Origin of the sequence: Burkholderia sp. MSMB1459WGS, from assembly GCF_001534535.1 — a bacterium.
Taxonomy (GTDB): Bacteria; Pseudomonadota; Gammaproteobacteria; order Burkholderiales; family Burkholderiaceae; genus Burkholderia.
In genome coordinates this window covers 115343-170670 of record NZ_LPMU01000003.1, presented here as the reverse complement: position 1 = coordinate 170670, position 55328 = coordinate 115343, and the positions used below count along the sequence as shown (strand labels likewise).

56 protein-coding genes (1 of these 56 cut by a window edge) are annotated in these 55328 nt (G+C 68.8%); 23 read left to right on the top strand and 33 right to left on the bottom strand.

Annotated elements, in window-relative coordinates:
• Positions 1-250, top strand: the 3' portion of a protein-coding gene (gene soxR / locus WT97_RS01590) for a redox-sensitive transcriptional activator SoxR (protein ID WP_034204522.1). 230 nt of this gene lie to the left of the window's left edge; 250 of the gene's 480 nt are visible here — the last part of the coding sequence; the start codon falls outside the window, past its left edge; the stop codon is at positions 248-250.
• Positions 251-274: 24 nt separating this feature from the next.
• Here soxR and WT97_RS01585 read toward each other — a convergent pair whose 3' ends face one another.
• A complete protein-coding gene (locus WT97_RS01585; RefSeq protein ID WP_060352688.1) occupies positions 275-1036 on the bottom strand; it encodes an SDR family NAD(P)-dependent oxidoreductase in 762 nt (253 codons plus the stop codon).
• Positions 1037-1150: 114 nt separating this feature from the next.
• Here WT97_RS01585 and WT97_RS01580 point away from each other — a divergent pair, with 114 nt between their 5' ends.
• Positions 1151-2062: a LysR family transcriptional regulator gene (locus WT97_RS01580; protein ID WP_060352687.1), complete on the top strand. Its 912-nt coding sequence runs from the start codon at positions 1151-1153 to the stop codon at positions 2060-2062.
• A 22-nt stretch (positions 2063-2084) separates the two neighbouring features.
• On the opposite strand, the gene WT97_RS01575 is transcribed toward WT97_RS01580, so the two are convergent.
• Positions 2085-2738, bottom strand: coding sequence for a TetR/AcrR family transcriptional regulator (locus WT97_RS01575; RefSeq protein WP_059500177.1), 654 nt, complete (start codon positions 2736-2738; stop codon positions 2085-2087).
• A 146-nt stretch (positions 2739-2884) separates the two neighbouring features.
• On the opposite strand from WT97_RS01575, the gene WT97_RS01570 reads away from it, so the two are divergent.
• Together WT97_RS01570 and WT97_RS01565 are read left to right on the top strand one after the other, a co-directional pair.
• On the top strand, positions 2885-4177 hold the full coding sequence (locus WT97_RS01570) for an NAD(P)/FAD-dependent oxidoreductase (protein ID WP_059782971.1): 1293 nt from the start codon (positions 2885-2887) through the stop codon (positions 4175-4177).
• 44 nt (positions 4178-4221) lie between these two features.
• The gene (locus tag WT97_RS01565) at positions 4222-4611 is read left to right on the top strand and encodes a DUF3331 domain-containing protein (RefSeq protein WP_034204517.1); all 390 of its coding nucleotides are present in this window, start codon (positions 4222-4224) and stop codon (positions 4609-4611) included.
• A 3-nt stretch (positions 4612-4614) separates the two neighbouring features.
• Here the strand turns inward: WT97_RS01565 and WT97_RS01560 are convergent, their stop codons facing one another.
• Positions 4615-5943: a dicarboxylate/amino acid:cation symporter gene (locus WT97_RS01560; protein ID WP_060352686.1), complete on the bottom strand. Its 1329-nt coding sequence runs from the start codon at positions 5941-5943 to the stop codon at positions 4615-4617.
• Positions 5944-6121: 178 nt separating this feature from the next.
• Positions 6122-7873 (bottom strand): gamma-glutamyltransferase, encoded by a 1752-nt coding sequence (ggt, locus tag WT97_RS01555; protein WP_059789107.1) that lies wholly within the window; start codon positions 7871-7873, stop codon positions 6122-6124.
• Between the two features lie 367 nt (positions 7874-8240).
• On the opposite strand from ggt, the gene WT97_RS01550 reads away from it, so the two are divergent.
• Positions 8241-9119, top strand: a complete 879-nt coding sequence (locus tag WT97_RS01550) for a MurR/RpiR family transcriptional regulator (protein ID WP_059500173.1) — start codon at positions 8241-8243, stop codon at positions 9117-9119.
• 27 nt (positions 9120-9146) lie between these two features.
• Here the strand turns inward: WT97_RS01550 and WT97_RS01545 are convergent, their stop codons facing one another.
• The 3 genes from WT97_RS01545 to WT97_RS01535 all read right to left on the bottom strand — a co-directional run bounded on the left by WT97_RS01545 (position 9147) and on the right by WT97_RS01535 (position 12546).
• Entirely contained in the window at positions 9147-10493 is a 1347-nt protein-coding gene (locus tag WT97_RS01545) for an AAA-associated domain-containing protein (protein WP_059789108.1), read from the bottom strand.
• Positions 10494-10504: 11 nt separating this feature from the next.
• Complete coding sequence (locus WT97_RS01540; protein WP_060352685.1) at positions 10505-12256, bottom strand: ABC transporter permease subunit; 1752 nt, start codon at positions 12254-12256, stop codon at positions 10505-10507.
• Positions 12257-12336: 80 nt separating this feature from the next.
• Positions 12337-12546, bottom strand: a complete 210-nt coding sequence (locus WT97_RS01535; protein WP_060352684.1) for a hypothetical protein — start codon at positions 12544-12546, stop codon at positions 12337-12339.
• A gap of 252 nt (positions 12547-12798) precedes the next feature.
• Between WT97_RS01535 and WT97_RS01530 the strand changes: the two genes are divergently transcribed.
• Together WT97_RS01530 and WT97_RS01525 are read left to right on the top strand one after the other, a co-directional pair.
• Positions 12799-13743 carry a metallophosphoesterase gene (locus WT97_RS01530; RefSeq protein WP_060352683.1) on the top strand — a complete coding sequence of 315 codons (945 nt, stop codon included), beginning with the start codon at positions 12799-12801 and terminating at the stop codon, positions 13741-13743.
• Between the two features lie 19 nt (positions 13744-13762).
• On the top strand, positions 13763-14104 hold the full coding sequence (locus tag WT97_RS01525) for a cupredoxin family copper-binding protein (protein ID WP_059502820.1): 342 nt from the start codon (positions 13763-13765) through the stop codon (positions 14102-14104).
• 152 nt (positions 14105-14256) lie between these two features.
• Here the strand turns inward: WT97_RS01525 and WT97_RS01520 are convergent, their stop codons facing one another.
• Entirely contained in the window at positions 14257-15429 is a 1173-nt protein-coding gene (locus WT97_RS01520; RefSeq protein WP_060352682.1) for a hypothetical protein, read from the bottom strand.
• An 85-nt stretch (positions 15430-15514) separates the two neighbouring features.
• Positions 15515-16225 (bottom strand): HAD family hydrolase, encoded by a 711-nt coding sequence (locus WT97_RS01515; RefSeq protein WP_059502730.1) that lies wholly within the window; start codon positions 16223-16225, stop codon positions 15515-15517.
• A gap of 246 nt (positions 16226-16471) precedes the next feature.
• On the opposite strand from WT97_RS01515, the gene WT97_RS01510 reads away from it, so the two are divergent.
• Together WT97_RS01510 and WT97_RS01505 are read left to right on the top strand one after the other, a co-directional pair.
• Entirely contained in the window at positions 16472-16780 is a 309-nt protein-coding gene (locus tag WT97_RS01510; RefSeq protein WP_011547377.1) for a helix-turn-helix transcriptional regulator, read from the top strand.
• Positions 16781-16861: 81 nt separating this feature from the next.
• Positions 16862-17923: an alkene reductase gene (locus WT97_RS01505; protein WP_059502729.1), complete on the top strand. Its 1062-nt coding sequence runs from the start codon at positions 16862-16864 to the stop codon at positions 17921-17923.
• Between the two features lie 18 nt (positions 17924-17941).
• Here WT97_RS01505 and WT97_RS01500 read toward each other — a convergent pair whose 3' ends face one another.
• On the bottom strand, positions 17942-18469 hold the full coding sequence (locus WT97_RS01500; protein WP_060352681.1) for a GNAT family N-acetyltransferase: 528 nt from the start codon (positions 18467-18469) through the stop codon (positions 17942-17944).
• A gap of 86 nt (positions 18470-18555) precedes the next feature.
• On the opposite strand from WT97_RS01500, the gene WT97_RS01495 reads away from it, so the two are divergent.
• A complete protein-coding gene (locus WT97_RS01495; protein ID WP_059502726.1) occupies positions 18556-19167 on the top strand; it encodes a LysE family translocator in 612 nt (203 codons plus the stop codon).
• Positions 19168-19232: 65 nt separating this feature from the next.
• Here the strand turns inward: WT97_RS01495 and WT97_RS34815 are convergent, their stop codons facing one another.
• On the bottom strand, positions 19233-19457 hold the full coding sequence (locus WT97_RS34815) for a hypothetical protein (RefSeq protein ID WP_257127304.1): 225 nt from the start codon (positions 19455-19457) through the stop codon (positions 19233-19235).
• A 76-nt stretch (positions 19458-19533) separates the two neighbouring features.
• Here WT97_RS34815 and WT97_RS34810 point away from each other — a divergent pair, with 76 nt between their 5' ends.
• The gene (locus WT97_RS34810) at positions 19534-19734 is read left to right on the top strand and encodes a hypothetical protein (RefSeq protein ID WP_257128439.1); all 201 of its coding nucleotides are present in this window, start codon (positions 19534-19536) and stop codon (positions 19732-19734) included.
• Here WT97_RS34810 and WT97_RS01485 read toward each other — a convergent pair whose 3' ends face one another.
• A complete protein-coding gene (locus tag WT97_RS01485) occupies positions 19735-20655 on the bottom strand; it encodes a phosphatidylinositol-specific phospholipase C (RefSeq protein ID WP_156440188.1) in 921 nt (306 codons plus the stop codon).
• A 6-nt stretch (positions 20656-20661) separates the two neighbouring features.
• On the opposite strand from WT97_RS01485, the gene WT97_RS01480 reads away from it, so the two are divergent.
• Positions 20662-21684, top strand: coding sequence for a LacI family DNA-binding transcriptional regulator (locus tag WT97_RS01480; protein WP_060352680.1), 1023 nt, complete (start codon positions 20662-20664; stop codon positions 21682-21684).
• Between the two features lie 32 nt (positions 21685-21716).
• Here the strand turns inward: WT97_RS01480 and WT97_RS01475 are convergent, their stop codons facing one another.
• From WT97_RS01475 to WT97_RS01425, 11 genes are all read right to left on the bottom strand, one after another.
• Positions 21717-22577 (bottom strand): carbohydrate ABC transporter permease, encoded by an 861-nt coding sequence (locus tag WT97_RS01475; protein ID WP_060352679.1) that lies wholly within the window; start codon positions 22575-22577, stop codon positions 21717-21719.
• Positions 22574-23443, bottom strand: a complete 870-nt coding sequence (locus WT97_RS01470) for a carbohydrate ABC transporter permease (protein WP_060352678.1) — start codon at positions 23441-23443, stop codon at positions 22574-22576. The genes WT97_RS01475 and WT97_RS01470 overlap by 4 nt, the downstream gene beginning before the upstream one ends.
• A 34-nt stretch (positions 23444-23477) precedes the next feature.
• A complete protein-coding gene (locus WT97_RS01465) occupies positions 23478-24716 on the bottom strand; it encodes an ABC transporter substrate-binding protein (protein WP_059502718.1) in 1239 nt (412 codons plus the stop codon).
• Between the two features lie 271 nt (positions 24717-24987).
• Positions 24988-26196 carry a porin gene (locus WT97_RS01460; protein WP_060352677.1) on the bottom strand — a complete coding sequence of 403 codons (1209 nt, stop codon included), beginning with the start codon at positions 26194-26196 and terminating at the stop codon, positions 24988-24990.
• A gap of 161 nt (positions 26197-26357) precedes the next feature.
• Positions 26358-27296 (bottom strand): helix-turn-helix domain-containing protein, encoded by a 939-nt coding sequence (locus WT97_RS01455; protein WP_060352676.1) that lies wholly within the window; start codon positions 27294-27296, stop codon positions 26358-26360.
• Positions 27297-27366: 70 nt separating this feature from the next.
• Positions 27367-27966, bottom strand: a complete 600-nt coding sequence (locus WT97_RS01450; protein WP_060352675.1) for a DUF3156 family protein — start codon at positions 27964-27966, stop codon at positions 27367-27369.
• Entirely contained in the window at positions 27963-29465 is a 1503-nt protein-coding gene (locus WT97_RS01445) for an APC family permease (RefSeq protein WP_059502712.1), read from the bottom strand. The genes WT97_RS01450 and WT97_RS01445 overlap by 4 nt, the downstream gene beginning before the upstream one ends.
• Before the next feature lie 237 nt (positions 29466-29702).
• Entirely contained in the window at positions 29703-31043 is a 1341-nt protein-coding gene (locus WT97_RS01440; protein WP_059502710.1) for an aspartate aminotransferase family protein, read from the bottom strand.
• Positions 31044-31110: 67 nt separating this feature from the next.
• Positions 31111-32613: an aldehyde dehydrogenase family protein gene (locus WT97_RS01435; protein WP_060352674.1), complete on the bottom strand. Its 1503-nt coding sequence runs from the start codon at positions 32611-32613 to the stop codon at positions 31111-31113.
• Positions 32614-32829: 216 nt separating this feature from the next.
• A complete protein-coding gene (locus WT97_RS01430) occupies positions 32830-33564 on the bottom strand; it encodes a helix-turn-helix transcriptional regulator (RefSeq protein WP_060352673.1) in 735 nt (244 codons plus the stop codon).
• A 163-nt stretch (positions 33565-33727) separates the two neighbouring features.
• Positions 33728-34606: a neutral zinc metallopeptidase gene (locus WT97_RS01425; protein WP_059502704.1), complete on the bottom strand. Its 879-nt coding sequence runs from the start codon at positions 34604-34606 to the stop codon at positions 33728-33730.
• Positions 34607-35007: 401 nt separating this feature from the next.
• Between WT97_RS01425 and WT97_RS01420 the strand changes: the two genes are divergently transcribed.
• From WT97_RS01420 to WT97_RS01400, 5 genes are all read left to right on the top strand, one after another.
• Positions 35008-35799: an SDR family NAD(P)-dependent oxidoreductase gene (locus tag WT97_RS01420; RefSeq protein WP_059789124.1), complete on the top strand. Its 792-nt coding sequence runs from the start codon at positions 35008-35010 to the stop codon at positions 35797-35799.
• Positions 35800-35899: 100 nt separating this feature from the next.
• A complete protein-coding gene (locus WT97_RS01415) occupies positions 35900-36937 on the top strand; it encodes a LysR family transcriptional regulator (RefSeq protein ID WP_060352672.1) in 1038 nt (345 codons plus the stop codon).
• Positions 36938-37036: 99 nt separating this feature from the next.
• A complete protein-coding gene (locus tag WT97_RS01410) occupies positions 37037-37726 on the top strand; it encodes a DUF4286 family protein (protein WP_059502700.1) in 690 nt (229 codons plus the stop codon).
• 69 nt (positions 37727-37795) lie between these two features.
• Positions 37796-39103 (top strand): MFS transporter, encoded by a 1308-nt coding sequence (locus WT97_RS01405; protein ID WP_373557127.1) that lies wholly within the window; start codon positions 37796-37798, stop codon positions 39101-39103.
• Between the two features lie 49 nt (positions 39104-39152).
• Positions 39153-39854, top strand: coding sequence for a DUF2848 domain-containing protein (locus WT97_RS01400; protein ID WP_060352671.1), 702 nt, complete (start codon positions 39153-39155; stop codon positions 39852-39854).
• 352 nt (positions 39855-40206) lie between these two features.
• On the opposite strand, the gene WT97_RS01395 is transcribed toward WT97_RS01400, so the two are convergent.
• On the bottom strand, positions 40207-41184 hold the full coding sequence (locus tag WT97_RS01395; RefSeq protein WP_060352670.1) for an NAD-dependent epimerase/dehydratase family protein: 978 nt from the start codon (positions 41182-41184) through the stop codon (positions 40207-40209).
• 99 nt (positions 41185-41283) lie between these two features.
• Here WT97_RS01395 and WT97_RS01390 point away from each other — a divergent pair, with 99 nt between their 5' ends.
• The gene (locus WT97_RS01390) at positions 41284-42192 is read left to right on the top strand and encodes a LysR family transcriptional regulator (protein ID WP_059502694.1); all 909 of its coding nucleotides are present in this window, start codon (positions 41284-41286) and stop codon (positions 42190-42192) included.
• Positions 42193-42223: 31 nt separating this feature from the next.
• Here the strand turns inward: WT97_RS01390 and WT97_RS01385 are convergent, their stop codons facing one another.
• A complete protein-coding gene (locus WT97_RS01385; protein ID WP_059502692.1) occupies positions 42224-42547 on the bottom strand; it encodes a hypothetical protein in 324 nt (107 codons plus the stop codon).
• A gap of 60 nt (positions 42548-42607) precedes the next feature.
• Entirely contained in the window at positions 42608-43480 is an 873-nt protein-coding gene (locus WT97_RS01380) for a LysR family transcriptional regulator (RefSeq protein WP_060352696.1), read from the bottom strand.
• 142 nt (positions 43481-43622) lie between these two features.
• On the opposite strand from WT97_RS01380, the gene WT97_RS01375 reads away from it, so the two are divergent.
• The gene (locus WT97_RS01375) at positions 43623-45080 is read left to right on the top strand and encodes an MFS transporter (RefSeq protein WP_060352669.1); all 1458 of its coding nucleotides are present in this window, start codon (positions 43623-43625) and stop codon (positions 45078-45080) included.
• 94 nt (positions 45081-45174) lie between these two features.
• Here WT97_RS01375 and WT97_RS01370 read toward each other — a convergent pair whose 3' ends face one another.
• Complete coding sequence (locus WT97_RS01370) at positions 45175-45372, bottom strand: oxidoreductase-like domain-containing protein (RefSeq protein ID WP_059502687.1); 198 nt, start codon at positions 45370-45372, stop codon at positions 45175-45177.
• Positions 45373-45533: 161 nt separating this feature from the next.
• On the opposite strand from WT97_RS01370, the gene WT97_RS01365 reads away from it, so the two are divergent.
• The gene (locus tag WT97_RS01365; RefSeq protein ID WP_060352668.1) at positions 45534-45956 is read left to right on the top strand and encodes a RidA family protein; all 423 of its coding nucleotides are present in this window, start codon (positions 45534-45536) and stop codon (positions 45954-45956) included.
• Between the two features lie 78 nt (positions 45957-46034).
• Here the strand turns inward: WT97_RS01365 and creD are convergent, their stop codons facing one another.
• The 4 genes from creD to WT97_RS01345 form a co-directional block, all read right to left on the bottom strand.
• A complete protein-coding gene (creD, locus tag WT97_RS01360; RefSeq protein ID WP_060352667.1) occupies positions 46035-47423 on the bottom strand; it encodes a cell envelope integrity protein CreD in 1389 nt (462 codons plus the stop codon).
• 105 nt (positions 47424-47528) lie between these two features.
• Positions 47529-48989 (bottom strand): two-component system sensor histidine kinase CreC, encoded by a 1461-nt coding sequence (gene creC, locus WT97_RS01355; protein ID WP_059502681.1) that lies wholly within the window; start codon positions 48987-48989, stop codon positions 47529-47531.
• A gap of 14 nt (positions 48990-49003) precedes the next feature.
• Positions 49004-49717: a two-component system response regulator CreB gene (gene creB / locus WT97_RS01350; RefSeq protein ID WP_059502679.1), complete on the bottom strand. Its 714-nt coding sequence runs from the start codon at positions 49715-49717 to the stop codon at positions 49004-49006.
• A gap of 75 nt (positions 49718-49792) precedes the next feature.
• Positions 49793-50506, bottom strand: a complete 714-nt coding sequence (locus tag WT97_RS01345; RefSeq protein ID WP_059502678.1) for an SDR family NAD(P)-dependent oxidoreductase — start codon at positions 50504-50506, stop codon at positions 49793-49795.
• 325 nt (positions 50507-50831) lie between these two features.
• Here WT97_RS01345 and WT97_RS01340 point away from each other — a divergent pair, with 325 nt between their 5' ends.
• The gene (locus WT97_RS01340) at positions 50832-51509 is read left to right on the top strand and encodes a dihydrodipicolinate reductase C-terminal domain-containing protein (RefSeq protein ID WP_060352666.1); all 678 of its coding nucleotides are present in this window, start codon (positions 50832-50834) and stop codon (positions 51507-51509) included.
• A 93-nt stretch (positions 51510-51602) separates the two neighbouring features.
• On the opposite strand, the gene WT97_RS01335 is transcribed toward WT97_RS01340, so the two are convergent.
• The gene (locus WT97_RS01335) at positions 51603-52412 is read right to left on the bottom strand and encodes an SDR family oxidoreductase (protein ID WP_059789134.1); all 810 of its coding nucleotides are present in this window, start codon (positions 52410-52412) and stop codon (positions 51603-51605) included.
• Positions 52409-53242, bottom strand: coding sequence for a molybdenum cofactor biosynthesis F family protein (locus tag WT97_RS01330; RefSeq protein WP_060352694.1), 834 nt, complete (start codon positions 53240-53242; stop codon positions 52409-52411). The genes WT97_RS01335 and WT97_RS01330 overlap by 4 nt, the downstream gene beginning before the upstream one ends.
• 170 nt (positions 53243-53412) lie before the next feature.
• Here WT97_RS01330 and WT97_RS01325 point away from each other — a divergent pair, with 170 nt between their 5' ends.
• Both WT97_RS01325 and WT97_RS01320 read left to right on the top strand, forming a co-directional pair.
• Positions 53413-54207, top strand: coding sequence for an AraC family transcriptional regulator (locus WT97_RS01325; RefSeq protein ID WP_059502672.1), 795 nt, complete (start codon positions 53413-53415; stop codon positions 54205-54207).
• A gap of 182 nt (positions 54208-54389) precedes the next feature.
• The gene (locus tag WT97_RS01320; protein ID WP_060352695.1) at positions 54390-55322 is read left to right on the top strand and encodes a DMT family transporter; all 933 of its coding nucleotides are present in this window, start codon (positions 54390-54392) and stop codon (positions 55320-55322) included.
• The last annotated feature ends 6 nt before the right edge of the window (positions 55323-55328 follow it).

Here is a 55328-nt window from a genome sequence, read left to right as displayed (position 1 = left end):
CGTCAGCCTGCCCGAGGACACCGCGCCGAGCAACAAGGACTGGCAGCGGCTGTCGCGCGGCTGGAAGCAGCGCGTCGCAAGCCGGATCGAGGAGCTGCAGCGGCTCTACATCAATCTCGACGAATGCATCGGCTGCGGCTGCCTGTCGCTGAAACGCTGCAAGCTGACCAACCCGGACGACCGCGCGGGCCGCAACGGCCCCGGCGCGCGACGCTGGCTCGGCGACAAGCCGCCGACCGACTCCGAATGACGCGCAGGCCGCGCGCGTCCTGCATCACCCGACGCGCCAGCCGCCGTTCACCGCGATCGTCGCGCCCGTGACGAACGACGCGCGCGGCCCGGCGAGCCAGGCGACCGCATCGGCGATGTCGTCCGGCTGCCCGGCGCGGCCGACCGGCGTCTGCTCGCGGATCGTCGCCGCGATGGCCGGCGCGACCCCGCTGCCGCCGAACAAACGCGTGTCGGCGACATAGCCGGGCGCGACCGTATTGACCGTCGCCCCGCGCGGCCCGAGTTCGCGCGCCAGCGCGACGGTGAAGCCTTCGACGCCGGCCTTCGCGGCCGCATACGCGAGGCCGCCCGGCAACAGGCTGCCGGCACGCGCCGCGATCGAGCCGATGTTGACGATTCGCGCGGCATGGTCGGCCAGGTGCGGCAGCACGGCCATCGTCGTCAGAAACAGGCTTTTCAGGTTCGCATGGAGCACCGCGTCCCATACGGCCTCGGCTTCCCCCGCTTCGGTATCCGCGCCGACGCGCCCGGTCAGCCCGGCATTGTTGACCAGCACGTCGATGCGCGGCCATCGCGCGACGATCGCGTCGACGGCCGCTTGCGCGTCGCGCCGCACGCCCAGGTCGCCGGCCTGCCCGATCGCCGCGCCGCCCAGACGCTCGACGGCCGCCCTCAGCCGCGCCACGTCGCGCCCGACGATCGCGACGCGATACCCGTCCTCCACCAGCCGACGCGCGATCGCGAAGCCGATCCCGCTCGATCCGCCCGTGACGATCGCCGTGCGTTGTCGTTCGTTGCCCGTCATGACCTGCCCTCCTTTCCTCGGTGTTGACGATTGGTGACGTTTGCAGTGTGGGCAACGGACGGCGATAGGTAAAATACGAATTCGATGACATATTGATACGCAAAAGGTATCGCCATGATCGATCTGCGCCAGTTCCGGCAATTCATCGCGGTCGCCGAAACGCTCAGCTTCCGGCGCGCTGCCGAGCGGCTGCACATGGCCCAGCCGCCGCTCAGCGCGGCGATCCGCAAGCTCGAGGACGAACTGGGCGTCGCCTTGCTCGACCGCGACACGCGCGGCTCGCGGCTCACGCCGGCCGGCGAAGCATTCCTGCTCGAAGCGCGGCGCGCGCTCGAACAGGCCGAGCGCGCGGTGGCCGCGGCGCGCCGCGCGGGCGCCGGCCTCGGCGGCACGCTGCGGCTGCGCTTCGTCGACAGCACGGTCAATGCGCTGTTGCCGCTGATCCTGCGCGCGTTCCAGGAACGGCATCCGGGCGTCGATTTCCAGCTCGAGGAAGGCACGACGGCCGAGCAGGTGCTCGCGCTGCGTCACGATCGCACGGACGTCGGCCTCGTCGTGCTGCCGGTGGCCGATGCCGGCGACGTGCGTGTCGAACCGCTGCTGCGCGACCGGATGGTGGCCGCGCTGCCCGACGGCCACCGGCTCGCGCGCCGCCGCCGCATCGCGCTGGCCGAGCTGGCGGACGAACCGTGGGTCATGTTTGCCGCGCACCATGGGCCCGGCATGCATGCGCTGATCGTGACGGCATGCGCGCAGGCCGGCTTCGCGCCGCGCGTGGTCCAGCAACCGCGCCAGATGCAGACGACGGCCGGGCTCGTCGCGGGCGGCATCGGCATCGCGCTGATGCCGCGCCTGTTCGTGCCGATGCAGCCGCAAGGCATTACGTTCTGCGAACTGAAGGATGCGGGCAGCCCGCTCGCGTACGAACTGGCGCTCGCATACCGTACGCCGTCGCCGCTCGTCGATGCGCTGCGCGAGAGCGCGCGCGAGGCGGTGCGCGAACTGGGGCTGGTCGCCGCGACGTGACCGCGCGCATCGCGCGCGGCGCTCAGTCGCCGAGGAAGTTGAGCGCGACGCCGAGCACGGCCTGCCGGAATGCCTCCGGCCGCGTCGGCAGCGACGTGAACTCCAGCATCATGTGACGATACGACACCGTCATGCCCACGGCGCTCGCGATCATGAAGAACAGCACGTTCGGATCGACCGGACGGATCGCGCCGGCCTCGACCGCATCCGCCAAGAGCGGCAACATCGCGTCGTGATACGGGCGCACGATTCGCTCCTGCAGCCGATCGAGCCGCCCGCCCTCCTCGGTCGCCGCCGTCGAGAAGAACATGCCGATATCCGGCTCCGCGAACTCGTGATCGACGCACAGCTCGAGCGCGCGCCGCACGCGGTCGCGGTGCGGCAGCGACGACGTGCGCAGCGCGCGCAGCGCGTCGAACATCGGTTCGGCCAACTCGACGATCTGCTCGACGACCGCCAGCCACAACGTTTCCTTCGTGCCGAAGTGATGGGCGATCAGCGCCGCGTCGATGCCCAGCTCGCGCGCGACTTCGCGCACGCTCGTCGCGTCGTAGCCGCGCTTCGCGAACGTGCGGCGCGCGGCCCGCAATATCACGTCCGGGCCGACGGACGCATCCGCCAGCGGCCGTCCGCGCGTACGCCGCTTCGACGGCGCGCGCTCAGTGACTTCTGCCACGTTTTTCCTGCTCCTTGAACGATTCGAATGCCCGTGCCCGGTACCCGGTTTCACGTACCGGAAGCGGGCGGCCTGCCCCGCTGCGTTGACACGCCGAGCCGGGAAGCGCTAGGATCATACCTTATTCATCACGTGATGATTTATCAATGACAACCCCTACACGCATCGTCATCGTCGGCGGCGGGATCGCCGGACTGCAGCTCGCGACCCGTCTGGGCGAGCGCCTCGGCCGGTCCGGGCGGGCGCAGATTACGGTCGTCGACCGCAGTCCCACGCATATCTGGAAGCCGATGCTGCATACGATCGCGGCCGGTACGCGCGACGTCCAGCAGCAACAGGTGATCTTCCTCGCCCACGCCCGCGATCACGGCTACGCGTACCAGCCCGGCGAACTGAAGGGGCTCGATCGCGCGCGCCGCCGCGTGCAGCTCGGCGAGATCCGCTCCCAGGACGGCGACGTGGTGATCGACGCACGCGAACTCGAATACGACGTGCTGATCCTCGCGCTCGGCAGCCAGGCCAACGATTTCGGCGTGCCGGGCGTGCGCGAGCACTGCTACTTCATCGACAGCCAGCAGCAAGCGGAGACCTTCAACGAAGCGTTGCGGATGCGCGTGTTCCGCAGCATCGCGCGCGACGAGCCATTTCGCGTCGCGATCGTCGGCGCGGGCGCGACGGGCGTGGAACTCGCGGCGGAGTTGAGCCGATTGCTGGAAGTGGCGCAGGCGTACGGTGACGAAACGGTGCGCGAGCGGCTGCAGCTCACGCTGCTCGAAAGCGGCCCGCGCATCCTCAACGCGTTTCCGGCACGGATTTCCGCGTCGGCCCAGCGGCGGCTCGAACAGATCGGCTTTCACGTGCTGACGTCGACGCGCGTCACGTCGGCCGACGCGAACGGCTTCCATTACGGCGACGGTTCGTTCGCCGAAGCGGACCTGATGGTCTGGGCGGCCGGCGTGAAGGCACCCGATTTCATGCAGGCGCTGGGCGGGCTCGACACGAACCGCGCGAACCAGATCGTGGTCGGCCCCACGCTGCAGGCGACCGGCGACGAGCACGTGTTCGCGATCGGCGATTGCGGAAGCCTGCTGCCCGACGGCCACGAACGGCCGCTGCCGCCGACCGCCCAGGTCGCGACGCAGCAGGCCGAGCATCTCGCGAAGCACCTTCCCGCGTGGCTCGACGGCACGCCGATTCCGCCGTTCGCGTTCCGCGATTTCGGCGCGCTGGTGTCGATCAGCGATTACGACGCGTTCGGCACGCTCGGGCAGTTCGGGTTCTTCCGCGGCGGCTTCATCCAGGGGCGCTTCGCGCAGTTCAGCCACCTGATGCTCTACCGGCGGCACCAGCAGGCGCTGCACGGTTTCCCCAAGGCCACCTTGCTGTGGATCGCCGAACGGATCAACGGCTGGGTGCAGCCGCGCATCCGCCTGTCGTGATGCCGCGCGTCGCGGCACCGCGTAACGTTTCGAGGAACAGAGACATGAACAACCGTGCAGCGCCCTGGCTCATGACCGTCGCCGCAATCGGCCGCTTCGACATGCCGTCCGTCTCGTGGGGCGGCCCGCGGCGGCGCAGCGTCACGCGCGACCGGCTGCCGTCGTGGGACGCGACGAGCAAGCCGACCATCAGCGTGCTCGAACGGCCCACGGCCGACACCGTGATGATCTCGTGGTGCGACGCGTGCACCGGGCACTACGGCTACCAGAAGTGGCGCCTGTTCACGACGCGCAAGCGCGGCGTGTGCGCGCTGTCGGGGCGATCGATCGAGATCGGCGACAGCGTCTATGCGCCGCAACTGCTCGGCTCGACGCCGGGCAACGCCGCCGCGATGGTGCTCGCGGCCTGCATCGACGACGCCCTGGCGGCCTGATCGTCAGGTCGACGTGGTCTGACCGGCGCCATAGGCCGGCGCATCGTTCTGCCGTTCGAGCTGGGCGTCGAGATGCGCGGCATGCGCGTTCGCTTCGGACTCCGACATCAGCTCGCCTTCCCACTTCGCGACCACCGCGCTGGCGATCGAGTTGCCCACCGCGTTGGTGGCCGAGCGACCCATGTCGAGGAACGTGTCGACGCCGAGAATCAGCAGCAGCCCGGCTTCCGGGATGTTGAACTGGTGCAGCGTCGCCGCGATCACGACGAGCGATGCGCGCGGCACGCCGGCCATCCCCTTCGACGTCAGCATCAGGATCAGCAGCATCGTGACCTGCGTGCCGAACGACAGGTGGATGTCGTACGCCTGCGCGATGAACAGCGACGCGAACGTGCAGTACATCATCGACCCGTCGAGGTTGAACGAATAGCCCATCGGCATCACGAAGCTCGAGATCTTGCGGCGCACGCCGAAACGGTCGAGCGCGTCGAGGATCTTCGGATACGCGGCTTCGGAGCTGGCCGTCGCGAACGACAGCATGAACGCTTCCTTGATCAGCACGATCAGCTTGAACACACGGCGGCCGAGGAACAGCAGCCCGGCCGCGACGAGCGTGGCCCACAGCAGCACGAGGCTCACGTAGAAGTCGCCCATGAACACCGCGAACTTCAGCAGGATCGACAATCCGTTGACCGCGACGGTCGACGCCATCGCCGCCATCACCGCGAGCGGCGCGAGCTTCATCACGTAGCCGGTGATCTTCAGCATCACGTGCGCAAGCTGGTCGATCGCGGCGACGAGGATCTTGCCGCGCTCGCCGAGTGCGGCGAGCGCGACGCCGAAGAACATCGAGAACACGACGATCTGCAGGATCTCGTTGTTCGCCATCGCCTCGGCGATCGACTTCGGCACCATGTGCCCGACGAAATCCTTCAGCGTGAACTTCGACGTCGCGAGATGCGCGGACGCGCCGATGTCCGGCAGCGGCAGGCCGAGGTTCTCGCCGGGCCGCAGCAGGTTCGCCATCAGCAACCCGAGCAGCAGCGAGACCAGCGACGCGGTGACGAACCAGCCGAGCGCCTTCACGAACACCCGCCCGACCGACGACGCGTCGCCCATGTGCGCGATGCCGACCACCAGCGTCGAGAACACCAGCGGGCCGATCACCATCTTGATCAGCCGCAGGAACACGTCGGATACGAGCGAGATGTAGCCGGCGATTTCGGCGGCCGACTGCTTGTCCGGAAGCTGCGTGTAGATCAGGTAGCCGATCAGGATGCCGGCTGCCATCGCGAGCAGGATCCAGCCTGCCGCAGACATTCGTTTGTTCATGATGGAATTCGCCGCACGGCGATGGAGTTGACGGAAGAAAGAGGCGCGTGCCGTGCCATGGGGCGCGCGGAGCGCGCCGCTCGGGCCGACACGGAGATCCGCGGACGGACGCGCCGCCGCACCGGCATTCGCGGCAACGCGAACGCCGGCGGCAGCGATCCGGCATGCAGCGATCGGATCAATAGCCGATTGCGGAGCCCGCCGGACGGCGCGGGTCGTTGTAGCCGTAGATGAAGCCCACACGCACGTTGCCGGACACGGACGAATCGTTCCCGGAACTCTGGCGGCTCGCGGCTTCGGTGCCCGGCAGGCCGACCATGATCAGCTCGGCGGCGCCCCACGGCGTCTGCTCGACCATCTTGTAGCCCATGTTGCGAAGGATCGCGAGCGTGTCGGGCGACAGGCCGTAGGTTTCGTAATAGACCGCGTCGGGCAGCCACTGATGATGGATGCGCGGCGCGGCGACCGCGTCCTGCGGCGTCATCCCGTAGTCGATCACGTTCAGCACGGTCTGCAGCGTGATCGTGATGATGCGCGAGCCGCCCGGCGAACCGACCACCATGAATACCTTACCGTCCTTCTTCACGATGGTCGGCGCCATCGACGATAGCGGACGCTTGCCCGGCGCGATCGAGTTGCGCGTGCCCTGCACGAGGCCGAACAGGTTCTGCGCGCCGACCTTCACGGTGAAGTCGTCCATCTCGTCGTTCAGGAAGAAGCCCGTGCCCGGCGCGATGACCACGGCGCCGAAGCGGCCGTTGACCGTATAGGTCGTCGACACCGCATTGCCGTCGTGGTCGACGATCGAGTAGTGCGTCGTTTCCGGCTTCTCGTGCACACCGACGCCGGGCTGCACGTCGACCGACGGCGTCGCCGTGTCGGCATGGATGCTCTTGCGGATCTGCGCCGCGTACTCCTTGCTCGTCAGCTTCGCAACCGGGTTGTCGATGAAGTCCGGATCGCCGAGCAGCGTGTTGCGGTCTTCGTACGCATGGCGCATCGCTTCGGTCATATAGTGGACCGCCGCGGCCGAGTGATAGCCGAGCTTGCGCAGGTCATACCCTTCGAGGATGTTCAGCGTCTCGCACATCGTCACGCCGCCCGAACTCGGCGGCGGCGCCGACACGAACTCGTAGCCGCGATACGTGCACGTCAGCGGCGCCATGTCCTGCGCGCGATAGGATGCGAAATCGGCCGCCGTGATCACGCCGCCGCCGCGCCTGGCCGCCGCTTCCACGATCTTCGGAATCTCGCCGTGATAGAACGCGTCCGGCCCCTGCTCCGCGATGCGCTCGAGCGTGCGCGCCAGATCCTTCTGCACCAGACGATCGCCCGGCTGCAACGCCGTGCCGTCCGGGCGCAGGAAAATGCGCGCGGCTTCCGGGTCCTTCCTGAAGCGCTCGACCGTCGTGTCGAGGATGTCTGTATCGCCGCGCGTCAGCACGAAGCCGTCGCGTGCGAGCCGGATCGCCGGCGCCATCACCTGCTTGCGCGTCAGCTTCCCGTACTTGCGCTGCGCGAGATCGAGCCCGGCCACCGTGCCCGGCACGCCGACCGCGCGATAGCCGTACAGGCTCTGGTCCGGAATGACGTTGCCGGCCGCATCGAGATACATGTTCGCGGACGCCGCGGCCGGCGCGGTCTCGCGGAAATTGATGAAGCGGTCGCGACCGTCGGCCAGGTGGAGGGTCATGAAGCCGCCGCCGCCGATGTTGCCGCAGCACGGGTTGGTCACGGCCTGCGCATAGCCGACGGCCACCGCCGCGTCCACCGCGTTGCCGCCTGCCTTCAGGATGTCGACGCCGATCTGCGACGCGAAGTGCTGCGACGACACGACCATGCCGTTCTTCGCTTCGACCGCCGGGTCCGACGCGGCGAACGCGCACACGCTCATCGCGGACAACAGGGTGAGTACTACGAGCCGCCTCATGACGAAATCCTCCAGACGAATAAACCGGCGCATGCCGGGATGCGCGGCCGCACCACCGCGTATCGACGCCGCCTGTTCGACGTGTAATAAACGGTACATTTCCGCAAGGCCGCGATCATAGCACCCGCTTTTTTGCGTCAAAAACTAGGGTAATTACTGAATTCAAAGCAGATATGCGGGACTATCTTTGTCGAGGCATGTTCGATTTATTACATATATGAACGTATTCGTGGATCGAGCGATACGTCCCTCTAATTTCGAACCGTGCGCGGCCTGCCGCACGTCGATCGGCTAACATGCGTGCAGTTACCGGCAGACGCACGTCTGCCGTTCGATCGTTCAATTCAGATAGAGAGCCGGAGTGCCGATGGGGACGAGCATCAGGGCGTTGCTGCTATCCCAGATGGATAGCTTCACGCCGTCGGAACAGAAGGTCGCGCAGGCGTTGCTGGATCGCTATCCCAGTCTCGGGCTGGGCCCCATCGCGCAGTTCGCGAAGCAGGCGGAAGTCAGCGACCCGACCGTGTTCCGCTTCGTCGTCCGGATCGGCTTTCCGAACTATTCGTCGTTCCAGCAGGCGCTGCACGACGAGATCGACACCGCGATGAATTCGCCGCTCGCGCGCATGGATGCGTTTCATTCGGAAACGGGCATGCGCGACAGCCACGCGGCGATTTTCCAGCGGCTGTCCGAATCGCTCGCGACCACGATCGAAGGGCTCGACGCGGCCGCGTTCGACGCAGCGGTGGCGGTGCTGGCCGATCCGGACGTACGCATCTTCTGCGGCGGCGGGCGCTATACGGCGCCGCTCGCGTCGCTGTTCTCGTTCACGCTGGCCTATGCACGGCCGCACGTGCAGTACGTCGAGCCGAACGTGAATCTCGCGTCCGTCGCGCTGGCCGACATGGGGCGCACCGACCTGCTCGTGATCTTCGACTTTCGCCGCTACCAGAAGGACAGCATCCGCTTCGCGCAGGCCGCGCACCGGCTCGGCGCGCGGATCCTGCTGATCACCGACGAATGGCGCTCGCCGATCGGCGAATTCGCGGAGATCGTGCTGCGGATCCAGGGGCGCCCTTTCGCGATGCTGCAGACCAACGTGCCGGCGCTGGCGCTCGCCGAAGCGCTGGTGATCGGCGTGACGAACCGGCTGCCGGAACTGGCCCGGCAGCGGATGGAGAAGATCGAACAGCTCAACGCGGGCGGGATCGAGTGGGATACCAGCCAGCGCGATTTGCCCGAATGACACGTGGCCGCCATTCGGGCGCGGCGCTCAACTCTCGACGTCCTCCAGACTGAACACTTCCGTCTTGTCGTTGTACGAGAAGACCTCCCCGTACCGCCCCCAGTCGATCACCGCGTCGAGCGTTTCCTCGGCCGCTTCGTCGGACAGGAAATCCTCCAGCTCCTGCTCGAAGCGCACGCGCGGCGCGCGGTGGCCCGGACGCTCGTTCAGCACCTTCCTGATCCGGGCAGCAAGCGGCACGTGCTTCAGCAGGTGATCCGCGAACATCAGCTTGCGCTCCTGCGTGCCGAATTCCGCGAACACGCGTGCGGGCGGCGTCAGGAACACATCGCCTTCGCGCACGTCCGCGAAGCCGAGGTACTGCAGCACTTCCGCGATCGGGAACAGGTCGTCGACCTCGAGGTGCAGCGTGCGCGCGATTTCCGGCATGTCGGCACGACCGTGGTACGGCGCCATCGCGAGCGTCTCGATCAGGCCGGCCATCAGGTTGGTCGACACCTGCGGCAGCCAGCTGCCGAGCTCGAGCCCCTTCTTCGTCGCCTCGCCGGTCTGGCGCGCCGTCATCTTCGCGTAGATGTCGTCGACCAGCTTGCGGAAATCGGTATCGAGCCGATTGCGCGGATGCTTGAACGGCACCTTGATCTCGGCGATCACGCGGCCCGGGTTCGACGACAGCACGAGAATCCGGTCGCACATGAACACCGCTTCCTCGATGTTGTGCGTGACGATCAGCACCGACTTGATCGGCATGCGGCCCTGCGTCCACAGATCGAGCAGGTCGGTGCGCAGCGTTTCGGCGGTCAGCACGTCGAGCGCGGAGAACGGCTCGTCCATCAGCAGAATGGTCGGATCGACGACGAGCGCGCGCGCAAAGCCCACGCGCTGGCGCATCCCGCCCGACAGCTCGCGCGGATACGCGTTCTCGAAGCCGTCGAGGCCGATCAGGTCGATCGCGGCCAGCGCGCGTTCGCGCCGCTCGCGCGCGCCGACGCCGAGCGCCTCCAGCCCGGCTTCCACGTTCTGCAGCACGGTGAGCCACGGGAACAGCGCGAAGGTCTGGAACACCATCGCGACGCCCTCGGCCGGGCCGCGCAACGGCTTGCCGAGATAGGTCACTTCGCCGTCGGTCGGCTCGATCAGGCCGGCGATGATGCGCAGCAGCGTCGACTTGCCCGAGCCCGAGCGGCCGAGCAGGCCGACGATCTCGCCTTCGCGCAGCGACAGGTTCGCATCGTCGAGCACGAGCAGCTCGCCCTGCGTCTTGTTGAAGCCGCGGTTCACGTGCTCGACGCGCAGGATTTCCTCGCCGAGCCGGGGCGGCTGCAGCGGCTGGGACGTCTTGACGGGGGCGTTGATAACGGTCGAATTTTGCATCGCGCTTACTCTCAATCGAGACGGAGCCGGGATTCCGCATAGGCGTACATCGGACGCCACAGCAGGCGGTTGAACAAGGTAACGAACAAGGACATCACGGCGATGCCGAGGATGATCTTCGGGAAATCGCCGGTGGCGGTCGTTTGCGCGATATACGAGCCAAGACCGTGAGCGACGACCTTCGTGTCGCCCCACTGTACGAACTCGGACACGATGCTCGCGTTCCACGCGCCGCCCGATGCGGTGATCGCGCCCGTCACGTAGTACGGGAAGATGCCCGGCAGGATCGCCTGGCGCCACCACTGCCAGCCGCGGATGCGGAAATTCTTCGTCGCTTCCTTGTAGTCGTTCGGATAGGACATCGCGCCGGCGATCACGTTGAACAGGATGTACCACTGCGTGCCGAGCACGATCAGCGGCGACAGCCAGATATCCGCGTTCAGGTGAAAGCGGACGATCACGATCACGAACACCGGGAACAGCAGGTTCGCCGGAAACGCGGCGAGGAACTGCGCGAGCGGCTGGACCTTCTCGGCCAGCTTCGGGCGCAGCCCGATCAACACGCCGAGCGGCACCCAGATCGCCGACGCGATCGCGATCAGCACCAGCACGCGCAGCAGCGTCACGAGCCCGAGCACGAGCACGTGGCCGACCTCGGCCATCGTCACGCCGGTCGCGACGAAGCTGACGACGCGCCACACGACGTACACCGTCAGCACGATCACGAACGCGCCCCACACGATGTCGCCGATGCGCGACGAACGGCGCGACGATGCGCCGCGCGCACGCGTGCCCTTCAGCGCCGGCAGTCGCAGTGGAATCCGCGCGGCCTGCGACAGCAGCCAGCCGGCGGGCACGAGCAACTGATGGATCAGATGCGTGCGACGCATCATGTCGAGCAGCCAGGATTGCGGCGCATCGCCCGACGCGGTGTTCTCCATCCGGAACTTGTCGGCCCATGCGACCAGCGGGCGGAACAGGAACTGGTCGTAGGCGAGGATCACGACCGACATCGCGACGATCACCCAGCCGACCGCGCCGAGATTCTTGTCCGAGATCGCCTGCGCGAGATACGCGCCGATGCCCGGCAGCGTGATCGTCTGGTTGCCGACGGTGATCGCCTCCGATGCGACGACGAAGAACCAGCCGCCCGACATCGACATCATCATGTTCCAGATCAGACTCGGCATCGAGAACGGCACTTCCAGCTTCCAGAAGCGCTGCCACGACGTCAGGTGAAATCCGCGCGACACTTCGCTCAAGTCGCGCGGCACCGTGCGCAGCGACTGGTAGAAGCTGAACGTCATGTTCCATGCCTGGCTCGTGAAGATCGCGAAGATCGCGGCCAGCTCCGCACCGAGCACGCGCCCCGGAAACAGCGCGAGAAAGAACGTGACCGTAAACGAGATGTAGCCGAGCACCGGCACCGACTGCAGGATGTCGAGGATCGGGATCAGCACCATGCCCGCGCGGCGGCTTTTCGCGGCGAGCGTGCCGTAGACGAGCGTAAACACGAGCGACGCGACCATCGCGGCGAGCATTCGCAGCGTGGTGCGCAATGCGTATTCGGGCAGGCTCGCCGGATCGAGCGAGATCTTCTGCGTCTGCAGCACGCCGATCGGCGCCATCGTCTGGTGAAAACCGACGATCGCCATCGCCAGCACGCAGATGATCAGCGGAAACGCGACGGCATCCCAGCGGTTGGGCAGCACGCGCCACGCCGAGGCGTTCGCGGTGCGGTTCGGATCGAAACTGATATCCATCGGTAGCGTCTTGTGTCGAATTGAAAATCGATGGGTCCGGCCGCGTGTCGCGCGGCCGGGCGTCGCACCCGCGGTGCGAATCAGGGCAGCCCGTGCAGCGCCCGGTATGGGATGGCCGACCGCGCGAGCGGCAGCACCGAGCCTGCCTTGACGAAACGGAAACCGGCACCGGGATGAATGCCGACATGGGCGATGCCGCCGGCAACGATCAGAAAAAACGGCGCGAGGCCGAGGGTGCGCATGCGGTGACCGACCGCACCGACTGTGTCCGTTGCCGCGAAGTTCGGCATGAAGGGCTCCGGAGAGGTGATTCGGAGTGGGAGGCTATCGGGCGGTCGTGACGCAAATGTGACGTGTCACTTACAGGACATTGACAGGTCATCCGGCGGGCGTCATGCATCGCGCCGTCGGCCCCGAACACGGAGTCGATCCCGCAACGGTCGGGAATAAATGCGCCGCCTCGCCGGTATCGCATGCGAAGGCGCCGGCTTATTCCAGGACGATCCGGCCGTCCGGTTTCGTCACACGAATGCGAGGCTTACATGTCTTCATCGACCCCCACTCGCCCGTCGCGCCGCAAGGCCCTGCAGTGCATGGCCTTCGGCGGGCTCGGCACGCTGTTCACGCTGTCGGGCGGCATCCTCACCCCGTTCGACCTCGCGCTCGCGCAGAACGGCGACGCGCGCCCGGCCGACGCGGGCCGACCGCTGTTCGTCCAGATCAGCGATACGCACATCGGTTTCAACAAGGACGCGAATCCCGACGTGTCGGCCACGCTGAAGCAGACGATCGACCTCGTCAACGGGATGCCCGCGCTGCCCGCGCTGACGATCCATACCGGCGACATCACGCACCTCTCGAAGCCGGAGGAATTCGATCACGCGTCGCAGTTGCTGGCCGCGCTGCGCGTGCCGGAACTGCATACGGTGCCCGGCGAACACGACGTCACCGACGGTTCGGGCGCCGAATATTTCGGCCGATTCGGCAAGGCGTCGGACAACCGCGGCTATTACAGCTTCGACCATGCGGGCGTGCACTTCATCGGCCTCGTCAACGTGATGCACTTCAAGCCGAACGGGCTCGGCAGCTTCGGCGACGAGCAGCTCGCGTGGCTCGCACAGGATCTGAAAGGCCGCTCGTCGAGCACGCCGATCGTCGTGTTCTCGCACATGCCGATGTGGACCATCTACGAGCCGTGGGGCTGGGGCACCGGCGACGCACCGCAGACGATGGCGCTGCTGCGCCGCTTCGGCTCGGTCACCGTCCTGAACGGACATATCCATCAGATCGTGTCGAAGGTGGAAGGCAATGTGACGTTTCATACCGCCCGCTCGACCGCGTTCCCGCAGCCGACGGCCGGCAACGGCCCGGGCCCCGTCCCGCTCACGGTGCCGCACGACCGGCTGCCGTCGATGCTCGGCGTGACGACCGTCGAATTCGCAGGTCACCCGGTCGCGCCGTCGCTGCACGATGCGACGCTCGCGTGATCAAAATAAGGAGAACGATATGATCCGCTTCCAACGCGCTCGAATCGTCGCGATGCTGATCCTGTGCGGCGCGGCCGCCGGCACGCCGCCCGCCGCATTCGCGCAGGGCCCGGGCGGCCCACTCGTGACGATCCGCAATTTCATGTTTTCGCCGATGTCGACCACGATCAAGGCCGGCACGACGATCACGTGGAAGAATCTCGACGCGGAGCCGCATACCGTCGTCAACGACGCCGGCATCTTTCATTCGAAGGCGCTCGACCAGGACGAGACGTATGCGTTCCGCTTCGACAAGCCGGGCGTCTACAAGGTGTTCTGCGGGATTCATCCGTACATGAAGGAGACGATCACCGTCGAATGACGCGGCCCGCCACGCAACGCGCGGGCGACCCACGGGCGGCAGTCGCCTGCAAAGGCCGTCGCCCCTTCGCTCGCCAGGCAGACTGATTCGCTTGCGATTCCTGCATTTTCCGTTCGATCGCTTTTCGTCACGGGCGAGCCTTGCACGCAGGCTCACCGCCCCGCTGCGCGCAGGTCCGGCGCGGTGCCGGCGACGACCGGGCACGACGGCGGCAACGCCTGCCCGAACAACACGGCCAGACCGCAGGCAGACGTGAACATGCCGAGGCCGTCATGCCCGACACCCGGCACTTCGACGACCTGCTGCGCGAGATCGTCCGGATGCCGCTTCTTCAGGTAATCGAAATAGGCGAGCCCGCGCGCCAACCGGTACGGCCCCTGCGCCATCGCCGCGCACGAGCGATCGATGAAATGCGTGTAGGGATTCGTGTCGGCCTGCCCGAGCAGGTACACGACATGGCGCGCGACGTAGCGCGTCTCGAGATCGCGCACGTCCTGCGACGCAACGTAAGGCGGCGCCGATTTCAACCCGTACTTCCATTCGGTCGCGCGCGGACAGGCGCCGCCTGCAAGCGCGTCGGCATTCGGGCGTTCGTCGTCGAAATACAGGTAGCTCGACGGGTTCGCGACCACGTAGCGCACGGCGATGCCGGCCCGCGCCAGCGCATCGCCTTCGCGCCCGGTGACTGCATAACGCTGCAGCAACTGCGCGCCGGCGGAGTGACCGATCACGACGACCGTGGATAACGACGGGTACAGGCTGCGGTCGGCGAAATGCGCGAGCAGCGCGTCGAGCGCCGCGAACGAGCTGATCGGGCCCGGCTCGCGCGCCGGGTCGCCGCCCTTCCATCCTTCCTGCGTCCACGCGAGCGTCGGTGCGGGCAACGAAAACGCGCGCACGTCGGCGCGTGTCAGGAACTGCGGTGCGACCACCATCGTGCCCGCGCCGAGCGCACCGGCCTTGTCGACGACCTTGCGCCCCGTTGCGTAGTACGCGTCGGCATTGCGCAGCGTGCCGTGAATCACGATGAACACGCGCGTGACGTCGGGCGCGGCCCGGTCGAGCGGATGATCGGCGTAGACGGGCAGCATCGCACGGCCCTGCGGCGTGTCGACGGTCACCCGTTGGTCGGCGACGGCCTTGACCGGCGCTTCGAGGCGTTCGCGCTGCGTGGGCGTGACGGCTTCGGCCGGCTGTGTGGCGGCCAGCATGCCCGCCGCCGCGCAGGCTACCGCAAGCGGCACGGCGGATGAAAACGCTCGGGCTGCCGGCAGCGCACGCGCGGCGCGTCGGATGCGGGCAAAGGCGACGGATATGACGGACATGGCGGCGACTCGAGTGGCGGATATGACTTGAACGGCGATGGTCGCAGAATCCGTCGCGCGCTGCCGGCCCATTGCGGAAAACGGGTCAGCCGGCCGGTTGCGCACCCGGTTCGACGTCGGCGCACGCTTCGCCCGATCGGCGCTGCATCTGCTGCACGATGCCGGCCAGTTCGCCGATATGCGTCGGCACTGCCTGCTTGCCGGCGCGCGCCCACGCTTCGAACGACGTCATGCCGCTCACCGCGCCGACGAACGGCACGCCGGCGCGCTCGGCCGCCTGCGCGTCCACTGCGTGGTCGCCGACGTAGACCGCCGCCGCGGCAGGCAGACCCAGCCGCGCCAGTGCCTGCACGAGCCCTTCGGGGTCCGGCTTGTGGCGCTGCACGTCTTCCCCGCCGATCACCACGTCGACCCGCGATTGCAAGCCGTGACGTTCGAGAATCGCGTCGATCCGGTAGCGAAACTTGGACGACACGATCGCGACGGCGATTCCTTGCTCGCGCAACGCCGCAAGCAGCGGCGGCACTTCGGGATAGATGCGGGTGCCGGACACCATGATCTCGTCGGCGCGCGCCACGAAGTGCCGCGCGAACGCATCGGCCCGCGCCGCGCCGGTTTCGCCCGTCAACGAACGGAACATGTCCGGCAGCGGCAACCCGATCACGGCGCCGATCTGCGCGGGCGTCGGGCCGGCGGCGCCGAGCCGGTCCAGCGCATGCTCGGTGCACGCGACGATCGCGGCGGACGAATCCGCCAGCGTCAGGTCGAAATCGAATATCACGGCCCGAACTGGCATGAAAGACTCCGTAAGCCAAGCACGATGCCACGTATGTTACGCGGGCGGCGACATGAGATCGTCGCCGAGATGGCCAGAAACCGGCACTCCTCCGTCGAAGGCGCCTCCCGCCGTCGATCCGCCCCCGCGATCGCCGCACGCTATCAACCCCATTGCCGACAGTGCTTTCGAACATATCGCAAAATAACGATATAAGATTCGTTCATCGACGATACCCGTTGCCTGATCGACACGCCCAGCCTTTCCATGCCGACCGAACTCGACATCGACGCGATCCTGAAAGCGCTCTCGAACCCCGTGCGCCGGGAGATCCTCGTCTGGCTGAAAACGCCCGGCGAGCATTTTCCGCAACAGACGCTGCCGTACGAACACGGCGTCTGCGCGGGCCAGATCGACGCGCGCTGCGGGCTGTCGCAGTCGACCGTGTCCGCCCACCTCGCCACGCTGCAGCGCGCGGGGCTCGTGACGTCGACGCGGATCGGCCAATGGGCGTTCTTCCAGCGCAACGAGGCCGTCATCGACGCATTTCTCGACGCTCTGCGCCGCGAACTCTAGCCAACGGCCGAACCGGCCATGCGGGGGCGCCGTCGCACACGACGCGGCGGCTTTCCCGCCTTTCGTAAGAGGTTATCTGCCATGCCCACGTTGTTCGATCCCGTTACCCTCGGCGAGCTGACCCTGCCGAACCGCATCGTGATGGCGCCGCTCACCCGCTCCCGTGCGGGCGCGGCGCGCGTGCCGAACGCGCTGATGGCGCGCTACTACGCCGAGCGCGCGTCGGCCGGCCTGATCATTACCGAAGCGACGTCGGTCACGCCGCAAGGCGTCGGCTATGCCGACACGCCCGGCATCTGGTCCGACGAGCAGGTCGAAGGCTGGAAGCAGATCACGCAGGCCGTGCATGCGGCTGGCGGGCGCATCGTGCTGCAGCTCTGGCACGTCGGCCGGATCTCCGATCCGATGTTCCTGAACGGCGATCTGCCGGTCGCGCCGAGCGCGATCGCCGCGGGCGGCCACGTGAGCCTCGTGCGCCCGCAGCGCCCGTACGTGACGCCGCGCGCGCTCGAACTCGACGAAATTCCGGGCATCGTCGCCGCGTACCGCAAGGGCGCCGAAAATGCGAAGGCAGCCGGCTTCGACGGCGTGGAGATTCACGGCGCGAACGGCTACCTGCTCGACCAGTTCCTGCAGGACAGCACCAATCGCCGCACCGATGCATACGGCGGCCCGATCGAGAATCGCGCCCGCCTGCTGCTCGAAGTGGTCGACGCGGCGATCGACGTGTGGGGCGCCGGCCGGGTCGGCGTGCACCTCGCACCGCGCGGCGACGCGCATACGATGGGCGACTCCGATCCGGCGGCAACGTTCGGCTATGTCGCGCGCGAACTCGGCCGCCGCAGGATCGCGTTCATCTTCACGCGCGAATCGTATTCGGGCGACGAGTTGAGCCCGCGCCTGAAGGAGGCGTTCGGCGGCCCGCTGATCGCGAACGAGCAGTTCACGCTCGATACCGCGCAGGCCGCGCTCGCGAACGGCAGCGCCGATGCGATCGCCTGGGGCAAGCTGTTCATCGCGAACCCGGACCTGCCGCGCCGCCTCGAAATCGGTGCGCCGCTCAACACGCCGGTGCCGGAGACGTTCTACGCGGAAGGCGAAACGGGCTACACCGACTACCCGGCGCTGAGCGACGCGGCCTGACGGCAGAACGGTGCGGGTTCAGGCGTGCACGTCGGCGCGCATGAACACGCGCCGCGTTTCGTCGAGACCGAGCGCGACGTGGTGCGCGCGAATCGCGCGCAGCGCGTCGTCGAGCGCCGCATCGTCGACGATCCGGAAACCGAGGCGCGCGTAGTAAGGCGCATTCCACGGCGCGTCGCGGAACGTCGACAGCACCACCTGCTCGACGTGCTCCCGCGCCGCGCGCACCATCACCTGTTCGATGAGACGTGCGCCGATCCGCTGTCCGGCATGCGACGGCGCGACGTCCAGTTCCTCCAGATACAGCCGCTGCGCATCGAGCAGCCGGTAGAACGCGAATCCGACGCACGTGCCTTGCGGATCGACCGCGACGTACGCGCGACCGTCGTCGATCCGCACGCGCACGGCGGCCGCATCGGTCGGCTCACCGTCGGCGATATCGGCCATGCCGATCGCGCGAAATCGCTGCGCGGCGGCGACTTCCACGGCGGCCATCGCGGCCGCGTCTTCCCGCGTGGCGGGACGAATCAGGATCGATGCAGGCATGACGGCGATTCAGGCAGACAGTCTGGAACGGCCGTCACTATAATCGAAACTTCAGACGTTTCGAACGCCTACCCAGGAGGCTTGCCATGACGTTGTCCGCCCTCGCCGTCTTCGCCTTCGCGTTGCTCGTCACCGCCGGCACGCCCGGCCCGAGCGTTGCCGCGCTCGTTGCACGCGTGCTGACGAACGGCGTGCGCGACGTGCTGCCGTTCCTCGCCGCGATGTGGCTCGGCGAAGCGCTGTGGCTCACGCTCGCGGTCGCGGGGCTGTCCGCGTTCGTGCGCACGTTCGCGACGGGCCTGATCGTGCTCAAGCTGCTCGGCGTCGCGTACCTGCTGTTCCTTGCGTGGAAAATGTGGACCGCGCCCACGTCGGCGGGCACGGACGAGCTGCCGACCGGCCAGTCGCCGTGGCGCATGTTCGTGGCCGGTATGCTGGTCACGCTCGGCAACCCGAAGATCATGCTGTTCTATCTTGCACTGCTGCCGACGATCGTCGATCTGACGCATGTCGGTGTCGTCGCGTGGGCCGAGCTCGTCGGCACGATGTTCGCCATCCTGATTCTCGCCGACTGCTTCTGGTCGCTGCTCGCTTCGCGTGCGCGTGCGTTGCTCACGTCGGCACGCGCAAAGCGGATCGCGAACCGCACGAGCGCGACCGCGATGGCCGGCGCGGCGGTGGCGATCGCGACGCGGTAAGCCGCCGTCGGGCGCGCAGCGCGGTTCCCTTCTTCGTCGCCTCGGGAATCGACATGAAAACCTGGCTATCGGCTGTCCTGCTCTGCCTGTGCGCCACGGTTGCGCACGCGGCCGGTGTCGAGTTCGTCCGGATCCCCGCCGATGCAACCGGCCCCGAGTTGCGTGCGAAGCAGATCCGTGCTGGCGACCTGCCGAAGGCGCCGCTGACGCACGATCCGCGCATCAAGGCCTACGTGCTCGCCGATCCGTTCGACATGTTTCCGACCGTCGACATGCTGAAGGACGTGCATGCGCCGATCCAGCTGTGGGCGTCCGTGGGCGTCCGCATCGGGCGGCGGCGGTGTCGAGCCGCAAACGATCTCCGAAGTGGCTGCCCTGCTGCCGCAACGGCCGGAATTCCACGTCGTGCCGCATTCCGCCCATTTCGCGTTTCTGTCGCCGTGTTCCGAACGGCTCGCACGCAGCGCACCCGAGATCTGCACCGACGCAAAGGGATTCGATCGCGCCACATTCCACGAAACGCTCGACGCCAAGGCACTCGCGTTCTTCAACGCGAATCTTCGCTGACTAGCAGCGAAACGCCTTGCGCCAGCCGCCCTGCTCAGGCGCGCGATCGTTGCATTCGATCAGCGCACGCACCAGCGCCCAGTCGCCGTCGTCGCAGAAATCGAGCAGCACCGCGCCGTACGGGCCGCGCTGCTCGCGCAAGCGCTCGGCCAGTCGCGCATGAATCCCCTGCACCCGGCCATCGCCGAATGCGACTACCGACGGATTCGCCCCCATCCCCGTTCCGCTGCAGAAACTGAGCGCCCAGCGGCCGCTGTCCGGCAGCGGCAGGTGCGTCAGCAGTGCGTCGATCGCGCGCCACTTCCATGCGATCGACGCTGCCACCGGCACGCGATATTCGTCCTGGATCACGAATGCGCCGTCCGGATGATCGATCGTAAACGTCGCGTTGTCGGACCACGCGGTCAAGTCGATACCGAGCGGCCGGCCGCTGCGAAAGCGCCGCAACAGCACGACCGCGCCGCGCACGTCGCCGAGCGTCGGCAGCGTGCCGCCGGCATGCCAGCGCAGCCGCGGATGCCGCGCGCGATGCGCGTCGAACGTCGCATCGAAACCGCGCGTGCACGCATGCGCCGGCCACTCGTCCTTCACCGACATCACGATGCATTCGCGAGGATGCGCATCGAGAAAGCGCGTACAGGTTGCCAGCACGTCGTCGAACGTCATGCCGAGCGCGATGCCGCCGTGATGGATGTCGAACGCGTCGCGCACGTGCCGGCAGCGGATGTCGAGCAGCCGCACGCCATGCGCGAGCTGCGCGTCGAGCGGCGCACGCTGCGTGCGCACCAGCGGATCGTCGACCGTATACGCACAGGTGTCATGGCTGCCCGGTAGGGTCAGCGTATGCAGCAGCCGCGCGTCGTCGAGCGCCGACATCCAGTCGGCAGGCGGCATGCACGTATCGTGGCGCGAAGGAATCATGAATCGATGAATGACAAGGAAAGAAAACCGTGGGTGACGGCCTCGGATGTCGCGGCGCGGGCCGGCGTGTCGCGCTCCGCGGTGTCGCGCGCGTTCTCGCCGACGGCAAGCATCGCACCGCAAACGCGCGAACGGGTGATGGTCGCCGCGCGTGCGCTGGGCTACCAGGTCAACCTGATCGCGCGCGACATGATCACGCAGCGCAGCAGCATGATCGGCGTCGTGACGGCCGGGTTCGAGAACCCGTTCCGCGCGCGGCTGCTGTCGGACCTGATGGCCGCGCTCGGGCAGCGCGCGCTCACGCCGATCGTGACCAATGCGGAAGATCCGCGCCAGGTCCGGCAATCGCTCGAACAACTGCTCCGCTACCGGATCGCGGGCCTCGTGATGACGTCCGCATCGCCGCCGCTGTCGGTCGCGCAGCAGTATCTCGAACACCGGATTCCGGTCGTGATGATCAACCGCGAAGCGAATCTGCCGGGCGCGGACGTGATCGTCAGCGACAACGCGGCGGGCGCCGTCCACGCCGCGCAGCGGCTCGTGCGGGCCGGCGCGCGCCGGCTCGCGTTCGTCGGGCCGCGCAGCGCGAGCTACAGCGCGCGGTCGCGCGCCGCGGCGTTCGAACAGGCGATCGGGCAACGCGACGCGTTCGACGCGACGCTCGTACGCGTGCTCGACACGCCGTCCGACACCCACGCCAGCGGCATCGACGCCGCGCGGCAACTGTTCGCGGCCGGCGAGCGGCCCGACGGCGTGTTCTGCTCGTCCGACCTGCTCGCACTCGGCGTGATCGACGTCGCGCGCCGCGAATTCGGCTTGCGCGTGCCGGACGACCTTCGCGTGATCGGCTTCGACGACATCCCCGCCGCCGCATACGATGCGTATGGGCTGACGACGCTGCGGCAGGACACGCACGGCCTCGCGCACGCGGCGATCGACCTGCTCGCCGACCGGATGCAGACGTTCGACGGCCCGTCGCGCACGTGCGTCGTACCGGTCACGCAGGTGGTGCGGGACAGTTGCGCGTGACGGCGCGGGACCGGGCGCGGCCACGCCGCGCGTCACTTCAACCCGCCCGCGAACCCGCGCAACAGGTAGCGCTGCACGTAGCCGGCCACGGCGAGCGTGGGCAGCGACGCCATCAGCCCCGCGCTCATCAGGTCGCCCCAGTCGATGCCGTTCTCCGTCACGTAGCCGGCAATCGCGAGCGGCAGCGTGAAGCGGCTCGGCGTCGACACGAACAGCAGCGCGATCAGGAATTCGTTCCAGGCCGCGATGAACACGAAGATCGCGGTCGCAATCAGCCCCGGCGCGCACAGCGGCAACACGATCTGCACGAGCCGCCGGGCGAGCCCCGCGCCATCGATGCACGCCGCTTCCTCGTATTCGACCGGCACGTCGCGCACGAACGCGAGCAGCATCCAGATCGCCATCGGCAACGCGTAGATCTGGTACGCGAGCGTCAGGCCGAGCGTCGAATCGAGCAGGTGCAGCCGCTTCGCGAGCGCGAACAGCGGCACCGCGATCGTGATCGGCGGCATCAGCTTCAACGCCAGCACGAGCACCAGGAACAGCAGATCGAGCCGCGCCGGAAATCGCAGCCGCACGAGTGCATACGCGGCCGGAAACGCGAGCGCCAGCGCGAGCAGCGTCGTGCCGAAGCCGACCAGCAGCGAATTGGCGAGCGGCGCGCCGACGCCGTTGGACCACACCGATGAAAAATGCTCGACGGTCGGCGCGGCCGGCCAGATCCGCAACGGATGATCGAGGCGTTCGAGGGTCGGCATGAAGGCCGCGCCGGCCATCCACAGGCACGGCAGCAGCAACAGCGCGAGTGCGACGATGCGCAGCGCCCACGGCACCGCGTGACCGAATACGGCGCCCGTCCGTGCGCACGAGATGCCCGCCGATTGCGTCGTCATGCGCGCCGCTTGCGAACCGTCTGCCATACGTACCCCGAGACCAGCAGCGCGGACGCCGCGAGCATCAGCACCGACGCGGCACTCGCCGGCCCGACGTTGAAGAAGCGGAAGCCCGTGTCGTAGATATAGGTCGACAGCGTCTGCGTCGCATTGCCGGGGCCGCCGCCCGTCAGTGCATAGACCTTGTCGAACAGCTTGAACGTGTCGATCGATCGCAGCAGCAGCGCAAGGCCGATCTGCGGCGCCGCGAGCGGCAGCGTGATGTCGCGCAGGCACTGCCACTCGCTCGCGCCGTCGGTGCGTGCGGCTTCGTACAGTTCCTGCGGAATCGACTGCAGCCCGGCCAGCACGATCAGGAACGCCATCGGCGTCCACTGCCACACGTCGACGAGTGCGAGCGACCACAGCGCGAGGTGCGGATCGGACAGCCAGCGCACGCCGTCGATGCCGAACGCCGCGAGCAGCGCGTTGAGGAAACCGTCGAAGTTCAGCCAGTTGCGCCAGATCGCCGAGCACACGAGCGTGGACAGCATCATCGGCAGGATCGCGAGCGGCAGCGCGATGCGCCGCCCCGGAAACGCGCGCACGAACAGCAGCGCGAGACCGAAGCCCAGCGCGACTTCGGCGAGCGACGCGACGAGCGTGAAGCGCAGCGTGTTGCCGAAGCCGGCCGTAAACGCATCGTCGCCGAGCACCGCGCGATAGTTCGCGAGCCCCGCGAACGCGCGGCGGCCGGCCGAGTAATCGACCCGGCAGAACGAGTCGATCAGCACCTGCGCGACCGGATACAGCGCAAGCGCGGCGAGCACCAGCAGCGCCGGCCCGAGCAGCGCGACGAACGGCAGGCCGCGGCCGAACGCTTTCATGCGGAACGCCCGGCCAGCGGATCGACGGGCGCGCTCACTTGCCGGCCGCGACCGTCGCCTGCGCGATCTTCTGCTGCGCCTGGCGCAGCGCGGCATCGGGCGCTGCCTGCCCCGTCAACGCGAGCTGTAACTGATCGCCGAGAATGCTCTCGACCTGCTGCCAGTCCTTCACGCGCGGCCGTGCGCGGCCAGCCTCGAGCGCCTTCAGTTGATCGGGATACCAGCGGTACTGGCGCACCAGCGCCGGATCGTTGAAGACGCTGCGGCGAGTCGGCGGAATGCCGATGCCGGCGAGGCGCGTCTGCGTATCGCGCGCGCTCAGGTAAGCGAGGAAGTCCTGCGCGAGCTTCGCGTGCGGCGCGTCCTTCGGAATGCCCATCTGCCAGATGCCGAGCATCGGCGCCGGGCCTGCGGTCTGCCCCGGCGGCGGCTGCAGCGCGATCTGCCCGACCACGCGCGACTGCTTCGGATCGTCGAGCGCCGGCACCCACGCCGGCCATACCTCGATCGACTGCGCGGCCGTGCCGCGCTGCAATGCATCGCGCACTTCGGCCGCGCCGTACACGTCGACGTCCTTCGGCGCGAACGCCTTCAGCGCGAGGAACGTCTTCAGTGCAGCCTGCGCTTCGCGCGAATCGATCGTCACGTTGCCGGCATGGTCGAACACGTCGCCGCCGTACGCCCACAGGATCGGCAGGAACCCCGTGACGACCGGGTTGCCTTTCGTGCCGCGGAACACGACGCCCGACACGCTCTTGTCCGCGCCACCGACGGTCTGCGCGATCTTCAGCACGTCGTCCCAGTTGCGCGGCGGCTGCAGCTTGTACTTCGCGAGCAGATCCTTGCGGTACGCGAACATCTCGACGTTGCCAACGATCGGCAGCGCGTACAGCGCACCGGCCGCATTGCGGCCGAGCGCGACGGCGGACGGCACGAGATCGGCGTCCGCAAGCGACGCGGGCAGCGGCTTCAGCCAGCCGTTGCCGATGAATTCGGGCGCCCACGTGTCGTCCATCATCACGAGGTCGTAGGCGCCCGTGCCTTCGCGCATCGACAGCTTGAGCTTCTGGTACAGGTTCGCGTTCGGCAGCTTGAGCAGTTCGATCTCGGTGCCCGGATGCAGCTTGTTGAAGCCGGCGACGGCGTCGGTCAGCCCTTTGCCGTAGATGTCGTCGCGGCCCGCGATGACGAGATCGGCGGCCACGGCGTGCATGGCGGCGAAGGACAGCGCAAGGGCGACGGACAGCGCGCGCAGGCGGCTCGGCAAGGTCATGAGGTCTCTCTCGTTCGGCGTGGTGGCGGGACGGCCAGGCGTTGCACACGTGTGCAACGCGGGGGACGCGGCTGGCCGCCTGATGCGAACGCCATTGTTCACGCCGATCGTTAAGAATTTGTGGCATGCGGCGAATGCCGGTGCGCGGCATTTGTCGTCGTACCGCTCGCGCCGGCCGTATCGATCGTGCCGTGACGCGACGACGGCCCGGAGGTCAGCCAGGCACGCCATGCGCGCCCGGCCGGCCACCTCATGCCCGCAGCAGCAGCCGTCAGAAGTTCACGCGAATCCCGGCCAGCACCGCCAGCTGCCGGCTCGAATTGCTGTTCGCGAGCACCGGAATCTGCGCATAGTTCGCCGCGTTGCCGTTCGCGTCGGTGCCGAGCCCCGTGCCGCTCGCGATTTGCCCGATCGCGACCGCATACAGCGCCGTGCGCTTCGACAGGCTGTAGTTCGTGCCGAGGTTGATCTGGTGGAACCGCGTCGTACCGCGCCCGTCCGTATGCGCGGCGTTGAAGATGTACGCGACGCCGCCTTGCAGCGCCGGCGTGAACATGTACGTGACGTTCAGCTCGCCGACGTCGAACGTGAACGCCTGCGTGCGCGGCTGTGCGGCGGTCGAGGAATAGCGGCTGTCGCCCAGGCGCGTATGCGTGTAGGTCAGCGCGACCGTCGCCGCGCCGAACGTGAGCGATCCGCCCGCGCCGAACGCGCGCATCGAGCCGGCATCCTGCAGCAGGCAATACATCGCGCCCGGGTTGCCGCACGCGAAATCGCCGATATAGCCGCTCGCGCCGCCGAGCGCCGCGTCGAGCGGCTGATGCAGGTCGAGATAGCCGAGCGAGAACGCCACCGGCGCACGGGTGTACGTCGCGGCCACCGCATAGCCGCGCTTCGCGGAAAAATCGCCGGCCTGCCCACCGAAGCTGAACGTGCCGCCGAACGTGAGCCCGTTGAAATCGGCGCTGGTGAATTTCACCGCGTTGTTGAAGTTGAAGGCGGCATTGAGGTTGTCGACGTCGCCGAGATGCGAGCCGTACGGCGTCGCCCAGTTGTTGCTCGACACGTACGCGCCGAGCATGTCGGTGTACGAGTCGTATTGCCGGCCGAGGCCGAGCGTGCCGATCCCGTCCTGGCGCAGCCCGACCCATGCCTGCCGGCTGAATGCGGTGCCGCCCTGCAGCGCCTGCCCGCTCGCCGACAGGAACTGCTGCTCGAGCGTAAATACCGCATCGAGGCCGCCGCCGAGCGGCTCGGCGCCCTGGAAGCCGAAGCGGGACGGCACGAGGTTGCCGCCGCCCATCTGCCACGCATGGCCGCCGCCCGTGCTGCCGTCGGCGCGCGTGAACTGCTGGTTGGTCGAATAGATGATGCCGGTGTCCACGGTGCCGTACAGCGTCACGCTCCCCGAGGTTTGCGCGTGCGCGTGCACGCAACCCAGCATGACCGCGGCCGCGGCCAGTCGTCGTCCGTTCTTCATGTCCCGCCCCTCCATGTTCATCGATTTGCACTGCGAACCGATGGTGTTGTCGATATGGGTGGCAGGACTTTATCCAGCGAAAATTCCGGACCCCTATCCCAAATCAGCAAACGGTGACGAGGACGGGCGACGCACGACGGCGCCGTCGCGGCAGGAGGACGTCACTCGGGCCGCAAGGTTTGCGACGGCAACTCGCCGAACAGGTCGCGATACTCGCGCGCGAAATAGCCGAGATGCGTGAAGCCCCAGCTCGCGGCGGCTTCGCCGACGCCGAGCTGCTGCAACGGCGTCGTGCGCAGCAGGCGACGCACCGCGTTCAGCCGGATCGTGCGCAGGTAGCCGACCGGCGTGACGTCCGCCACGCGCTGAAAGCTCGTTTGCAGCGTGCGGCGGCTGCAGCGCAGCGCGCGGCACAGTTCGAGCACGGTGACGGGTTCTTCGGGCCGCTCGCGCAGATGCTTCTCGCAGCGGCTCACGATATCGCTGTAGGTGGCGTGCGTGATGTCGCGGCGCTCGACGCCGATGCCCTGTTCGAGTGCATCGAGAAACATGCCGAGCATCGCGTCGCGAAACATCTTGCGGGTGGCCGCATATTCGAGGCAGCCCGGGTTGCGCTGGGCATCGTCGATCAGCGCCGACAACCGCATGCCGAGCGCGACGCCCTGCGCATCGGACAGCCGCGTCACGTGCCGCAGCCTGCGCGCAGCAGCCGCACCGAATTCGGCTTCGCACAGCTCGTCGACCATGTCGGACGCCGCGCTGATCCCGACGAGCCCCATCCCTTCCGGCGTGTGGAATTCGAAATCCTCGCCGGCGCGCAGCGCGAGCAGCGCATAGCCGTCGACCGGCTGCCCCTGGAACGTACCCGCGAGCGGCACGGACAGCGGCACCGCGAGCGACGTGCGCCCGAGCGGCGCGAGCCCCGTTTGCGCGACACGCCGGTTGGTCGTCTCGCGGAAGAAGTGGAAATCGTCGTACAGCACCTGCGTGACGGTGCCCTTGAAGCGGCCCGGCGTCATCTGACGATAGACCTGATGCCAGCCCGCGATCGCGAGCCCGTGATCGTGCACGTCTTCGTGTGAGCGTGACTGGAACAGCATCGGCGTCTCCGGTAAAACCCTGGGGTGCTGGACGCGGCCGCCGGGTTCGCGCGGCACGCATCGCCATAGCTTACCCTCGCAAAATCCTGCGTAGTACGGTTTCGAACGCGAGACAGGCCGCCGACAGCGCCGCGGCCTGCTCGTCGATCAGCCTGACATAGCGGCGAAACGACGGCATCCGGTTCACGACCTCGCTGCCGCCGAACGGCACGATCGCGAGCGTCCAGCGGCCGTCGCGCGCGTCGATCGCGCAGTCGGTCAGGTGCAGCGGCCGCAGCGCGTCGGCCAGCGCCGGCTCGGCGATCAATGCGGCCAGCGTGTCGACGAAGCGCGGGTCGCATCCGGGCGCGGGCGCCGCCTCGATGCCGGTTCGACGCAGCCAGCCGGTCTGCCGCACGCGCGCGCTGCCCCGCGCGGCCGGGCCGTCGGCGGCCGCCGTCACCTTCACGCCGACCGTATGCATCAAGAACTGGCGCTCGACGCGCTCGTCGATGCTCACGCGCACGCCGTTCGACAGCCGCGCCGTGACACCACCGACGCCGCCAACGCCGCCGCCGGCATCGCGCACGGCCCGCAGATCGGCGAGCACGCGCGCGGCGATCGCGCCGGAGCGGTGACCGGGCGGCGGCGCATCGGCCGCCGCGCGCCATCGGGCGAGTACGGCCTTCACGGCGCGACGTGCTCGTTGCGCAGCACGTCCTCGACCGGCACCGGCTTGAACGGATGCCGGCGCTGCACGACGAGCGTCCAGAACAGCGCGTACAGCGCGGTGAGCCCCAGCATCGCGCCGAACGGCACGTAGATGTCGCGCGGGTTCATCCCGGGCGGCGTGATGTACCAGATCGCAAGCACGATACCGACGCTCGACACGATCTGCGGCAGCGGGAACAGCGGCGAACGGTACGGCCGCGGCAGGTCCGGGCGGCGGATACGCAGCATCACGACCGATGCGGTGACGAGCAGGTACGCGGTGCCCCACGCGCAGGTCGCGGCAAGCACGAGATGCAGGATGCTGTCGAGATTGCCGTTGATCAGCCACGCATGGAAGATCGGCACGACCGCCGACGCGACGATGCCGACTACCGGCGTCTTGAAACGCGGATGCAGGTACGCGAAGCAGCGCGGCAGCGCGCCGTCGATCGCCATCCCGTACAGAATGCGCGGCAGCCCGGCCATCAGCGTGTTGATCGTCGCGGCGCCCGCGCACAGGAACGCGATGCCGAACCACACGCGGCCGAATGGCCCGAGCACCTGCAGCGCGAAAGCGGGAATCGCGCCCGGCGTGTCGAGCAGGTGTGTGAGGCCGTCGGGGCTCACCGGCACGTTCGCGACCTGGCGGCGGATCGCCGCGCCGTACAGGAACATGCAGATCGCGACGCCGACGAGGCCGAGCGCCATCGCGCGCGGGATCGTGCGGCCCGGCGCCTTCATTTCCGGCGCGAGCGGCGTGACGAACTCGCAGCCGACGAACATGAACATCGCCATCCCGACCAGCGACAGCACGGCCGGGATCGACGTGCCGACGGCCGAGCCGCCGAACCAGCCGTCGAGATGCACGGCCGGCGCGGCCGCAAGCCCGAGGATCCCGAAGATCATCAGCGACAGCCACATGCCGGCCGTCAGCACGATCTCGAGCTTGCTGAATACCTTGATGCCGACGATGTTGGTGATCGCGAACGTGACCACGAGGCCGACGCCGACGAGCCATGAACTGTTGTGCTTCTCGAACGCGGCGTTCAGCGACTCGAAGTTCACGAGCGCCATGATGCCGCTCAGGATCGTCTCCGCCGTGCCGGCGAACACGTGCACGAGGAAATACGCGGAAATCGTGCCGGTGATCGCCCAGAAGCGGCCGAGCCCGCACGACAGGTAATCGTAAACCGAGCCGGCCGTCGGCAGCATCGCGGCGGCTTCGGAGAACGTGGTCGCCTGCGCCTGCATCATCACGAACGCAACGATCATCGCGACCGCGAACGCCCAGCCGCCCATCCCGAAGCCCGACGTCGCGGTGAGGATCACCGGGCTCGCCATGATGAGGCCGACGGCGCTCGCCAGCGCGGTCGGGAAACCGACCGCACCGGCCTTCAATGCGGCGCCGCCGCCCGCTTCAGCCGGCAAGCCGGCGGACGTATCGCCCGCGGCGCCGGTCATTCCCGACCATCCCGACATCGTTGTCTCCTTCGTAGGTTGGCCCGAGCCGGCGCTTCGGCGGCGGCCGGGGCCGGATGCTCTGCGGTCGGCCCCGGGCGGTGCTTCAGCACGACGAGACCCGGGACCCTTGTCGATCACGGCGTGATCCGATGTCGAAAAAATACGCAGGCAAAATAATCCGGTCATAGCGCAAATCGGCAAACCCGCGATGGCGTTTACCCTCCGCCGCGGGTTTGCCGTCGTGCGGTCACGCCGTCATGCGAACGGTACGGCCTCGAAGCCGGCCGCGAGCGCATCGACGATCCGGTCGAGCTGTTCGCGCTGGATCACGAGCGGCGGCGACAGGATGATCTTCGTGCCGACCGGACGCACCAGCACGCCGTTTTCGCGCGCGACTTCCGCGACCGCGTTCGCATAGCCCGACAACGGATCGATCGGCTCGCGCGTGTCCTTGTTCGCGACGAGATCGAGTGCGAGCATCAGCCCCTTGCCGCGCGCCTCGCCGACTGCCGCGAAGCGCTCCGCGAACGGCTGCAGCGCTTCGAGCAGGTACGCGCCCTGCTTCGCCGCGTTCGCCGGCAGATCTTCCTTCACGACGATGTCGAGGCTCGCGATCGCGGCCGCGCATGCAACCGGGTGGCCGGCGTACGTGTAACCGTGCATGATCGCCCCGCCGAAATCGGCATTCGCGGCGAACGCATCCTCGATCCGCGCGTTCACGACCGTCGCGCCAAGCGGCACGTAGCCCGACGAAATCCCCTTCGCGAGGCACATGATGTCCGGGCGCACACCCCAGCCGCGGCTGCCGAACAGGCTGCCGCTGCGGCCGAAGCCCGTCACGACTTCGTCGGCGATCAGCAGCACGCCGTAGCGGTCGCACACCTCGCGCACCAGCGGCCAGTAATTGGCCGGCGGCACGATCACGCCGCCCGCGCCCTGGATCGGCTCCGCGATGAACGCGGCGACGGTGTCCGGGCTCTGGAACTGGATCTCGCGCTCGAGCATTTCCGCGCAGATCCGGCCGAGTTCGTCCGGGTCCTGCGTGAACGGGTTGCGGTACGGCCACGGCGTCTCGACGTGGAAGCAGCCGGGCAGGTTCGGTTCGTAGTTGCGGCGAAACACCGTGTTGCCGTTCACCGACGCGCCGCCGAAATGCGTGCCGTGATAGCCCTGCTTCAGCGAGATGAACTTCGTGCGATCGGCCTGGCCGCGCACCTTCCAGTACTGGCGGGCGATCTTCAGCGCGGTCTCGATCGAATCGGAGCCGCCCGAGCTGTACAGCACGCGGCGCATCCCTTCCGGTTCGAGCATGTCGATCAGCTTCTTCGACAGCTCCTCGGCCCGCGGATGCGAAATACCGTCGAACAGCTGGAAGTATTCGAGCTCGTCGAGCTGACGCACGATCGCGTCCTTCACTTCCTGGCGGTTGTGGCCGACGTTCACGTTCCACAGGCCCGCGACGCCGTCGACGAGCTTGCGCCCCTCCTCGTCGAACACGTAGCAGCCGTCGCCGCGCACGATACGGATCGGCTTGCGCTGTTTCATTTCGTTCGGGTGCAGCATCGGATGCCAGAATTTCGCTTCGTTGTAGCTCATTGCAGTCTCCATGGTCGGATCGGTTGAATCGGTTCGTTCGGATTCGTTCGGGTTCGAGCGCCGCGCGTCAGTGCGCGATGCAGACGGATTTGGTTTCGGTGAAGCCTTCGATCGCGTACTGGCCGAATTCGCGGCCGATGCCCGATTGCTTGTAGCCGCCGAACGGCATCGACGGATCGAGCGGGATATGGCAGTTCACCCACACGGTGCCGGCCTCGATCTGCGGCACCAGGTGCATCACGCGTTTCAGGTCGTTGCTCCAGATGCTCGCGGCGAGGCCGTACGGCGACGCGTTCGCGAGGCGCACCGCGTCGGCCGCGTCGTCGAACGGCACGACGACGATCACCGGGCCGAATACCTCGTCGCGCACGATCGCGCTGTCCGGATGCGGATCGGCAATCACGGCCGGCTTCACGTAATAGCCGGGCAGATCGTCGGCCGGCGTGCCGCCCGCGAGGAACGTGAGGCCCGCGCGGCGCGCGCCTTCGATGTGCTCGACGACCTTGTCGCGATGGTGCGCGGAGACCAGCGGGTTGATCTGCGCGGTGGTGTCGAGGCCCGCGCCGAGCTTCATCGACTGCGCGACGCCCGCGAGGCCCTCCGCGAGCGGCGCGAACTTGCTGCGATGCACGTAGATGCGCGACGCGGCCGCGCATACCTGCCCCTGGTTGAAGAACGCGCCGGCGGCCACGCCGTCGAGCGCCTGCGCGACGTCGACGTCGTCGAGCATCACGATCGGGTTCTTGCCGCCGAGTTCGAGCGAGAAGCGCGTCATGTTCTGCACGGCCGCCGCGCCGACCAGCTTGCCGGTCGCGGTCGACCCGGTGAACGAGATCTTCGCGATCGACGGATGGCTCGCGAGCGCCGCACCGCAGACGCGCCCGCCCGTGACCACGTTGAACACGCCGGGCGGCACGCCGGCGTCAAGCGCGAGTTCGGCCAGGCGCAGCGCGGTGAGCGGCGTTTCCGGCGACGGCTTCAGCACGATCGTGCAGCCGGCCGCGAGCGCGGGAATCAGCTTCCACACCGCGATCATCAGCGGGAAATTCCACGGCACGATCGCGGCGACCACGCCCACGGGCTCCTTGCGCGTATAGGCCGTATAGCGCGCGCCGGGCGGGAACGGGATCGACACGTCGAGCGTCTGGCCGGTGATCTTGGTCGCCCAGCCGGCCATGTAGCGCACGTATTCGACGCTCGCGCCGACCTCGATCGCGCGCGACACGTGAATCGACTTGCCCTGGTTCAGCGTTTCGAGTTGCGCGAGCGTTTCGGCGTCGGCTTCGATCAGGTCTGCGAGTTTCAGCAGGATGCGTTCGCGGTCGGCCGGCCGCAGCCCGCTCCAGACGCGCGCGTCGAATGCGTGTTTCGCGCTCGCGACCGCGCGGTCGACGTCGTGTGCGTCCGCATCGGCGACGGTCGCGAGCCGCTCGCCCGTGGCCGGGTCGTACACGTTGAGCCGCGCGACCGCGTGCGCGGGCTGCATTGCACCGTCGATGAAGAGGCCGAAATCGCGCGCGACGAAGGTGCGCACGGTGTCGCTGACGGCGACGAAGTTCGTGTTGCTCATGGGCGTCTCGTTGATGGTCGTGGCTGGATCGCGTGCCGGTGAGGCACGCGTGCGTCGGACCACTGTATCGACGGGGAATCGCGCCCGGTGAGCGCAAATTGGCAGCGCGTGGGACGCCGGGAGGGGCAAGTTCGTCCCTGCGGCGACGCACGGGCGGAGCGGAGCCGTAACCCGGCTCGATATCGCCGCGGGCAGGGCTGCCCGCGCGCGGAACGATTACAGGAATAGCGCCCCGACCAGCTCGGTGCGGTTCGATACGCCGAGCTTGCGGTACATGCGCATCAGGTGCGTCTTGATCGTCGGTTGCCCGAGCGCGAGATCGCGTGCGATCTCCTTGTTCGAGCGGCCGTCGCGCACGAGCCGCGCGATCTGCTCCTCGCGGTAGGTCAGGCGTTCTTCGCAGCCGATCCGGCGGATGCCGCGCCGCGCGCGCAGCAGCGGGCTCAGCGCGGCTTCGGCGAGCGGCTGCAGCCGCGCGAGCGCGTCGATCTCGCCCGGTGCGAACCGGCCGGAGCTGCCGCTGCCGCTGCCGTTCGCGTCGCCAATGCCGAAGCGCAGCAGCGAGAATGCGCCCACCGTCCGGCCCGCATCGCGCAGCCAGATCTCGACGACGTCGGCCACGTCGTGGCGCCGCAGAAAACGGGTCCAGTACGCGGAGGCATCACGTCGCTCGTCGGGCAGTTGGGACGCGAGTGTGACGACCGCGCATTCGCCCGCCGCGCAGCGCGACGGATGGAGCGGATCGAGCATCCGGTAGCGGGCAACATAGGTGCGATGCATCGATTCCGGCATCCCGAACAGCTCGAAATCGGCCGGCTCGCCGCTCCGGTCGAGCCGGTAGAACACGATCGCCGACGGGCTCGCGAACGCGTCGAACGCATCCACGCACGCGCCCAGCGCGCGTTGCCAGTCGGCGCGGGCGTGGTCGGGGGAAACGGACAAGATGGGCATGGGAAATCGGCCGGCAGGCGAACGCATCGAATCTCGACGGTCGGGCCAGCCTACCGGCGCCGAAAAGCGCCGGTGAGCACAAATCGGCAAATCGTCCCGGCCCGGCCGCGGCGGCCGGTTCAACCGGGACGATATCGGCGCGCGACGGTGCGCGCGCGTCGTTTCAGCGTGCGTTCGCGGCGAACGTGTCGCAGGCGCTCACCTCACCCGACTCCATCCCGCGCCGCAGCCAGTACACGCGCTGCTCGCTGGTGCCGTGCGTGAAGCTTTCGGGCACGACGTAGCCCTGCCCTTGCTGCTGCAGCCGGTCGTCGCCGATCGCCGCGGCGGCCTTCAGCCCCTGCTCGAAATCGCCCGGCTCCATCAGCCGCTGGTTCGCGCGCTGCGCGTTGTTCGCCCACACGCCGGCAAAGCAGTCGGCCTGCAGCTCCATGCGCACCGACAGCGCATTCGCGCGCGCCTGGCTCGACCGCCGGCGCGCGGCGTCGACCTTGTCGGCGATGCCGAGCAGGTTCTGCACGTGATGGCCGACTTCGTGCGCGATCACATAGGCCTGCGCGAAATCGCCGCCCGCGCCGAAACGCTTGCGCAGCTCGTCGTAGAAGCCGAGATCGATATACACGTTGCGGTCGCCCGGGCAGTAGAACGGCCCCATCGCGGTCTGGCCGGTGCCGCACGCGGTCGGCGTCGAGTTCGTGAACATCACGAGCTTCGGCGGTTCGTACTGCGCGTGCAGTTGCGTGTTGAACACGCCCGTCCACGTGCGTTCGATATTGCCGAGCACCTTGCGCGTGAACACCGCGCCGGGATCGTTGGCCGGTGCGCCCTGGTGCTGGGTCGGCGCGGGCTGCGCCTGCTGCTGGCGGCCCTGCAGCGCCGACGCGCCTTCGAGCACGACGCGCGGGTCGATGCCGAAGAAATACGATGCGGCGAGCGCAACCACGATCGTGCCGATGCCGATCGTCGCGCGCCCGCCGCCGAACCCGCCGGCGCCGCGTCGATCCTCGACGTTGACGCTTTCTCTTTCGTCGTCCAGCCTCATTGCCGGCCCCTCCCTGTTCTTTTGTCGATGGTCCGGCCGCGCCAGCGCGCAACCGGGCGATACGCCGTGGCGGCACGAGCCGTCGGCGGACGCGATACCTGTGCCGCGGACGCCCGCTCGCGCCGATTCCGCCTGCCGCCCGATTCGTACGACGGAACCGGCCGACCGACGCGCCGCGCCACTGCGCGCGCACGCCCGCGCTATTTTGCCGGGCTTTCGCGGCTTATCGCAAAAATGTGGAGGATAGAGCGATTCGGCGGCGAACATCGTCAGCCTTTGCAAAATGCGCGACGGCCGCCGCGCCCGGCCGTCCGGACAGCCCGCATTCATCCTTTCGGCGGATACCGGGGCGCGCCCGCGCCGCATAAAGTGGCCGGACCGCCCCTTTTCCGGAGAACGACATGACGCAACCGCCCGCCCGCACGATCGCGATCACCGGCGCAGGCACCGGCATCGGCGCCGCGTGCGCGCGCCGCTTCGCCCGTCGCGGCGACCGCGTCGTGCTGATCGGGCGCCGCCAGGCCCCCCTCGACGCGCTGGCTGCCGAAACGGGCGGCCTCGCGCTCGCGGGCGACGCCGCCGGCACCGCCGACTGGGCCGGCTTCCTGCCGCGCATCGCCGAGCGCTTCGGCCGCGTCGATGCGCTCGTCGCATGCGCAGGCGGCCACGGTGTCGGCCGTGCTGACGAAACCGACGACGCGCAGTGGCGCGACGCGATGCGCGCGAACCTCGACACCGCATTCGTCAGCGCGCGCGCGTGCCTGCCCGACCTGATCGCGCAGCGCGGCAATATCGTGCTGGTCGCGTCGATCGCGGCGCTCGCGGCCGGGCCGGGCGTATGCGGCTACACGGTCGGCAAGCACGCGCTGCTCGGGCTGGCGCGATCGCTCGCACGCGACTACGGCCCGCACGGCGTGCGGGCGAACGCCGTCTGCCCAGGCTGGGTCCGCACGCCGATGGCCGATGCGGAAATGGCACCGCTGATGGCCGCGCACGGCGATTCGCTCGACGAGGCGTACGCCCGCGTCAGCGCCGACGTGCCGCTGCGGCGCGCGGCCGAACCCGACGAGATCGCGGCCGTCTGCGCATTCCTGGCGTCGCCGGACGCATCGTTCGTGACCGGCGCGACGCTCGTCGCGGACGGGGGCGCGACGAGCGTCGACGTGCCGACGCTCGCGTTCGACCGGCTTTGACGCCACCGGAAGGCGTCGCACGCGCCGGCCCGCGCCCGAATCCATTAACATCGTCCGGATCCGCCGCCTGGCGCGGCACCGCCTCACCGTTCGGAATGCGATGAACATCCGGTTTCTGGAAACCTTCGTCTGGCTCGCGAAGCTGGAAAACTTCCGGCTCACGGCCGAGAAACTGCACACGACGCAGGCCGCCGTGTCGAGCCGCATCGCATCGCTCGAGGAGGCGTTCGACGTGCGCCTGTTCGACCGCAACACGCGCTCGGCCACGCTCACTCCCGCGGGCCGGCGCATGCTGGCCTACGCGGAGCGGATCGTGCGGCTCGACGGCGAAATGCGGCGCGACATCGACGCGGCGAGCGATGCGGGCCTGATCCGGATCGGCGTGATCGAATCGATCGTGCACAGCTGGTTCCCCGCGCTGATGGCGCAACTGCGCGAGCGCTATCCGCGCCTCGACGTCGAGATCACCAGCGACACGACGCTGCATCTGATCCGGCTGCTCAGCACCGACGGCGTCGACCTGATTCTGCAGACCGACCCGGTGCCGGGGCCGGACTTCACGAACCTGCCGCTGTGCGAATTCCCGGTGCGCTGGGCCGCGAGCCCGCGCCTCGGGCTCGGCGGCCAGCCGCTCGACGTCGCGCGCCTGGCCGGGTTTCCGATCATCAGCTTCTCACGCCACTCGGGGCCGCACGCGACGATCGAGCGGCTGTTCGCAGCCGTCGAACGGCCGGCCAGCATCAACTGCATCACGTCGGTCGCCGCGATGATCCGCCTCGTCGCGGACGGCTTCGGCGTGGCCGCGCTGCCGCCCGCGATCATCGGGCGCGAACTGCACGAAGGCACGCTCGAACTGCTCGACGTCGAGCCCGAGTTCCCGGCGCTGCCGCTCGTCGCGACGTACCGCAGCCAGGGGCTGCCGGTCGCCGCGCGCATCGCGGAACTCGCGAGCGAAGTCGCGCGCCCGACGGCTGCCGCCGCGAACCTCGCGAAGCCGGCCGCCCCCGATCGCGTCGACGCAGCGCCCACGCGCAAGGCAACCGGGACGAAGACGAACACGTCGGCGAAAACGAAGCGCACGGCGAAGGCCGCATCGCCTGCCACACCCGCCGCGAAACGCCGCCCGCGCCGCTCATAAGAAAACCTGTTCACCGCGAATTTGTTTTCTTGTTGGACGGGCGCGGCCCGCCTTCGGGACACTGAGGTTCCTGACACCCCCGTCACGAGGACCCACGCGATGACCCGCCTTTCCCTTCCGCACGGCCAGCTTTGCGTCTGGACAGATATCGACCCCACGCACGAAGCCGATTTCAACGCGTGGTACGACCGCGAGCACATGCAGGAGCGTGTCGCGATTCCCGGCTTCACGCATGCGCGACGGTTTCGGGCGACCGACGGCGGCCCGCGCCGATACCTCGCGCTGTACGTGACGGACGCGCTCGACGTGTTCCGCGGCGACGCGTACCGGCGCGCGTTCACGCAGCAGACCGCGTGGTCGCTGGCGAACTTCGAGCGCATGACGGGCACGCAGCGGCGCGTCGGCGAGCTGACGATCGAGGCCGGTGACGGCGAAGGCGCGCATCTCGCGCTGTTCGTGTTGCCGCCGGACCGCATCGACGTGCCGCACCTGCGCGAGCGCTTCGACGCCGCGCTGCACGAACCGGGCATCCACGCCGCGCGGCTCTTCCGCACGTCGCCGGACCTGTCCGCGCCGATCGGCGCCGCGGCGGCCGCCCGCCCGGCCGCCGATGCGCTCGTGCTGATCGAAGGCAGCGACGCGGCGGCCACGCGGCGCGTGGCGGCGACGCTCGCCGGGCACGACGACGTGCGCACCTTCGACCTGCTGTGGCGCGCCGCCGCGCCGCTGCCTGCCCGGCGACGCGACACCGGAGCCGACGCGGCCGCCGCTGCCGCCCTGCCTGCCTGAACGCTCGACGCCGACGCCCACGCCGGCCCCGCGCTTCATCCCGTCATCCGTCACGACCTGCCCGATACCATGAGCACTCTCGTCCAGCCCGCCGCCCACGCGCCCCGCCGTGTCCGCAACAGCCGACTCGCGACCGCGAGCATGATCGGCACGTCGCTCGAGTGGTACGACTTCACGATCTACAACACGCTCGCCGCGCTCGTTTTCAACCATCTGTTCTTTCCGTCGGTCGATCCGCTGGCCGGCACGATCCTCGCGTTCTCGACCTATGCGGTCGGCTACGTGTCGCGTCCGCTCGGCGGCTTCGTGTTCGGCAACCTCGGCGACCGCATCGGCCGCCGCGCGGTGCTGATGCTCACGCTCGTGCTGATGGGCGTGACGACCGCGCTGATGGGCGCGCTGCCGACCTACGCGCAGGCCGGCATCCTGAGCCCGATCCTGCTCGTCGCGCTGCGTTTCGTGCAGGGCGTCGCGCTCGGCGGCGAATGGGCCGGCGCGGTGCTGCTCTCGGTCGAGCACGGCGACCAGAAACGGCGCGGGCTGTCCGCCTCGTGGACACAGATCGGCCCGTCGTTCGGCACGCTGCTCGGCACCGGCTGCATCGCGCTCGTCACACTGTCCACCACGTCCGACACGTTCCTGTCGTGGGGCTGGCGCCTGCCGTTCGCGGCCAGCGCGCTGCTCGTCGTGTTCGGATTCTGGCTGCGGCGCGGCGTCGACGAAACGCCGCAGTTCGAGCAGCTCGCCGAATCGCACGCGACCGCCGACGTGCCCGTCGCCGACGTGCTGAAGTACCACTGGAAACGCCTGCTGATCGCGGGCGGCTCGCGGATCGGCTCGGACGTGCTGTATGCGCTGATCGTCGTGTTCACGCTGACCTACGTGACGACCGTGCTGCACCTGTCACGCCCTGTCGCGCTGACGGCCGTGATGATCGGCACGGCCTGCAACGCGCTCGCGGTGCCGTTCTTCGGTGCGCTGTCGGACCGCTTCGGCCGCCGGCCCGTGTATCTCGCCGGCGCGCTCGCCGGCATCGTGTGGGCGTTCGCGTTCTTCGCGCTGCTCGATTCGGCCCGCCCCGCGGCGATCGTCGCGGCCGTCGCGATCGGCCTCGTGATCCATGCGGTGATGTACGGCCCGCAAGGCGCGTTCGTGACCGAACAGTTCCCGACGCGCGTGCGCTATGCCGGCGCGTCGCTCGCGTACACGCTCGCCGGCATCGTCGGCGGCGGCTTCGCGCCGCTCGTGATCGCCACGTTGTTCCGGCAGACGGGCACGACGACGGCCGTGTCGCTGTACGTCGCCGCCGCGCTCGTCGTCACGTCGATCGCACTCGTCGCCGCGCGCGAGACCGCGCACCGGCCGCTCGAGGATTGAGCGCAGCCGCCAGCCGATTCATTCCTTCGCACTTCAAACGGATAGCCGCATGCCAACCCTGTCGTTCAACGTGATTTCCCCGCAAGGCACGCCAGCCGCCGTCGACGCCGACGTCGAACGCGTCGTGATCGCCGGCTGGGCCGGCCGCGACCCGGCCGCGATCCGCGCGCACATCGATGAACTCGCGGCGCTCGGCGTCGCACCGCCGTCGACCACGCCGTGCTTCTATCGCGTGTCGTCCGCGCTGCTCACGCAGGCGCCGTCGATCGGCGTGCTCGGCGCGCGCTCGGGCGGCGAAATCGAATGCGTGCTGGTCGACAGCCCGGCCGGCACGCTGGTCACGGTCGGCTCCGATCACACGGATCGCGAAGTCGAAGCGTACGGCGTCGCCGTGTCGAAGCAGGTGTGCGCGAAGCCGCTCGGCCGCGACGCTTGGCGTTATGCGGATGTCGCCGATCACTGGGATACGCTCGAGATGCGTTCGTGGCTGATTGCGCGCGATGGCGAACGGGTGGCGTACCAGCACGGCGCGGTCAGCGGCCTGCTCGCGCCCGACGTGCTGTGGCAGCGGTTCGACGATCGCCGCACGATGCCCGCACGCTGCGCGATGTACGGCGGCACGGTCGCCGTGCACGGCGCGATCGCGGCGATGGACGACGGCGACGCATTCGAGATGGAGTTGCACGATCCGGTGCTCGGACGCAGCTTGCGACACCTGTATGCAGTCGAGGTGTTGCCGGTCGTGGCGTAACGGCGAGCGGAACATCGCACGGAACACGGGCACGACGGTGTTCAGTCGACGCGCCCGTTCCTACCTGTACGACTCGAAGCAGTGGTAGTCCGGAAAGTTGAACTGCGAATTGCCGCAGTACAGCACACCGGCCAGGTTCGCACACCCGCTCAGTGCGAACACGATTGCCCCCGCAACCGACATTTTCCATCCGCAATACCCCATCGCGCCCCCGTTCTCGCCTTATCGGTACTGACCGACATGATGCGCATCGGACGCACGCGGGTATGTGGAGAATTGTGGCCCCGTGCGTTCTCCGGTTCGCCGTGACGCGTTTCCGTGCGCGGGCGCAGCCCGGGCTGCCCGCCCGTGCTCACCCGAGACACCCGAGCCCCGCCAGCGTCGCCTCCACCGCGGTATCGAGCGGCGTCACCGGCTCGCGGCCGAGCACCGCGGTCACGCGCGCGTTGTCCATCCGGACCGGTTCGCGCCACAGGTAACGCATCTCGAGCAATTCGCGCAGCGTCGTGACGAACGGCGCGGCTACCCACACGAGCCACCACGGGAAATCGCGCAGCGCCGGCCTCATGCCGTGCCGCTGCGCGACGCGTTGCACGGCCTGCGCCATCTGCATGCCGTCTTCATCCCAATGCCCGCCCAGATGAAATCGCGCGAACGGCTCCAGCGTCTCGCGCCGCTCGATCAGCTCGACCATCACGCGGGCCACGTCCGGCACATACGACCACTGATGGCCGACGCCGCGGCTCGGCACGCGGATGGCCGCGACGGGCCGCCCGGGCTTGACCAACCCCTGGGAAAACCAGCTGTTGCCGAGCTGCGGCCCGAAGAAATCGCCGGCGCGCACGACGATTGCCCGCACGCCGCGCGTGCTGGCGTCCTGCAGCCGCCGCTCCAGCTCGACGCGGATCGCGCCCTTGCGGGTCGCCGGATGCTGCGGCGCATCTTCCCGCAGCACCGGAAACGCATCGGCGCCGAAGTTGTAGACCGTGCCCGGCAGCACGACGGTCGCCTGCGCGGCCCGGGCCGCCGCGATCGTGTTGTCGATCATCGGCAACACCTGCGTGGCCCAGTTCCGGTATCCGGGCGGGTTCACCGCATGCACGATCACGCTGCAACCGCGTGCGGCGCGCACCACCGCATCGCGATCCAGCGCGTCGCCGCGCACCCACGCGATGCCGTCGCGCTCCACGGCCTCGGCAGCGAGCCCGCGCTTGAGCGCACGCACCTGCCAGCCCGCATCGCGCAACTGCCGCGCGACTTCCCCGCCGATTCCGCCGCTCGCGCCGAGCACGAGTGCCAGCCGTTGCGTCCCGCCTGCGTTCTTCGCCATTGCCGCTCCCCTTGAATGAAACCATCACGACACGCATTCTGGCGCGCAGCCGGCTATCAAGGAATTGCCTAACCCGACAGATCGGCTATACATTTATGCATGACCACCGATCTGAACTGGGAACGCTACCGCACCTTCCTCGCGGTGCTGACGGAAGGCTCGCTGTCCGGCGCGGCGCGCGCGCTCGGCATCACGCAGCCGACGGCCGGCCGCCATGTCGCGGCGCTCGAAGCGGCGTTCGGCCAGACGCTGTTCACGCGCTCGCCGTCTGGCCTGCTGCCGACCGAGGCCGCGCTCGCGCTGCGCGGCCATGCGGAGGCGCTGCGCAGCGCGGCGGCCGCGTTCGAGCGTGCGGCGGCCAGCCACGGCGCCGGCGTGCGCGGCATCGTGCGGATTTCGGCCAGCGACGTGATCGCCGTCGAGGTGCTGCCGCCGATGCTCGCGCAATTGCGGCGCGACCATCCGGGGCTCGTGATCGAACTGGTGCCGACCGACCGCATCCAGGACGTGCTGAAGCGCGAGGCCGATATCGCGGTCCGGATGGCGCCGCCCGCGCAGGATGCGCTCGTCGCGCGGCGCGTCGGCGAAATCGAGGTCGGGCTGTATGCGCGCGACGATTACCTGGCGCACCACGGCGCGCCCGCGACGATCGACGCGCTCGCGCATCACGCGCTGATCGGCTTCGATACGGTCACGCCGTTCATCCGCTCCGCGGGGCGCGGCATGCCGATGTGGAAGCGCGACGCGTTCGCGCTGCGCACCGACAGCAACCTCGCACAGCTTGCGATGATCCGCGCCGGCTACGGGATCGGCTTCTGCCAGACGGCGCTCGCGAAACGCGACGCGCGGCTCGTGCGCGTGCTGCCGGACGGGCCCGCGATGCGGCTGGAAACCTGGGTCGTGATGCACGAAGACCTGCGGACGAGCCCGCGCTGCCGGGCCGTGTTCGATGCACTGGCCAACGGGTTGCGTGCGTATGCGGACGCGGACGATGAAGTCGCCGAGTAGAAAGCGGCGTGCGTGAATCGCGCGAGCCGCGTCATTCGTGGGTTTTCCCGGCGAACAGGATGTCGGCGATGCGCCGCCACGGGTTGTCGGGCATGGCATAGCAGCCCAACCCCTCCTCCGACGCCTCGGCCCAGTCGATCATCGCTTCCAGGTATTCGCCGATCGAACGGTTTTCCCAGCCGAGCGCCGCGTGGGCATACGGCGACAGCGGCGCATCGGCCTCGAGCTGCCGCTCCGTGCGCCAGTCATGGCAGAGCACCCGCAGGAAGTGGACCAGCGAGCGCTCGTCGACCACGCGCTCCAGCGCATGCTCCAGCTTCGCGGCCATCTGGTTCTTCAGTTCGTCGTCGTTCATGCCCGTAGCCCCCTGGCGCGCCCGTCGGTGACGCGCCGCCGCGCGACGCGCGGCATGGTGTTACATCAGCAGCTGACGCGACAGCACCTCGCGCGCCTGGGTGACGGTCTCGCGCTCGCCCGGCAACGGCGGCGTCAGCGAAAACACCGCGTCGGGCAAAGGCGGCAGCCGGTATTTCGTGCCGAGCCGCATCAGGCCGTCGCCGATCGCCGACGCGCACAGGCAGCCGACCCCGAGCCCCGCCGCGAGCATCGACTGCAAGCCCGCGACACCCGACGCGCTGTGCACGAGCGCGTACGGCGTGTGCCGTTCGTCGAGCGAGCGCACCGCGACCTGATGCATCATGCAGTCGTCCGGCAGCAGCACCAGCGGCAGCGGTTCGGGCAACTGTTCGGCGAGCGCGGGCGACGCGACCCACGACAGCGGCTCGCGCCGCAGCACCCAGCGCGTGTCGGCCGACGCCGGCCGGAACGGCCCGCTCGACATGTTCATCACGACGCCGAGGTCGATCTGCCCGCGCGCGTGCGCCGCCTCGATATCCGCGCTCTTCATCGCGCTCACGTGCAGGCTCAACTGCGGGTAGCACTCGCGCAGCCGCGCCAGCATGCCCGCCACTTCGTTCGTGCGGTAATAGTCGGTGATCGCGACGCGCAGTTCGCCCTTGATCGCCTGCCCGCGCAACTCGTCGAACGCCGCCTCGTTCAACGCGACGATGCGGCGCGCGTGCTGCAGCAGCCGCGAGCCGGCCGGCGTCGGCTCGACGCCGCGCTTGCTGCGCACGAACAGCGGCACGCCGGCGCGCGATTCGAGCTTGCGCACCTGCTCGCTGACCGTCGATTGCGACAGGTGCAGCAACGGCGCGGCTGCCGTGAGGCTGCCGGCATCCGCGACCGCCGCGAAAGTGCGCAACTGATCCAGATCGAAACCGCGCATCGTCATTCCTCATCCATCGATTAACCCGATGGATGCTACCACTCTTTCCCGCTTTTCCGAACCATTGGCGATGCCCAGAATAATGGGGCAACGGCCTGCCTGGCCCCATCACCCATCAGGCCCCTAATTTTTCGGATCCTTCATGACGAACAACACCCTTGCTTCCTGCGCGCCTGCCGGCGCGGCTGCCGCGACGCCACGCAGTCACCACGGCTGGGCGCTCGTGGTCTTGCTGGTCGGCGCCATTCTGCCGCCGCTCGACTACTTCATCGTGAACCTCGCGCTCCCGGCCATTCGCGACGGCATCGGCGCACGCCAGGCCGAGTTGCAACTCGTCGTATCGGCCTATGCGTGCGCGAACGCGGTCGTCCAGATCACCGGCGGGCGTCTCGGCGACCTGTACGGACGCAAACGCATGTTCATGATCGGCATGGCCGGCTTCGTGTTCGCGTCGACGCTGTGCGGGCTCGCCGGCAACGGCACGGTGCTCGTCGGCGGCCGCGTGCTGCAGGGCCTGTTCGCCGCGATCCTCGCGCCGCAGGTGCTCGCGACGATCCGCAGCGTGTTCAGCCCGCAGGAGCAGGTGCGCGTGATGGGCTTCTACGGGTTCGCGTTCGGCCTCGCGGCCGTGATCGGCCAGCTCGGCGGCGGCGCACTGATCAGCCTGCATCCGTTCGGGCTCGGCTGGCGCGCGATCTTCCTCGTCAATCTGCCGATCGGCATCCTGGCGTTGATCGGCAGTTGGCGCTTCATCCCGGAAAACCGCGCGCCGCGCGGCCAGCGCATCGACGTGCCGGGCACGGTGCTGATGTCGCTGTTCCTGCTGATGCTCGTGTACCCGCTCACGCACGGTCGCGAAGCCGGCTGGCCGCTGTGGATGATCGCGTGCGGCGTCGGCGCGCTGCCGATGCTCGGCGCGCTGCTGACGGTCGAAGCGCGCCGGCTCGCGCGCGGCCACGATCCGCTGCTCGACGTGCGCCTGTTCCGCAACCCGGTCGTCGCGCTCGGGCTGCTGCTCGCGTTCCTGTTCTACATGCTGAGCGCGTTCTTCCTGAGCTACGGGATCTATCTGCAGGGCTGCCTGAACTGGTCGCCGCTCGCGTCCGGGTTCGCGATCCTGCCGCTCGGGCTCGGCTTCCTCGCGAGCCCGCTGCTGATGCCGCGCCTCGTCGCCCGCTTCGGCGGATATCGCGTGCTCACGCTCGGCTTCGCGATGCTCGCGGCCGGCGTCGCGAGCGCCGCCGCGCTCGCCCGCGACGGCGCGCCGGGGCCCGGCTTCTATGCGGGCATCGCGGCGATCGGCATCGGGCAAGGGCTCGTGCTGCCGTCGGTCGTGCGGATCGTGCTCGCGGAAGTCGATGCGGCCCGCGCCGGTGTCGCGTCGGGAATGGTCAGCGCGATGCTGCAGATCGGCGCGGCGGTCGGCGCCGCGACGATCGGCGGCGTGTTCTTCGCGCGGCTCGGCATGCATCCGGCCGCACTCGATTACGTGCAGGGGTTCAGGGCGTCGATGTTCACGCTGACGGTCGTGTTGCTGGTCTGCATTGCGCTGTCGATGGCGCTGGGGCCGCTGCATCGGCGGCTGCATGCGGATGCGTGACACGGAGCACGCGACGAAACGGCATCGTCAGCCCGACGCGGACCGGACAACAGGCGCGAGACAGGTGCGGCGCGGCACCTCGCCGGCCTCCGGTTCATCGGTGAGGCTCGCGCTGCGCGTGCCGCGCCTCCCATTCGGCCAGCTCGACGCGATAGCGTGCGAGCGCTTCGTCATACAGGTCGAAGACGCACGGCGAGCAGCCGCTGTTGCAGCAGTCTTCCAGTTCGGGTTGCACGGGTGGGGTCGGACGGGGATCGTCGACGGACGAATCTCCGGAAACTTGGTTCGGCACGGCGTGTTCCGGTAATGTGGAGTGGTCAGTATAGGGCGATCCGGGCCGCCGCCGCGTTCGGCGGGCCGGGCGGATCGACGATGAACGCGTCCGCCATGGCGCGATCGCCGGGTGCGGCACGCCGCTGCGGTCGCCCCGTTCCGTCCCACAGGAGCTGCGCGATGGCCGAAGCCGTGAATCCACCGGAAGTCTGGGCGCCGTTCGGCGCGTTCTCGATGGCCGTGATCCAGGGCGACGGCCGGATCGTGCATCTGAAGGGACAGATCGCGCTCGACCGCGACGGGCAGGTCGTCGGTGCCGGCGACATGCGCGCCCAGGTTCGCCAGACGCTCGAGAACATCCGCGACGTGCTGGCCGCACTGGGCGGGCAAATGCGCGACGTGATCTCGCTCGTCCATTACGCCACCGACATCGACGCATTCATGCAGGCGGGCGACATCCGCAACACCTACTTCGCCGAACCCTATCCGGTGACGACGACCGTTCAGGTCGAGCGGCTCTACCATCCCGACCTGCTGATCGAGATCGCGGCCATCGCCGAGATTCCGCTGGCGCGGTTTCGTCGTCCGCTGTCGCATGCGTGAAGAGCATCGGGCCCGCGTGAAAACGCGCGCCGGTCGAGGCTTTGCCGACCGGCGCGCGCTTGCTTGCACCCCGCTAGCCTACTTCGCGGGCGCGCCCGGCTTCAGCGCCGCCGGCTTGTCGGCCAGCGGCTGCCACGCGGCGCCGAGCGAATACCAGTCGACGCGGCGCGTGAGCGTCATGATGCCGGCGAGAATCGCGAACAGCAGCAGCGAACCGAGCATCAGCGCATTGTCCTCCGACAGCAGCAGCCCGTAGAGCGCCGCGTACAGCATCGCCAGCAGCGCGGTGAACGTCGCGCCGCGCTTCACGCTGTGCAGCACGAACGACAGATAGAAACCGAGCAGCCCGATGCATGCGCCGCTCGCCGCGAGATACGCATAGCCGAACGCAATGTGCTCGGACAGGCTCAGCAACAGCAGGAAGAACAGCGCGAGCGACAGGCCGACCAGCGTGTACTGGATCGGGTGAATGCGCAGCCGCTTCACGAGCTCGTACATGAAGAAGCTCGCGAACGTGAGCATCACGAACAGCGCACCGTATTTCGTCGCGCGTTCGGCCTGCAGATAGACGTTCACGGGTTCGATCACCGATACCGACGCCATCTCGATCCCGCCGTCGCCGTTGCCGGACGCCACCTGCTCGCGCGCCTTCGTGTTGAACGACGTCACGTGCCAGTTACTGACGAAGCCGCGCGCATCGATCGTGCGCTCCGCCGGCAGGAATTCGCCGCCGAAGCTCGGATGCGGCCACGTCGATTTCAGCGAAAAGTCGTTCTGGTCGCCCACCGGCGCGAACGCGACCGATTCCGCGCCCGCGAGCGGCAGGCCGATGCTGAACGGCACGACCGTCGCCCCGGCGTTTGCGTCCGCCAGCGCCGCGAGATCGACGTTCGCATGCACGCCCTGGCGCAAGCCGTCGAGCCGCGTACCCTGCTCCACGTCGATCCGCTTGCCGCCGATGCGCAGATCGGGCTGCGCCTTCAGCCCGCGAAGGTCACCGATGCCGAGCGCGACATAGGCGTCGTCGACCTTGAAGCTCACGTGGCCGTCGGCTTGCGGCAGCTTCTTCAGGTCCGGCAGCGGCAGCGTGCCCGTCATCCGGCTGTCGAGCCCGTACACGAGCGCCTTGTGAATGCCGCGATAGCGCACGCTGACCGACAGCGTGCCGTCGACCTTCAGCGTCTTCGGGAACACGAGCAGCCGCTTCGCCTCGCTTTTCAGGGTGGTTTTCGCCTTGCCGCCGGCGCGTACGTCTTCGCTCACGCGCGTGACTTCCGTGTAACGGACGACGAGCACCGGCCCCGTCACCGTCTGCGGCCCCGCGTAGCTCGCCCAGATGCTCTGCAGCGCGCTTTGCCGATAGTCGGCGCGTTCCCGCACGATGCTCTGGACCATCTGCAGCGGGATCAGGATCGCCAGCGCGAGAAGCGCGGTGATCATGGACTTGAACAACAGGACTCGATTCATTGCTGGCAGGTACCGGAGTGGAAGGTACGGTCAGCATGAGCGGCCCCGGTGAAGGGCGATTGAAGCCGGCGTGAAGTGAATGTGTGGCGGGTGTGAAGCGCGCGGTCAGCCCGCCGACGGCAACGTGAGCGTCGCACATGCGCCGCCTTCCGCCCGGTTCGCGAGCGCGACCTGGCCACGGTGCAGCATCGCGACTTCGCGCACGAAACACAGCCCGAGGCCCGTGCTGCGATCCTGCCCGTCGGGGCGCGGCAGCGAATAGAAACGTTCGAACACGCGCGACAGCGCATAGTCGGGCACACCGGGGCCGTCGTCCGCAACGCGCACGACCGCGACGTGCGCCCTGCCCGCCGGCCGCCGCTCGAGCGCGATCCGGATCGTGCTGCCCTGCGGCGCGAAATCCAGCGCGTTGTCGAGCAGGTTGCCGAGCGCCTGCCGCAGCAGGAACGGATCGCCGTCGACGACCGCCGCACCGCCCCCGTCGGCCGCATCGTTCGCATCGATGTGCAGGCTCACGCCGCGCTGCCGCGCGCGCGGCTCGATATCGTCGACGAGCTGTTCGAGCACCGGCCGCAGCGCGACCGGCTCGTGCACCGACAGGCGCTGCTTCTGCTCGACCTCGGCCAGCGCGAGCAGCTTGCGGATCATCTGTTCGAGGCGGCCGGCCTGACGGCGGATGTTCTCGGTGAAACGCCGGCGGTTCGCGACCGGCATGTCTTCCTGCAGCAGCTCGGCCGCGCCGCTGATCGCGGCCAGCGGGCTTTTCATCTCGTGCGTGAGCGTATGGATGTAGGTTTCGACGTACTGCCGGTCTTCCAGCCGCTGATGCATGCTTTCCACCGCGCGTCCGAGCTCGGCCAGCTCGTTCGCGCCCTGCAGCGGCATCGACGCGCGCTCGCCGGCCGCGATCGCGCGCGCATAGCGCTGCAGGCGCCGCAACCCGAGCACCAGCCACCACGTGCACGCGGCGCCGATCAGGATCGCGCCGCCCATCAGCAACGCGCCGTACAGCATGATCTTGCGCTGGCTGCGCGCGATGAACGGCGCGACCGTCTGGTTCGGCTTCGCGATCGTCAGCACGCCGATGATCTCGTTGCCGCGCCGGATCGGCGCCGCCACGTGCATCACGGTGCTGCCGTCGTCGTTCGGATCGCTGCGCGTGCTGCGTGCGCCGTATTCGCCGCGCAGCGTCCGGTACACGTCGTTCCAGCGCGAATAGTCCTGCCCGACCGCGCTGCCGGCCGAGTCGTAGCGCACGATGCCGTGCGCGTCGGTGATGTAGAGACGGTAGCCGATCGCGTTCTTCTGGATGCCCCACACGTTCGCGCTGACCGGGCGCTCATGCAGTTTCCCGAGCTGCCGCGCGAACGCGCCGTCGGCGATATGCCCGTTCGCCATGTCGTCGGCGGCCAGCGTCGCCAGCACCTGCGCGGTATCGACGAGCGTGTCCTCCATCGCTTCGCGCACGCCGGGCTTCACCTCCTGCACGAACACGCGCAGCGTGATCAGCGCGGCCAGACCGACGATCAGGAAAAAGCCGAAGAAGATGCGCAGGCCGATATGCATGGCGGTGCCGGTCGTTACGGTTGCAGCGAATAACCCATTCCGCGGTGCGTGCGGATCGGGTCGCGCTCGGGATCGATCGCACGCAGCTTCGCGCGCAGCGTCTTGATGTGCGTGTCGACCGTGCGATCGGTCGAATCGAGCGCCTCGTGCCACACGAGATCCATTAGTTGTTCGCGCGAATAGATGCGCCCCGGATGCCGGACCAGCAGCGCCAGCAGCCCGAATTCGTAGCGCGTGAGGTCCAGCGCGTGGCCGAGCCACGACACGCGTGCACCGTCGGCGTCGAGCGCGAAGCCGGGGGCGACCGGTGCAGACGCGTCCGCCGGCGCGGATGCGGGCGCCGGTTCCGGCGTGGCCGCCCGATGGAAGCGGCGCAGGATCACGCGCACCCGCGCGGCCAGCTCGCGCGGCGAAAACGGCTTGACGACGTAATCGTCGGCGCCGATCTCGAGCCCGACGATGCGGTCGATCTCGTCGTGCCGCGCGGTCAGGAAAATCACCGGAATATCGGTGAACGTGCGCAGCCGCCGGCATACCTCGAAGCCGCTGAGGTCCGGCAGGCCGACGTCGAGCACCACGAGATCGACACGCGTGTCGCGCAGGCGGTCGAGCGCCGCCTGCCCGAGCGTGCAGTGGACGGTCTGCATGCCGTCGGTGCCGAGGGCGTAGACGATCGTGTCCGCGATCGCCTGTTCGTCTTCGACGATCAGGATGGTGGGCTGAGTCATGGTCTCGGGTTCGGGTCGCGCAATCCGGTGCGACATTGTACGCACGGCGGCCCCGGCGAGCCCTTGCCCGGCGCGCTATGCGACGCGCCCGCTCACCGGAATCGACGCACCGGTGATCGCCTGCGCGTCGTCCGACAGCAGGAATCCGATCGTCGCCGCGAGCTGTTCCGGCCGCACCCAGCGCGAGAAGTCGGCGTCGGGCATGTCCTTGCGGTTCGGCGGCGTGTCGATGATGCTCGGCAGCAGCGCGTTCACGGTCACGCCGCGATCGAGCAGTTCCGCCGCCAGCGCCTCGGTGAGCCGCGCGACACCCGCCTTCGCGGCCGCATACGCGCCCATCCCCGCGCCGGCCTTGAATGCCGCGCCCGCGCCGATGTTGACGATGCGGCCGGCCCGGCTCGCCACCAGGTACGGCAGCGCGGCCTTCGACGCGTTCAGCGCCGTCTTCACGTTCAGTTCGTACATGCGGTCCCACGTGGCGGCGTCGCCGTCGGCGATCGTCTGCCACGCGAATGCGCCGGCGATGTTCAGCAGCGCGTCGACCCGGCCGAATTCGCGGTTGACCGTTTCGAGCGCCTGCGCGGCGGCCTGCGGATCGACGAGATCGATGCCGCCGATGCGCAGCGCATCGGCCGGCACGCCGGGCAGCGCCTGCGCCGCCGGGGCCGCGCCGCGGCCGATCAGCGCGACGCGTGCGCCGCGCTCGCCGAGCCACGCGGCCGTCGCGACGCCCAGATGACCGAAGCCGCCGGTGATCGCGACTGCCTTGCCTTTCAGGTCGTGTTCCATCGATGTGTTCTCCTGGATCGAGGGTGATTGGATGAAATGCCGACAGCGTAGCGCCGTTCACGCGTTCGTGCGCACGGCGACGAGGGTGCGGAGATGCGGTTCGCCCGTCGTTTCGCCGTGATTGTCGGGCGCCGGCGCGGCGGCGGCATCGCGAGACGGATCCAGTCCATGCACCGCCGGCGAAGCCCGACGAGCGCGCAGCCGGACGGCCGGGCATAATGCGCGATGCCCGCCACGCGCGGCGCGCGGCACGGCAGCCGGGCCGCCCGGCCCGGCGGCCCGTGTCGCCGCCGACCCGCATCCCGAACCTCAACCCGTCAATCCCATGCAAGTACTCGTCATCGGAACCGGCAAGCTCGCCCACGAGCTGCTCGGCTCGCACAAGCTCGACCCGGCCACCTGCCGCGTGATGCCGTGGTCGGACGGCACGCGAACCGACGCCCGGTCGATCGTCGTCCATGCCGGCTCCGGCCGCGAACTCGCCGCGGCGATCGCGTTCTGCCAGGCCACCGCGTCGCCGCTCGTCGAGTTGTCGACCGGCTCCGACCTCGAAACCGGAACGTACGGCTTTCCGGTCGTGCTGTGTCCGAACACGAACATCCTGATGCTCAAGTTCATGAGCATGCTGGAAACCAGCGGCCACCTGTTTCGCGACTGCGCAATCAGCGTGACCGAATCGCATCAGGCCGGCAAGACGTCCGTGCCCGGCACGGCCGTCGGCATCGCCCAGGCACTTGGCGTGCAGCCGGCAGCCATCCGCTCCGTGCGCGACCCGGCCGTGCAGCGCAGCGAATTCGGCATTCCCGACGATCAGCTCGGCCGCCACGCGGTTCACCGGATACGCATCGACGACGGCGCATGCAGCCTGCAGTTCGAATCGCGCGTATCCGGTGCGACGCCCTATGCGGACGGCGTATCGCGCATCGTCGAGGCCGTCCGGCAACACGATCTCGAGCGACGTCGCTATTCGATCGTCGAATTCATCCGCAACGGCTGGCTGTAGTCGCGGCGGCGGCGGGCACGGCCGCGCATCGCGCGGGCCGCACGCCCATGCCGGCACGGCCTCGCCACAACCGCCGCCCTCGCTGGCCCACCGCTACCCGTCCCCCAGCACCGCCCCGCTCTCCGGCAAGGTCGCCCCGCCGTCCACGACGATCGTCTGCCCGGTGATGTACGCCGCGTCGGCCGATGCGAGAAACAGCATCGCGTTCGCGACGTCCTCCGGCTCGCCCATCCGTGCCAGCGGAATGTCGCGCGCGATTTGCGCCGCGACCGACGCATCGCCGAGATTGCCGGCCGCCGGCGTGCGGATCATCCCCGGTTCGACGCCGTTGACCGTCACGTTGCGGCGCGCCAGCTCCAGTGCCGCCGCCCGAATGAAACCGTTCACGCCGGCCTTCGACGCCGCGTAATGCGCAAGCCCCGGATAGGCGACGCGCGGCCCCGTCACCGACGACGTGACGAGCAGCCGCCCGGCCCCCGCGCGCTCGAACGCCGGCAACGCGGCCTGCGCGAGCCAGAACAGCGCCGACAGGTTGACCGACAGCGTGCGCTCGAGCGTCGGTTCGTCGATCCGCGCGAACGGCGTCAACGGAAAATACGCGGCATTGTGGACGACGACATCGAGCCGGCCGCCGTCGCGCTCGACTGCCGCAACGAGCGCACCCAGCTCGTCCCGACTCGCGGCATCGACCCGATACGCGCGTGCGTCGCCGCCCGCGCTGACCAGGGCGTCGGCCTGCGCGCCTGCCGCGTCGCCGTTCAGATCGGCGAGCGCGACGAACGCGTCGGATTCCGCGAAACGGCGGGCGATCGCCGCGCCGATTCCTTGCGCGGCGCCCGTGACGAGCACGACGCGCCCGCTGAAGTCCGCACGCACGCGGCCGCTGCCCAGCATGGCTGTCATCGCTGCCCCTCGCCGCCGAGCGGGTGCACGGTTTCGTTCAGTACCTGCGCGTAAGCGCCGATCGGGAAATTCGACAGCGTGCCGAAATCGCCGCCCTGATAGCCGAAGATCTTGCCGTCGGTCTTGCGCTGCGCGAGATCGATCAGCACGACGCCGAGCGTCGGCACCACCTTTTCGCGCCACACGAACAGATACAGCTCGTCCGCGATCCTGAAGTAATGACAGCGGTCGACGTCGGCCAGCCCGCCTTCGACACCCTGCAGGCACTGCCACGCGTAGAAATTCTCGTTCAGGTAGATGTGCTCGTAGCATTCGGTCGGGCTGTAGCGGTACATCGTCCGCTTGCCGATCAGCTCGCGCGTGGCCGCATGCAGCGGCCCCGGCCGGGTGTGGCCGGCGAGCGTGCCGTGCCGGAATTGCGCATCGACGGCCGTCAGCGGCAGCCCGCGCGCGACGCGCGTAAACGCATCGATGCGCGTGTCGGCTTCCGTGGGCAGCGTACCGACGACCGACGTCCACACGCCGGCGTCGAGATCGATCACGAGGCTCACCGATGTCGCGCGTGCGGTGGCATCGATGTAGTCGACGAAGTACAGGCCGTCGCGCAGCCGCGTCACGCGGCACGGTGCGCGGCCGCCGGTATCGGTCGCCGCATCGCGCCATTGCAGCGCGCCCGGCTCGAACGTATGGACGCGCCACACGCCCGATGCGTCGCCGAGCACCAGCGTCCGCCCGACGAGCGCGTCGACGGGTGCGAGGACGTTCGCTTCCGGCGCGAAGCCGTCCGCGAGCGCGCCCACCTGAATGAATACCGGGTCCTGTCGTTCCACCTGCCGTCTCCCGCGCAGCTTCAGGCCCGGCGGGCCGTGTACGCTGCTCATGCGCACATGGTGCGGGCTGCGCGCGCCGCGCGGTATCCGCCAAAAGGATGAAGGGCGCGCGGCGCCGGAACGCGCTAAAGTGCACGTGATCCGCGCCGCGACCGGCGCGAGGAGCGCACATGCACCGTGTCATCCATTACCGACGCAGCGACGAAGGCATCGAGGCAATCAGCCTCGAATCCGATCGCGCGTTTCCGCGCCACGCGCACGACGAATTCGGGGTCGGCGTGATCGTCAGCGGTGCGCACCGGTCGTGGAGCGGCCGCGGGCAAGTCGACGCGCTGGCCGGCGACGCGATCATGGTCAACCCCGGCGAGATGCACGACGGCTTGCCGCTCGAGGCCGGCACCGGCCGGCGCTGGCGGATGCTGTACCTCGCCCCTGCGCTGGTCGCGGGCGTCGCGGCGGAAGAAGGCCTCGGCGGCGTCGAGCTCGCGCACCCGGCCGTGCGCGACGCGCGGCTCGCGGCCGCGGTCGGCCGGCTGCATGCGCGCATCGTCGCAGGCGAAACCCAGCCGCTGGCCCGCGACGAAGCGCTCGTGATGCTCGTCGCCGGTTTGCTCGCCCGGCACGCCAACCGCACGCTGCCGGCGGCGGGCGTCGCGCCGGCGGTCCGCGTCGCCCGCGAACGGCTCGACGCAGCGCCGGGCGCACCCGTGTCGCTCGCCGAGCTGGCCGACCTGAGCGGCGTCAGCCGCTTCCAGCTGTTGCGCGGCTTCGCGCGCGAGCTCGGCATTACGCCACATGCATACCTGGTTCAGCAGCGCACGCGGCTCGCGCGTGCGCTGCTGGCCGGCGGCCTGCCGATCGCCGATGCCGCAGCCGAGGCCGGCTTCGCCGATCAGAGCCACCTGACGCGCGCGTTCGCGCGCCAGTTCGGGATCACGCCGGGGCGGTTCATGCAGGCGGGTTGAGCCACGCTATCGCCCGCGCAGTTCGAGGCCGCCGGGCGCACTGCATTCGCAGGCGATTGCCGCGTCGACGGCAGCCGCGCCCCCATTGCGCCCGTCCACATCGACGGCACACCGCATCGACACCTCTCCGTGCTGCAATTTCGTTCAAGACGCACCCTGCGCGGGGCGCGACGATGCGGCACATGAAGACACGACTGATCGGCTATCTCTATCTCGCCGCCGCGATGGCGGGCGTCGGCAGCACCGTCGTCGCGAGCCGTCTCGCGGCCGGCGGCCTGCCGCCGTTCGCGGCCACCGCGCTGCGCTTCCTGATCGCGACCCCGCTGCTGTTCGCGCTGATGCACGCGCAGCGCTTGCGCTGGCCGCGCATTTGCGCACGCGACGCCGTGCTGCTCGTGATCCAGGCCGCGGCGGGCGGCGTCGGCTATACGGTGCTGCTGATCAGCGGCACGAAGCTGTCGTCGCCGCTCGATGCGGGCGTGATGCTCGGCACGCTGCCGGCCATGTCGACGCTGATCGCGGCCGTCGTGCTGCGCGAGCGGCAGACGCCGCGCGACTGGCTGGCCGCCGCGCTCGCCACGGCCGGCGTGCTGTTCGTCACGTTCGCGCCGGGCCACGCGATGCCGTCGCTCCAGACACTTGCCGGCGATGCGCTGGTGCTGGCGGCCGTCGCATGCGAAGCGGTCTTCATCCTGCTCAACCGGCGGCTCGCCGCGCCGTTGCCGCCGCTCGCGCTTTCCACCGCGATGTCGGGCCTCGGCTTCGTGCTCGCACTCGTGCCGGCCGCGTTCGAATGGCATGCGCTGGCGAGCGGCTGGACCGTCGGCGCCGTGTCGGCGATCGCGTACTACGCGTTGATTCCGACCGTGCTCGGCTACCTGTGCTGGTATGCGGGCTCGGCGCGCACGAGCGGCACCGAGGCGGCCCTGTTCACGGCGGTCGCGCCGGTTTCGGCCGTGCTGTTCGCGGTCGCGCTGTTCGGCGAAACGCTGACCGGCACGCGTGTCGCCGGCATCGCGCTCGTCGTCGCCGGCATGCTCGTCGGCGCGACGCGACGGCGCAGGCCGTCCGTCGAATCACGCGGGACGCTCGCAGCGCAGACCGCCACCGACTGACTCGCG

Coding starts and splice junctions, on each gene's coding strand:
- WT97_RS01585 (WP_060352688.1), bottom strand. CDS start 1,036: ATGACGGGCAACGAACGACAACGCACGGCGATCGTCACGGGCGGATCG.
- WT97_RS01580 (WP_060352687.1), top strand. CDS start 1,151: ATGATCGATCTGCGCCAGTTCCGGCAATTCATCGCGGTCGCCGAAACG.
- WT97_RS01570 (WP_059782971.1), top strand. CDS start 2,885: ATGACAACCCCTACACGCATCGTCATCGTCGGCGGCGGGATCGCCGGA.
- WT97_RS01565 (WP_034204517.1), top strand. CDS start 4,222: ATGAACAACCGTGCAGCGCCCTGGCTCATGACCGTCGCCGCAATCGGC.
- WT97_RS01560 (WP_060352686.1), bottom strand. CDS start 5,943: ATGAACAAACGAATGTCTGCGGCAGGCTGGATCCTGCTCGCGATGGCA.
- ggt (WP_059789107.1), bottom strand. CDS start 7,873: ATGAGGCGGCTCGTAGTACTCACCCTGTTGTCCGCGATGAGCGTGTGC.
- WT97_RS01550 (WP_059500173.1), top strand. CDS start 8,241: ATGGGGACGAGCATCAGGGCGTTGCTGCTATCCCAGATGGATAGCTTC.
- WT97_RS01545 (WP_059789108.1), bottom strand. CDS start 10,493: ATGCAAAATTCGACCGTTATCAACGCCCCCGTCAAGACGTCCCAGCCG.
- WT97_RS01540 (WP_060352685.1), bottom strand. CDS start 12,256: ATGGATATCAGTTTCGATCCGAACCGCACCGCGAACGCCTCGGCGTGG.
- WT97_RS01535 (WP_060352684.1), bottom strand. CDS start 12,546: ATGCCGAACTTCGCGGCAACGGACACAGTCGGTGCGGTCGGTCACCGC.
- WT97_RS01530 (WP_060352683.1), top strand. CDS start 12,799: ATGTCTTCATCGACCCCCACTCGCCCGTCGCGCCGCAAGGCCCTGCAG.
- WT97_RS01525 (WP_059502820.1), top strand. CDS start 13,763: ATGATCCGCTTCCAACGCGCTCGAATCGTCGCGATGCTGATCCTGTGC.
- WT97_RS01520 (WP_060352682.1), bottom strand. CDS start 15,429: ATGTCCGTCATATCCGTCGCCTTTGCCCGCATCCGACGCGCCGCGCGT.
- WT97_RS01515 (WP_059502730.1), bottom strand. CDS start 16,225: ATGCCAGTTCGGGCCGTGATATTCGATTTCGACCTGACGCTGGCGGAT.
- WT97_RS01510 (WP_011547377.1), top strand. CDS start 16,472: ATGCCGACCGAACTCGACATCGACGCGATCCTGAAAGCGCTCTCGAAC.
- WT97_RS01505 (WP_059502729.1), top strand. CDS start 16,862: ATGCCCACGTTGTTCGATCCCGTTACCCTCGGCGAGCTGACCCTGCCG.
- WT97_RS01500 (WP_060352681.1), bottom strand. CDS start 18,469: ATGCCTGCATCGATCCTGATTCGTCCCGCCACGCGGGAAGACGCGGCC.
- WT97_RS01495 (WP_059502726.1), top strand. CDS start 18,556: ATGACGTTGTCCGCCCTCGCCGTCTTCGCCTTCGCGTTGCTCGTCACC.
- WT97_RS34815 (WP_257127304.1), bottom strand. CDS start 19,457: ATGCACGTCCTTCAGCATGTCGACGGTCGGAAACATGTCGAACGGATC.
- WT97_RS01485 (WP_156440188.1), bottom strand. CDS start 20,655: ATGATTCCTTCGCGCCACGATACGTGCATGCCGCCTGCCGACTGGATG.
- WT97_RS01480 (WP_060352680.1), top strand. CDS start 20,662: ATGAATGACAAGGAAAGAAAACCGTGGGTGACGGCCTCGGATGTCGCG.
- WT97_RS01475 (WP_060352679.1), bottom strand. CDS start 22,577: ATGACGACGCAATCGGCGGGCATCTCGTGCGCACGGACGGGCGCCGTA.
- WT97_RS01470 (WP_060352678.1), bottom strand. CDS start 23,443: ATGAAAGCGTTCGGCCGCGGCCTGCCGTTCGTCGCGCTGCTCGGGCCG.
- WT97_RS01465 (WP_059502718.1), bottom strand. CDS start 24,716: ATGACCTTGCCGAGCCGCCTGCGCGCGCTGTCCGTCGCCCTTGCGCTG.
- WT97_RS01460 (WP_060352677.1), bottom strand. CDS start 26,196: ATGAAGAACGGACGACGACTGGCCGCGGCCGCGGTCATGCTGGGTTGC.
- WT97_RS01455 (WP_060352676.1), bottom strand. CDS start 27,296: ATGCTGTTCCAGTCACGCTCACACGAAGACGTGCACGATCACGGGCTC.
- WT97_RS01445 (WP_059502712.1), bottom strand. CDS start 29,465: ATGTCGGGATGGTCGGGAATGACCGGCGCCGCGGGCGATACGTCCGCC.
- WT97_RS01440 (WP_059502710.1), bottom strand. CDS start 31,043: ATGAGCTACAACGAAGCGAAATTCTGGCATCCGATGCTGCACCCGAAC.
- WT97_RS01435 (WP_060352674.1), bottom strand. CDS start 32,613: ATGAGCAACACGAACTTCGTCGCCGTCAGCGACACCGTGCGCACCTTC.
- WT97_RS01430 (WP_060352673.1), bottom strand. CDS start 33,564: ATGCCCATCTTGTCCGTTTCCCCCGACCACGCCCGCGCCGACTGGCAA.
- WT97_RS01425 (WP_059502704.1), bottom strand. CDS start 34,606: ATGAGGCTGGACGACGAAAGAGAAAGCGTCAACGTCGAGGATCGACGC.
- WT97_RS01420 (WP_059789124.1), top strand. CDS start 35,008: ATGACGCAACCGCCCGCCCGCACGATCGCGATCACCGGCGCAGGCACC.
- WT97_RS01415 (WP_060352672.1), top strand. CDS start 35,900: ATGAACATCCGGTTTCTGGAAACCTTCGTCTGGCTCGCGAAGCTGGAA.
- WT97_RS01410 (WP_059502700.1), top strand. CDS start 37,037: ATGACCCGCCTTTCCCTTCCGCACGGCCAGCTTTGCGTCTGGACAGAT.
- WT97_RS01405 (WP_373557127.1), top strand. CDS start 37,796: ATGAGCACTCTCGTCCAGCCCGCCGCCCACGCGCCCCGCCGTGTCCGC.
- WT97_RS01400 (WP_060352671.1), top strand. CDS start 39,153: ATGCCAACCCTGTCGTTCAACGTGATTTCCCCGCAAGGCACGCCAGCC.
- WT97_RS01395 (WP_060352670.1), bottom strand. CDS start 41,184: ATGGCGAAGAACGCAGGCGGGACGCAACGGCTGGCACTCGTGCTCGGC.
- WT97_RS01390 (WP_059502694.1), top strand. CDS start 41,284: ATGACCACCGATCTGAACTGGGAACGCTACCGCACCTTCCTCGCGGTG.
- WT97_RS01385 (WP_059502692.1), bottom strand. CDS start 42,547: ATGAACGACGACGAACTGAAGAACCAGATGGCCGCGAAGCTGGAGCAT.
- WT97_RS01380 (WP_060352696.1), bottom strand. CDS start 43,480: ATGCGCGGTTTCGATCTGGATCAGTTGCGCACTTTCGCGGCGGTCGCG.
- WT97_RS01375 (WP_060352669.1), top strand. CDS start 43,623: ATGACGAACAACACCCTTGCTTCCTGCGCGCCTGCCGGCGCGGCTGCC.
- WT97_RS01365 (WP_060352668.1), top strand. CDS start 45,534: ATGGCCGAAGCCGTGAATCCACCGGAAGTCTGGGCGCCGTTCGGCGCG.
- creD (WP_060352667.1), bottom strand. CDS start 47,423: ATGAATCGAGTCCTGTTGTTCAAGTCCATGATCACCGCGCTTCTCGCG.
- creC (WP_059502681.1), bottom strand. CDS start 48,989: ATGCATATCGGCCTGCGCATCTTCTTCGGCTTTTTCCTGATCGTCGGT.
- creB (WP_059502679.1), bottom strand. CDS start 49,717: ATGACTCAGCCCACCATCCTGATCGTCGAAGACGAACAGGCGATCGCG.
- WT97_RS01345 (WP_059502678.1), bottom strand. CDS start 50,506: ATGGAACACGACCTGAAAGGCAAGGCAGTCGCGATCACCGGCGGCTTC.
- WT97_RS01340 (WP_060352666.1), top strand. CDS start 50,832: ATGCAAGTACTCGTCATCGGAACCGGCAAGCTCGCCCACGAGCTGCTC.
- WT97_RS01335 (WP_059789134.1), bottom strand. CDS start 52,412: ATGACAGCCATGCTGGGCAGCGGCCGCGTGCGTGCGGACTTCAGCGGG.
- WT97_RS01325 (WP_059502672.1), top strand. CDS start 53,413: ATGCACCGTGTCATCCATTACCGACGCAGCGACGAAGGCATCGAGGCA.
- WT97_RS01320 (WP_060352695.1), top strand. CDS start 54,390: ATGAAGACACGACTGATCGGCTATCTCTATCTCGCCGCCGCGATGGCG.